The 56,544-nt window shown below is 72.4% G+C and carries 52 protein-coding genes and 1 pseudogene (1 of these 53 running past the window's edge); 15 read left to right on the top strand and 38 right to left on the bottom strand.

Annotated elements, in window-relative coordinates; genetic code table 11:
* Window positions 1–41 precede the first annotated feature (41 nt).
* Window positions 42–266 carry a winged helix-turn-helix domain-containing protein gene (locus V6U82_RS04095; protein ID WP_334459665.1) on the top strand — a complete coding sequence of 75 codons (225 nt, stop codon included), beginning with the start codon at window positions 42–44 and terminating at the stop codon, window positions 264–266.
* Window positions 267–296: 30 nt separating this feature from the next.
* Here V6U82_RS04095 and V6U82_RS04100 read toward each other — a convergent pair whose 3' ends face one another.
* Together V6U82_RS04100 and V6U82_RS04105 are read right to left on the bottom strand one after the other, a co-directional pair.
* The gene (locus V6U82_RS04100) at window positions 297–1,469 is read right to left on the bottom strand and encodes a pentapeptide repeat-containing protein (RefSeq protein WP_334459272.1); all 1,173 of its coding nucleotides are present in this window, start codon (window positions 1,467–1,469) and stop codon (window positions 297–299) included.
* 136 nt (window positions 1,470–1,605) lie between these two features.
* Entirely contained in the window at window positions 1,606–1,920 is a 315-nt protein-coding gene (locus V6U82_RS04105; RefSeq protein ID WP_334459273.1) for a hypothetical protein, read from the bottom strand.
* 238 nt (window positions 1,921–2,158) lie between these two features.
* Between V6U82_RS04105 and V6U82_RS04110 the strand changes: the two are divergent.
* A pseudogene (locus V6U82_RS04110) lies at window positions 2,159–2,380 on the top strand (nucleotidyltransferase domain-containing protein); the annotation flags it as partial.
* Window positions 2,381–2,400: 20 nt separating this feature from the next.
* Here V6U82_RS04110 and V6U82_RS04115 read toward each other — a convergent pair.
* Window positions 2,401–3,114: a VIT1/CCC1 transporter family protein gene (locus V6U82_RS04115; RefSeq protein WP_128137856.1), complete on the bottom strand. Its 714-nt coding sequence runs from the start codon at window positions 3,112–3,114 to the stop codon at window positions 2,401–2,403.
* Window positions 3,111–3,968, bottom strand: coding sequence for a type I methionyl aminopeptidase (map, locus tag V6U82_RS04120; RefSeq protein ID WP_013284652.1), 858 nt, complete (start codon window positions 3,966–3,968; stop codon window positions 3,111–3,113). The genes V6U82_RS04115 and map overlap by 4 nt, the downstream gene beginning before the upstream one ends.
* Before the next feature lie 94 nt (window positions 3,969–4,062).
* Between map and V6U82_RS04125 the strand changes: the two genes are divergently transcribed.
* Both V6U82_RS04125 and V6U82_RS04130 read left to right on the top strand, forming a co-directional pair.
* A complete protein-coding gene (locus tag V6U82_RS04125; protein WP_435121067.1) occupies window positions 4,063–4,374 on the top strand; it encodes an STAS domain-containing protein in 312 nt (103 codons plus the stop codon).
* 83 nt (window positions 4,375–4,457) lie between these two features.
* Entirely contained in the window at window positions 4,458–5,027 is a 570-nt protein-coding gene (locus V6U82_RS04130; protein WP_121685886.1) for a GNAT family N-acetyltransferase, read from the top strand.
* Here V6U82_RS04130 and V6U82_RS04135 read toward each other — a convergent pair.
* The 5 genes from V6U82_RS04135 to V6U82_RS04155 form a co-directional block, all read right to left on the bottom strand.
* Window positions 4,991–8,719 (bottom strand): SpoIIE family protein phosphatase, encoded by a 3,729-nt coding sequence (locus V6U82_RS04135; RefSeq protein WP_334459278.1) that lies wholly within the window; start codon window positions 8,717–8,719, stop codon window positions 4,991–4,993. The genes V6U82_RS04130 and V6U82_RS04135 overlap by 37 nt on opposite strands.
* Window positions 8,720–8,922: 203 nt before the next feature.
* Complete coding sequence (locus V6U82_RS04140) at window positions 8,923–9,642, bottom strand: gamma-glutamyl-gamma-aminobutyrate hydrolase family protein (RefSeq protein ID WP_334459280.1); 720 nt, start codon at window positions 9,640–9,642, stop codon at window positions 8,923–8,925.
* Between the two features lie 55 nt (window positions 9,643–9,697).
* Window positions 9,698–10,465, bottom strand: a complete 768-nt coding sequence (locus tag V6U82_RS04145; RefSeq protein WP_121685892.1) for a 3-oxoacyl-ACP reductase — start codon at window positions 10,463–10,465, stop codon at window positions 9,698–9,700.
* A gap of 5 nt (window positions 10,466–10,470) precedes the next feature.
* Window positions 10,471–11,826 carry an aldehyde dehydrogenase family protein gene (locus tag V6U82_RS04150; protein WP_334459282.1) on the bottom strand — a complete coding sequence of 452 codons (1,356 nt, stop codon included), beginning with the start codon at window positions 11,824–11,826 and terminating at the stop codon, window positions 10,471–10,473.
* Window positions 11,827–11,969: 143 nt separating this feature from the next.
* The gene (locus V6U82_RS04155) at window positions 11,970–13,334 is read right to left on the bottom strand and encodes a glutamine synthetase family protein (RefSeq protein ID WP_334459284.1); all 1,365 of its coding nucleotides are present in this window, start codon (window positions 13,332–13,334) and stop codon (window positions 11,970–11,972) included.
* 86 nt (window positions 13,335–13,420) lie between these two features.
* Between V6U82_RS04155 and V6U82_RS04160 the strand changes: the two genes are divergently transcribed.
* Window positions 13,421–14,593: a PQQ-dependent sugar dehydrogenase gene (locus V6U82_RS04160; protein WP_334459285.1), complete on the top strand. Its 1,173-nt coding sequence runs from the start codon at window positions 13,421–13,423 to the stop codon at window positions 14,591–14,593.
* A gap of 30 nt (window positions 14,594–14,623) precedes the next feature.
* On the opposite strand, the gene V6U82_RS04165 is transcribed toward V6U82_RS04160, so the two are convergent.
* Together V6U82_RS04165 and V6U82_RS04170 are read right to left on the bottom strand one after the other, a co-directional pair.
* Complete coding sequence (locus V6U82_RS04165) at window positions 14,624–14,872, bottom strand: flavin reductase (protein ID WP_334459288.1); 249 nt, start codon at window positions 14,870–14,872, stop codon at window positions 14,624–14,626.
* Complete coding sequence (locus V6U82_RS04170; protein WP_334459291.1) at window positions 14,872–15,165, bottom strand: hypothetical protein; 294 nt, start codon at window positions 15,163–15,165, stop codon at window positions 14,872–14,874. The genes V6U82_RS04165 and V6U82_RS04170 overlap by 1 nt, the downstream gene beginning before the upstream one ends.
* Window positions 15,166–15,617: 452 nt before the next feature.
* On the opposite strand from V6U82_RS04170, the gene V6U82_RS04175 reads away from it, so the two are divergent.
* Together V6U82_RS04175 and V6U82_RS04180 are read left to right on the top strand one after the other, a co-directional pair.
* Window positions 15,618–16,367 carry a helix-turn-helix domain-containing protein gene (locus tag V6U82_RS04175; protein ID WP_334459667.1) on the top strand — a complete coding sequence of 250 codons (750 nt, stop codon included), beginning with the start codon at window positions 15,618–15,620 and terminating at the stop codon, window positions 16,365–16,367.
* The gene (locus V6U82_RS04180) at window positions 16,354–16,554 is read left to right on the top strand and encodes a DUF397 domain-containing protein (RefSeq protein WP_334459293.1); all 201 of its coding nucleotides are present in this window, start codon (window positions 16,354–16,356) and stop codon (window positions 16,552–16,554) included. Before V6U82_RS04175 ends, V6U82_RS04180 begins: the two co-directional genes overlap by 14 nt.
* Before the next feature lie 39 nt (window positions 16,555–16,593).
* On the opposite strand, the gene V6U82_RS04185 is transcribed toward V6U82_RS04180, so the two are convergent.
* The 6 genes from V6U82_RS04185 to pcaF all read right to left on the bottom strand — a co-directional run bounded on the left by V6U82_RS04185 (window position 16,594) and on the right by pcaF (window position 23,696).
* Window positions 16,594–16,971: a nuclear transport factor 2 family protein gene (locus V6U82_RS04185; RefSeq protein WP_334459294.1), complete on the bottom strand. Its 378-nt coding sequence runs from the start codon at window positions 16,969–16,971 to the stop codon at window positions 16,594–16,596.
* Window positions 16,972–17,000: 29 nt separating this feature from the next.
* Entirely contained in the window at window positions 17,001–18,575 is a 1,575-nt protein-coding gene (locus tag V6U82_RS04190) for an amino acid permease (protein ID WP_334459295.1), read from the bottom strand.
* Between the two features lie 264 nt (window positions 18,576–18,839).
* Entirely contained in the window at window positions 18,840–19,340 is a 501-nt protein-coding gene (locus V6U82_RS04195) for a DUF456 domain-containing protein (RefSeq protein ID WP_334459296.1), read from the bottom strand.
* 60 nt (window positions 19,341–19,400) lie between these two features.
* Entirely contained in the window at window positions 19,401–21,551 is a 2,151-nt protein-coding gene (locus V6U82_RS04200; protein WP_334459297.1) for a putative bifunctional diguanylate cyclase/phosphodiesterase, read from the bottom strand.
* Between the two features lie 4 nt (window positions 21,552–21,555).
* Window positions 21,556–22,374, bottom strand: a complete 819-nt coding sequence (locus tag V6U82_RS04205; RefSeq protein WP_091419688.1) for an SAM-dependent methyltransferase — start codon at window positions 22,372–22,374, stop codon at window positions 21,556–21,558.
* 116 nt (window positions 22,375–22,490) lie between these two features.
* Entirely contained in the window at window positions 22,491–23,696 is a 1,206-nt protein-coding gene (gene pcaF / locus V6U82_RS04210; RefSeq protein WP_128136887.1) for a 3-oxoadipyl-CoA thiolase, read from the bottom strand.
* Between the two features lie 97 nt (window positions 23,697–23,793).
* Between pcaF and V6U82_RS04215 the strand changes: the two genes are divergently transcribed.
* The 4 genes from V6U82_RS04215 to V6U82_RS04230 all read left to right on the top strand — a co-directional run bounded on the left by V6U82_RS04215 (window position 23,794) and on the right by V6U82_RS04230 (window position 27,971).
* A complete protein-coding gene (locus V6U82_RS04215; RefSeq protein ID WP_334459301.1) occupies window positions 23,794–24,759 on the top strand; it encodes a glutathione S-transferase family protein in 966 nt (321 codons plus the stop codon).
* The gene (locus V6U82_RS04220) at window positions 24,752–25,420 is read left to right on the top strand and encodes a DUF998 domain-containing protein (RefSeq protein ID WP_334459303.1); all 669 of its coding nucleotides are present in this window, start codon (window positions 24,752–24,754) and stop codon (window positions 25,418–25,420) included. The genes V6U82_RS04215 and V6U82_RS04220 overlap by 8 nt, the downstream gene beginning before the upstream one ends.
* Before the next feature lie 136 nt (window positions 25,421–25,556).
* The gene (locus V6U82_RS04225; protein ID WP_181726548.1) at window positions 25,557–26,837 is read left to right on the top strand and encodes a dicarboxylate/amino acid:cation symporter; all 1,281 of its coding nucleotides are present in this window, start codon (window positions 25,557–25,559) and stop codon (window positions 26,835–26,837) included.
* 66 nt (window positions 26,838–26,903) lie between these two features.
* Window positions 26,904–27,971 (top strand): NADH:flavin oxidoreductase/NADH oxidase, encoded by a 1,068-nt coding sequence (locus V6U82_RS04230; RefSeq protein WP_334459304.1) that lies wholly within the window; start codon window positions 26,904–26,906, stop codon window positions 27,969–27,971.
* 88 nt (window positions 27,972–28,059) lie between these two features.
* On the opposite strand, the gene V6U82_RS04235 is transcribed toward V6U82_RS04230, so the two are convergent.
* The 6 genes from V6U82_RS04235 to V6U82_RS04260 form a co-directional block, all read right to left on the bottom strand.
* Complete coding sequence (locus tag V6U82_RS04235; RefSeq protein ID WP_334459305.1) at window positions 28,060–31,545, bottom strand: ABC transporter ATP-binding protein; 3,486 nt, start codon at window positions 31,543–31,545, stop codon at window positions 28,060–28,062.
* Window positions 31,546–31,635: 90 nt separating this feature from the next.
* Window positions 31,636–32,229 (bottom strand): TetR/AcrR family transcriptional regulator, encoded by a 594-nt coding sequence (locus V6U82_RS04240; RefSeq protein WP_128137142.1) that lies wholly within the window; start codon window positions 32,227–32,229, stop codon window positions 31,636–31,638.
* Between the two features lie 10 nt (window positions 32,230–32,239).
* Window positions 32,240–34,390, bottom strand: a complete 2,151-nt coding sequence (locus tag V6U82_RS04245) for a YhgE/Pip domain-containing protein (protein ID WP_334459307.1) — start codon at window positions 34,388–34,390, stop codon at window positions 32,240–32,242.
* Window positions 34,387–35,094 carry an ATP-binding cassette domain-containing protein gene (locus V6U82_RS04250; RefSeq protein ID WP_334459309.1) on the bottom strand — a complete coding sequence of 236 codons (708 nt, stop codon included), beginning with the start codon at window positions 35,092–35,094 and terminating at the stop codon, window positions 34,387–34,389. Before V6U82_RS04250 ends, V6U82_RS04245 begins: the two co-directional genes overlap by 4 nt.
* 93 nt (window positions 35,095–35,187) lie before the next feature.
* Window positions 35,188–36,027: a GNAT family N-acetyltransferase gene (locus V6U82_RS04255; protein WP_120571143.1), complete on the bottom strand. Its 840-nt coding sequence runs from the start codon at window positions 36,025–36,027 to the stop codon at window positions 35,188–35,190.
* A gap of 64 nt (window positions 36,028–36,091) precedes the next feature.
* Window positions 36,092–37,318: an MFS transporter gene (locus tag V6U82_RS04260; RefSeq protein ID WP_334459311.1), complete on the bottom strand. Its 1,227-nt coding sequence runs from the start codon at window positions 37,316–37,318 to the stop codon at window positions 36,092–36,094.
* Between the two features lie 119 nt (window positions 37,319–37,437).
* Here V6U82_RS04260 and V6U82_RS04265 point away from each other — a divergent pair, with 119 nt between their 5' ends.
* On the top strand, window positions 37,438–38,019 hold the full coding sequence (locus V6U82_RS04265) for a PadR family transcriptional regulator (RefSeq protein ID WP_128137668.1): 582 nt from the start codon (window positions 37,438–37,440) through the stop codon (window positions 38,017–38,019).
* Window positions 38,020–38,134: 115 nt separating this feature from the next.
* Here the strand turns inward: V6U82_RS04265 and ispG are convergent, their stop codons facing one another.
* From ispG to V6U82_RS04285, 4 genes are all read right to left on the bottom strand, one after another.
* Window positions 38,135–39,310, bottom strand: a complete 1,176-nt coding sequence (gene ispG, locus V6U82_RS04270) for a flavodoxin-dependent (E)-4-hydroxy-3-methylbut-2-enyl-diphosphate synthase (RefSeq protein ID WP_030504228.1) — start codon at window positions 39,308–39,310, stop codon at window positions 38,135–38,137.
* 9 nt (window positions 39,311–39,319) lie between these two features.
* Entirely contained in the window at window positions 39,320–40,567 is a 1,248-nt protein-coding gene (locus tag V6U82_RS04275) for a M50 family metallopeptidase (protein ID WP_334459315.1), read from the bottom strand.
* Entirely contained in the window at window positions 40,564–41,778 is a 1,215-nt protein-coding gene (dxr, locus tag V6U82_RS04280) for a 1-deoxy-D-xylulose-5-phosphate reductoisomerase (RefSeq protein ID WP_334459317.1), read from the bottom strand. The genes V6U82_RS04275 and dxr overlap by 4 nt, the downstream gene beginning before the upstream one ends.
* Before the next feature lie 227 nt (window positions 41,779–42,005).
* Complete coding sequence (locus V6U82_RS04285) at window positions 42,006–42,551, bottom strand: GNAT family N-acetyltransferase (protein ID WP_334459320.1); 546 nt, start codon at window positions 42,549–42,551, stop codon at window positions 42,006–42,008.
* A gap of 51 nt (window positions 42,552–42,602) precedes the next feature.
* Here V6U82_RS04285 and V6U82_RS04290 point away from each other — a divergent pair, with 51 nt between their 5' ends.
* Window positions 42,603–43,445, top strand: a complete 843-nt coding sequence (locus V6U82_RS04290; protein WP_128137665.1) for a YhjD/YihY/BrkB family envelope integrity protein — start codon at window positions 42,603–42,605, stop codon at window positions 43,443–43,445.
* Between the two features lie 10 nt (window positions 43,446–43,455).
* Here the strand turns inward: V6U82_RS04290 and V6U82_RS04295 are convergent, their stop codons facing one another.
* The gene (locus V6U82_RS04295) at window positions 43,456–44,625 is read right to left on the bottom strand and encodes an alkaline phosphatase PhoX (protein WP_334459322.1); all 1,170 of its coding nucleotides are present in this window, start codon (window positions 44,623–44,625) and stop codon (window positions 43,456–43,458) included.
* A gap of 104 nt (window positions 44,626–44,729) precedes the next feature.
* Window positions 44,730–45,149: a 50S ribosomal protein L7/L12 gene (locus tag V6U82_RS04300; protein ID WP_128138347.1), complete on the bottom strand. Its 420-nt coding sequence runs from the start codon at window positions 45,147–45,149 to the stop codon at window positions 44,730–44,732.
* Between the two features lie 68 nt (window positions 45,150–45,217).
* On the opposite strand from V6U82_RS04300, the gene V6U82_RS04305 reads away from it, so the two are divergent.
* Window positions 45,218–46,816, top strand: coding sequence for a phytoene desaturase family protein (locus tag V6U82_RS04305; protein ID WP_334459323.1), 1,599 nt, complete (start codon window positions 45,218–45,220; stop codon window positions 46,814–46,816).
* A 4-nt stretch (window positions 46,817–46,820) separates the two neighbouring features.
* Here V6U82_RS04305 and V6U82_RS04310 read toward each other — a convergent pair whose 3' ends face one another.
* Window positions 46,821–47,459: a TMEM175 family protein gene (locus V6U82_RS04310; protein WP_334459670.1), complete on the bottom strand. Its 639-nt coding sequence runs from the start codon at window positions 47,457–47,459 to the stop codon at window positions 46,821–46,823.
* Between the two features lie 108 nt (window positions 47,460–47,567).
* Window positions 47,568–49,148: a Rieske 2Fe-2S domain-containing protein gene (locus tag V6U82_RS04315; protein ID WP_128138345.1), complete on the bottom strand. Its 1,581-nt coding sequence runs from the start codon at window positions 49,146–49,148 to the stop codon at window positions 47,568–47,570.
* A gap of 247 nt (window positions 49,149–49,395) precedes the next feature.
* Between V6U82_RS04315 and V6U82_RS04320 the strand changes: the two genes are divergently transcribed.
* Window positions 49,396–49,620 (top strand): hypothetical protein, encoded by a 225-nt coding sequence (locus V6U82_RS04320; RefSeq protein WP_081635946.1) that lies wholly within the window; start codon window positions 49,396–49,398, stop codon window positions 49,618–49,620.
* A 77-nt stretch (window positions 49,621–49,697) separates the two neighbouring features.
* On the opposite strand, the gene V6U82_RS04325 is transcribed toward V6U82_RS04320, so the two are convergent.
* The 7 genes from V6U82_RS04325 to rpsB all read right to left on the bottom strand — a co-directional run.
* Entirely contained in the window at window positions 49,698–50,924 is a 1,227-nt protein-coding gene (locus V6U82_RS04325; RefSeq protein WP_114919660.1) for a DivIVA domain-containing protein, read from the bottom strand.
* A gap of 22 nt (window positions 50,925–50,946) precedes the next feature.
* Entirely contained in the window at window positions 50,947–52,092 is a 1,146-nt protein-coding gene (rlmN, locus tag V6U82_RS04330) for a 23S rRNA (adenine(2503)-C(2))-methyltransferase RlmN (RefSeq protein ID WP_114919659.1), read from the bottom strand.
* A gap of 104 nt (window positions 52,093–52,196) precedes the next feature.
* Window positions 52,197–53,522: a phosphatidate cytidylyltransferase gene (locus tag V6U82_RS04335; protein WP_334459324.1), complete on the bottom strand. Its 1,326-nt coding sequence runs from the start codon at window positions 53,520–53,522 to the stop codon at window positions 52,197–52,199.
* A gap of 254 nt (window positions 53,523–53,776) precedes the next feature.
* Entirely contained in the window at window positions 53,777–54,334 is a 558-nt protein-coding gene (gene frr / locus V6U82_RS04340; RefSeq protein ID WP_013284608.1) for a ribosome recycling factor, read from the bottom strand.
* An 86-nt stretch (window positions 54,335–54,420) separates the two neighbouring features.
* The gene (gene pyrH, locus V6U82_RS04345) at window positions 54,421–55,188 is read right to left on the bottom strand and encodes a UMP kinase (RefSeq protein ID WP_013284607.1); all 768 of its coding nucleotides are present in this window, start codon (window positions 55,186–55,188) and stop codon (window positions 54,421–54,423) included.
* A gap of 157 nt (window positions 55,189–55,345) precedes the next feature.
* Window positions 55,346–56,173, bottom strand: coding sequence for a translation elongation factor Ts (tsf, locus tag V6U82_RS04350; protein WP_114919657.1), 828 nt, complete (start codon window positions 56,171–56,173; stop codon window positions 55,346–55,348).
* Window positions 56,174–56,300: 127 nt separating this feature from the next.
* Window positions 56,301–56,544: the final stretch of a 30S ribosomal protein S2 gene (rpsB, locus tag V6U82_RS04355; protein WP_114919656.1), read on the bottom strand. The gene runs 623 nt beyond the window's last position; the window shows 244 of its 867 coding nt (coding positions 624–867); its start codon lies off the right edge, out of view — the gene reads right to left on this strand; it ends in the stop codon at window positions 56,301–56,303.

Genomic DNA, 56,544 nt, shown 5'->3' on the forward strand with positions numbered 1-56,544 from the left:
AATTGGCCTGCCGAAACCAGGGAACCAGCGGAGATCAACTCATGCCCACGGAGAGAGTGGACTACCGGCGCATCGCGAACGACATCACGGAGAAGATCAAATCTGGGGAGCTTGCTCCTGGCGCAAAGCTGCCGTCTACCCGTGAGCTAGCCGAGTCCTACGGCGTTCATATCTCCACGATCAACCGGGTAACCACCATTCTCAAAGATCGTGGCGTAGTTGTCGGACAACCCGGCAAGGGTGTCTACGTAGCTGGATCTGAGTAAAGGCCATACCTGGAAAGGCCGAGTAGCTTGTTAGTCGGACACGGAATTCCTGTCCTTCTCCATCTGGCCTAGCGTCTTCACGACTCCGATACCAGCCTTGTCGGTTGGAACGAGTCGAAATCCCTTCGGCCACACATGCGGCCGCTTCGGGTTGGCGTTAGCAAACGATTCGGAGAGCAAGAGTTTGTCGTCTGACACGTCAAGAAACGTAGCGCGCTGCCGGAAGACTGCGCCCAAGAAGACACCTACGCGAGAAAACGATGCCTTCGTGAAATCGACGTCTTCGCAGAACTCGGCGTTGCGGAAGTTAATCATGCCATCGGCACGCACCCCCGTGAAGTCCAGACGCGCCATGAAAAAAGCACCCGTGGCCGCAATTGAGCCGTCTACAAAAGACTCGGAGAAATCGGCATTTCCGATGAAGCGCGCTCCCTCGATGTTGAGATTGCCAGGTTTGCAACTCGCAAGGTTCCAGTCAATTAAGATGGCACCCCGAAGGTTGAGATCGAGCGCACCCCAATAGTCCTCGCCGTGGGCAGTCCTCCCATCGGGAAGAAAAAAGCACCAGAGGTGCTTATTGATTAAGTCTTGCGCAGCCTTTCGCACTTCTAGATCCTCCAGGATGACGGAATCTCTGGAGTAATCCACAGTTCCAGCCGAGGCGTCAGAGATAAGTTTCTGAACGCTATACGGCTCACCGACCGGCATTCGCAGATAGGAGCAAATAAGGCTCATGACTGTTCCCCTGTGCCCAGGATTGTCTTGAGCCAACCTTTCAAGAGAATAAAGCGCTGCCATACGAACCGGCGCCTTTTCTGATCCCAGCTGTTCGGCCGCTTTAACATAAAGCTCTGTAATCCGCCTTTCGGCGGCATCATGCCTTGAATCTTCCGCGGTACGGTTCTTATGGGCCTGGTCGTCGTAATCGACACGCTCCTTAACGTACTGACGACGCAAAGCCAAGAACAAGGCAATCAAGCCGCCGGTGCCAGCACCAACGGCGAGGATGTTACGGATGACGTCTACGCGAAGTTGTGCTGCCCGAACAGCAAGGTCCGGCGAAGTTATCAGCTTCGCCGGAACCTTTGCCGCATCCCACATAAGCCATGCCGCTATTGCGGTGATCGCAACAGCGATGACCGTAAGGGTCATGAGGGTAGCGAGGTGGATCGGCCTATACGTCCGTGGCTTCGCCACCTTCACGCGCCTCTGCTTCGATCTCATGCTAGAAACTCGGCGCTTGAACCAAGCAAGCATTGCGATAAGGCGTAACCGAACTTTCCGCCAAAGCCGTTTGAGCATGCTCGCATTATCTCGCAAGCACGCAACTTCGGTCTAGCTAAAAGTCCTGTCGCGAAGTCGTCAATGCGTTGCCAAACGAGGTAACCGTCCCCGAGCTTCCCTTGTACGTGAGTGCACCGCCTTCGACGTACAGCACACCTCCACCGGTTGGCGTAGCCGGTGCCGTGGGATTGGCGATGAAGACTCGGCCAAAAGCGTTGAGTTGCATGCCAACCGTGAAGGCGTCATCGGTTCTGAGGGAGTCTGCACTAGAGCGGTATAGGCTGGTGTCTAGTGAACTCCCATTACCCCATTCAATCTTGCCGTCGGTGTACACGGCGAACTGACGGAACTTGCGTAGCAACTTGCCCATTGTTCCTCCTTGGGAATCTCCATCAAGGGTGCTGCGGAATGAGGATCACCCCACAGCGACTCCGTGGTCATGCTTACTCAATTAAGGTTTGGACGCCATTACTACAATGTTCACCTTGCGGAATTCGCTGATTGTCGGCTACGTCTTCTCGCCATCCGCCGGAAATACATAGAACCGAATGATCTCGTCGCCAATTCGCGCCGATGGTCGGCCACGGAAAGGAAGTGGTCCGTATTTGCAGGCGCTGCTCATGCTCGGCGAGGCGCGGCTGGCCGCCGCGACAGTGCAGGGCCTGTTCAGCCGCACCTACTTCCGCGACCCCGGCGACGCGGTACGGCGTACCGGGCTGGCCGGGGCCGACATGACCGAGGTGGGCGCGGCGCTGAGCCGCCAGGCGGAGGAGCTGGCCGCCCGGGGCCGCCCGGTCGACGGCACCATCGACGACCTGCTGTCCGGCTGACGGTCGCGGACGGCTCAGCGTCAGCCGATGCCGCCGACGCCGATCAGCGCACCGATCAGGTAGGTGGCGCCGGCCGCCAGCGCGCCGAGCAGCAACTGCCGCAGGCCGCTGCGCCACCAGGCGCGGTTGGTGAACCGGGCCACGACCGCGCCGGCCACGAACAACCCCACGCCGCCGACGGCGAGCGCCAGCCAGAGGCTGGTGAAGCCGAGCAGGTACGGCAGCAGCGGCACCAGGGCGCCGACGGAGAAGCAGACGAACGACGAGATCGCGGCGGCCCACGGGCTGGGCTGGTCGTCGGGGTCGACGCCCAGTTCCTCCCGTACGTGCACCCGCAGCGCCTCCTCGGGGTTGGCGCGTACCGCCTCGGCGACCTGCGTCGCCAGCTCGCGGGGCAGTCCACGGGCGACCCACGCGTCGGCCAGTTCCCGGGCCTCGGCCTCCGGGTGGCGTTCCAGCTCGCGCCGCTCCTTGGCCACCTCGGCGGCGACCTGCTCGTTCGCGGACCGGACGCTCGTGTACTCGCCGAGGCCCATCGAGATGGCGCCGGCCACCAGGCCGGCCGTGCCGGTCAGCACCACGCTGCGCGGGGACACCCCGCCGCCGCCCACGCCGGCGATCAGCGCGATGTTGGTGACCAGACCGTCCATCGCGCCGAAGACGGCCGGACGCAGCCAGCCGCCGGAGACGTCCGCGTGGTGCGCCTCGCGCAGCGCCGCCGGGGTGTCGGTCACGGCAGCGTCAGGATCTCGTAGCCGTCGTCGGTCACGACGATGGTGTGCTCGAACTGGGCCGTCCACCTGCGGTCCTTGGTGACCACGGTCCAGCCGTCGTCCCACATGTCGTACTGGTAGGTGCCGAGCGTGATCATCGGCTCGACGGTGAACGTCATGCCGGGCTCCATCACGTCGGTGGGGCGCGGGCTGTCGTAGTGCGGCACGTAGAGGCCACTGTGGAACGCCTCGCCGATGCCGTGCCCGGTGAAGTCGCGGACCACGCCGTAGCCGAAGCGCTTCGCGTAGGACTCGATCACCCGGCCGATGACGTTGATCTGGCGCCCCGGGGCGATCGCCTTGATGCCGCGCATCATCGCCGTGTGGGTCCGCTCGACCAGCAGGCGGGCCTCCTCGCTCACCTCGCCCACGCAGAACGTGGCGTCGGTGTCGCCGTGCACGCCGTTCAGGTACGCGGTGACGTCGACGTTGATGATGTCGCCGTCCTGGAGCACCGTGGTGTCGGGGATGCCGTGGCAGATCACCTCGTTGAGGCTGGTGCAGCACGACTTCGGAAAGCCCCGGTAGCCGAGCGTCGACGGGTAGGCGCCGTGGTCGCAGAGGAACTCGTGCACCACCTTGTCGATCTCGTCGGTGGTCACGCCCGGCTTGCAGTGCTCACCGGCGAGCTGGGTGGCCTGGGCGGCGAGACGCCCCGCCACGCGCATCTTCTCGATGGTCTCCGGCGTCTGCACGTGCGAGCCGCGCCACTCCTGGGGACGCTTCTTACCCACGTACTCCGGGCGCGGGATGTGGGCGGGAACCGCTCGCCACGGGGAGAGCGTGCCGGGGGTCAGCGGCGCACGGACGGTCATGGCGCAAGCCTATCGCCGGGGCCGGTGTGCCCCCCGCCACAGGCCCGCCGGGCAGGTTGTTGCCGTGCCGCAAACGCTGTGCCATTGTTGCTCCGTGGATCAAGGGGACGCGGCGCCCGTCTTCTCCGTGACGGCGCAGGTCGACGTCGACCAGGTGCGCGTCCAGGTGACCGGCGAGGTCGACATGGCGACCGCCGACACCATGTTCCAGACCGCGCTCCGCGAGCCCGCCAAGCGGCTGACGCTCGACCTGCGGGCGGTCACCTTCTTCGACTCGGCCGCCATCCACGCGGTGGTCCGGCTCGCCCAGCGGTTCCCGGACGCGCTCACCGTGCTGCCGTCCCCGCAGGTCCGGCGCGTGCTGGACATCTCCGGCCTGGGCGACCAGGACTGGCTCGCCGGCTAGGGTCGCCACCGGAGCGCTGCTCCCAGCGTGAACGCCGTTGACACGGGACAGCGAACGGCCCGGCCCGTCACTACGGTGCGGGGATGGACAGCTTCCATCCGTCGATGGCCGGCGTCGTGCACGAGGCGCCCGGGTCGACCGTACGACTGCGACCGGTGACCGAGGACGATCTCGCGATGTTGCGCCGGTTCGCGGTCGAACCCGGTCTGGTAGGGCTGGACTGGGCCGGCTTCCAGGACGCCGCCGCGCCGGCCCGCCGCTTCGCCGAGGACGGCTATCTCGGCGAGAAGGTCGGCGGCCTGATCGTCCAGGTCGAGCCCCCGGACGTACCGGTGGGCTTCCTCAGCTACCTGCAGCGCGAGAGCGGTGGGCGGGCACCGTACTGGGAGATCGGCATCGTGCTGCTGCCCGAGTGGCGCGGCCGGGGTCTCGGCTGGCGAGCACAGGCGCTGCTCTGCGATTACCTGTTCAGCCACACCCCGGCGCAGCGCATTCAGGCCGGCACTCATCCCGAGAACGCCGCCGAGCAGCGGTCGCTGGAGAAAGCCGGTTTCCAGTTGGAGGGTGTCTTGCGGTCCTGCGAGTTCCGGGCCGGTGCCTGGCGTGACGGGTGGCTCTACAGCCGGCTGCGCGACGACCCGTCACCGCTGTGACCGGATGACTCGGCACCCTCGGTCGGGGCCCAGTCGGTCAGGCGGCGGCGCAGCGTCAGCTCGGTGCCCGTCTCGGTACGCGTCACGTTCATCTCCCCCAGCGCCTGGATCAGCGCCAGCCCGCGTCCCCGGAAGCTGGACCCGCTCGACTCCCGCCAGCGCCCGCTGTCCCTGATGGTCGCGGTGACCGTACGGTCGGCGATGGTCACCTCGACCTCGATCGTCGGATCGACCGGGTCGATCGGATGCTCGATCGCGTTCGCCGCCGCCTCCGACACCGCCACCGTCAGGTCGAACAGGTCGGTCTCGCCGACCTGGTGGGCGACGAGGAAGTCCTCCAGCCGCTTACGCAGCACGCTGAGCCGGGTCGGGTCGGCGGGCAGGCGCAGCGCGAACCGGTTCAGCTCGGTCGCCTCCAGCGCGAGCACCGCCGCGTCGTCGTGCCGGGACCGCTCGGCGACCCGCGCCATGACGGCGTCGACCAGGTCCGCCACGTGCCCGGCGCGCGCCCTCGCGTCCGCCCGCAACTGGCCCAGCCCGGCGTCGATCCCCGCGGACCGGTCCTCGATCAGGCCGTCGGTGTAGAGCAGGAGCCGGTTGCCCGGGGCGAGTTCGCCCTCGGCAGCCGGGTAGACGGCGCCGGGAATGGCCCCGATCGGCGGTCCGAGGGCCCGATCGTGCAGGAACGCCACGTCGTCTCCTCGGATCAGCAGGGGTGAGGGGTGGCCCGCGCTGGCGTACCGGATGCGGCCGGTGCGCGGGGAGAAGCCGAGGCAGACCACTGTGGCGAAGGAGCCGCTGCCGGCGGAGTGGACCAGCCGGTTGAGCCGGGTCAGCGCCTCGCCCGGGTCGTAGCCCTCGAGGACGTACGCCCGCAGCGCGTTGCGGAGCTGGCCCATCGCCGCGGCGGCCCGCACGCCCTTGCCCACCACGTCGCCGATGACCAGCACCAGGTCGTCGTCGGCGGTGGCCATCACGTCGTACCAGTCGCCGCCGACCTCCACGTCGGCGCTGCCGGGCAGGTAGCGGCTGGCCACCACCGCGCCGGGCAACTGCGGCAGCGTACGCGGCAGCAGGCTGTGCTGGAGCGTGGTGGCGATGTGGTGCTCGGCCTCGTAGAGCTGGGCGTTCTCCAGCCGAACGCCGATCAGCCGGGCCAGTTCGGTGAGCGCCGCCTCCTCGGTGCCGCCACCCTCCCGGCGCCACACCCGCAGCTCGCCGAGCTGCTCGCCGGAGGTGCCGGTGAGCGGCAGCACCACTGTCGGCTCGGCGGGCAGGTCGCCGCCGGCGTCCTCCTCGTGGCGGGCCCCGGTGGCGGTCACCCGGACGCGTCCGGCCTCGGCCAGGCGCAGCGCGTGCCGGGCGGCCACCCGGACCACCTCGGCGGTGGACCGGGCGGTGTTGATCTCCACGGCGGCGTCGGCGAGCGCCCGCAGGCGGCGGATGATCTGCCCGCGCAACTGGCCCAGTTCGACGTTGGCCCGGACCCGGGCCACCAGTTCCTGGCTGGAGAAGGGCTTGGTCAGATAGTCGTCGGCACCGGTGGACAGACCGGCGACCTCCTCGGCGGCCCCGGCCCGCGCGGAGAGCAGCACGATCGGCACGTGCCGGGTGGCCGGGTCGGCACGCAACGCGGTGACCAGCCCGAAGCCGTCCAGCCGGGGCATCATCACGTCGGTCAGCACCAGGTCGAACGGGGTCTGGACGGCCAGCCGCAGCGCCTCCGCGCCGTCCGGCACGGCCACCACCTCGTACGCCGGGGAGAGCAGCCGGACGACGTGCTCGCGCAGGTCGGGGTTGTCGTCGGCGAACAGGATCCGGCCGGACCCACCCGGTGCGCCGGACGCCTCGGGCAGTCCGGTGGGCCGGGCCACCTCGTCGGTCCAGAGCGCCGTCTCGGCCACGTACAGGCGGGCCTGCGCCGGCTCACCCGGCGACATCGGGGTGAGGGCGGACACCCGGTCGGCGGGCAGGTGCGCGTACCCGAAGGGCATGGTCACCGTGAACGTGGTGCCCCGGTCGACGACGCTGTGCGCGGTCACCGTGCCGCCGTGCATCTCGACCAGCTCGCGGACCAGGGCGAGCCCGATGCCGGTGCCCTCGTGGGTACGAGATCGGGCGCCGGCCACCCGGTGGAACCGCTCGAAGACCTGCGGCAGTTCCTCCGGGGCGATGCCGACGCCGGTGTCGGTGACCTCCAGCACGGCGGTGCCGTCGGCGGCACGCATCCGGACCCGGATCTCGCCGTCGAAGGTGAACTTGACCGCGTTCGACACCAGGTTGAGGACGATCTTCTCCCACATGTCCCGGTCGACGTAGACCGGCGCGGGCAGCGGCGGGCAGTCCACCACCAGGCGCAGGCCGGCCCGCTCGGTGGCCGAGCGGAACGTGCTGGCCAGCCGCGAGGTGTAGTCGGACAGGTCGGTGGGCTGGTAGCGGGCGGCCAGCCGGCCGGACTCCAGCCGGGAGAAGTCGAGGACCGTGTTGACCAGCTTGAGCAGGCGCAGCCCGTTGCGGTGCATGACGGTGAGCCGGTCGAGGTAGCGCTCGGGCAGCTCCCGGTCGGCGAGCAGTTCCTCCAGCGGCCCGAGGACCAGCGTGAGCGGGGTGCGGAACTCGTGGCTGACGTTGGCGAAGAAGTTGGTCTTGGCGCGATCCAGCGCGGCCAGCTCGGCGGCGCGGGCGCGTTCCTGCTCGTACGCCCGCTGCTTGCCGACGGCCCGGGAGACCTGCGCGGCGACCAGGTCGACGAAGTCGCGGTAGTCGTCGGTGAACGGCAGCCGTCGGGACACGCCGAGCAGCAGCACGCCGGCCGGCTCGTTGGTGGCGGTCAGCGGCAGCAGGAGCGCCTGGTCGGCGGCGTCCGGCGGCACCGCGCCCGGCAGGTCGGCGGTGGCGATCCAGCGCGGCTCGGTGAGCGGCCCGTCGGCGGCCAGCCCGGGCGGCGGACCGGCGACGACGGCCGGGTCCACGCCTGAACAACCGGCCGGCACCGGCGACCCGCCCTCACCCTGGAACCACAGCGCGCTGAACGGCACGTCGGCGCGGTGGGCGTCGAGCACCCGGGTGACGGCCCGGCCCAGTTCGAGCAGGCCCGGCACGTCGCCCAGCTCGTTGCCCAGCTCGGCGAGGGCGCGGAGCCGGCGCTCGCCGAGCACCCGGCCGGTGGTCTCGTTGACGAAGCAGAACAGGCCACCGACGCTGCCGTCGGCACCACGGATCGGGTCGTACGAGACGTCGAAGTAGACGTCCTCCAGGAAACCGTGCCGGTTGAGCACGAAGGGGTGGTTCTCGCCCCGGTAGGGCACGCCGGTGCGGCGTACCCCGTCGAGCAGCGGGCCGAGCACGTCCCAGGTCTCCGCCCAGTGCCGCCGGGCGGGCTGCCCGATCACGGCCGGGTGCTTGTCGCCGATGGTCGGCCGGTAGGCGTCGTTGTAGAAGGCGAGGTGGTCCTCGCCCCAGAAGACCACCATCTGTGCCCGGGACGACAGCATGGTGCTGAGCGCGTGGGAGAACGCGGCGGGCCAGCGGTCCGGGCTGCCGAGGACGGTGGTGGACCAGTCGAAGCCGCGCAGCCGCTCGCCCATCTCACCGCCGGCGGCGAAGGCCGCGGCGAGCAGCGGCGGTAGTGACGCGTCGCCGGCCGCCGGGGACGAACGATCGTCGTCCCCGCCCCCCAGGGCCGAGCTCATGCAGCCTCCCGCTCCGGCCATGATCAGACGGTCGGCGCTGCTGCGCCGGCCGTCCCCGCCTACTACCCCGACGGAGGAGCAACGTAACGCACTCGCAACGTCGGACGCTGCTTACCTCCGCCTCATCCTGGCGTAACCGGCGGGCCGGGGCGACTCGGGCGGTCGTCGACGGCTCACCGGACCGCCGATTCGGCTGTCCTGACCTACGAAACGCGGGTCTGTGATCTGCCCGACACCGCGGCCCGGACCAGGGCGGCGACCGGCCGCGGGTCGGCCTCGTTCTCCGGGTGCCACTGCACGCCGAGCACGAAGCGCCGCGCCGGGTCCTCCACCGCCTCGATCACCCCGTCGTCGGCCCAGCCGGTCACCGCCAGGCCGCCGGGGTCGGCCACCGCCTGATGGTGGTACGAGTTGACCCGGTCCACCCCGGCCATCACCCGCCCGGTCCGGCTGCCCGGGGCGAAGCGCACCGGATGCGACCCGTACACGCCCGGCGCGGGCCGGTGCCCGTCGTGCCCGACCACGTCCGGCAGGTGCTGGTGCAGCAGGCCGCCGTACGCCACCGCGAGCAACTGCATCCCCCGGCACACGCCCAGCACCGGCAGGTCGGCGGCGAGCGCGGCGGTCAGCAGGGTCACTTCCCCGGCGTCGCGGTCCGGCCGGCTCTCGGTACGCGGGTCCGACGGCTCGCCGTACCGCTCCGGGCCGACGTCCGCGCCGCCGGCGAGCAGCAGCCCGTCCAGCAGCCCCAGCACGTCGGCGTCGGCGTCGTCGGGGGGCAGCACCACGGCCCGGCCGCCCGCCGCGGTGACCGACCGGACGTACGCGTGCGGCACGAGCGTCGCCGGGACGTCCCGCCACACCGCCCAGCCGGCCGGCTCGACGTACGCGGTGATGCCGATGACCGGCCGTCGCCCGCTCACAGTGCCGGGCTGGTTCGCGACTGCGGGGCTCGCAAGACCGGCTCACTCCTCGCGCTCACAGTGGCGTGACGTACGCGCCGGTGATGCCGCCGTCGACGACGAACTGCGCGGCGGTCATGAACGAGGCGTCGTCGCTGGCGAGGAACGCCACCGCGGCGGCGATCTCGGCAGGGTCGCCGAACCGGCCCATCGGCACGTGCACCAGCCGCCGGGCGGCCCGCTCGGGGTCCTTGGCGAACAGCTCCAGCAGCAGCGGCGTGGCCACCGGCCCGGGGCACAGCGCGTTCACCCGGATGCCCTCGCGGGCGAACTGCACGCCCAGCTCCCGGGTCATCGCCAGCACCCCGCCCTTGCTCGCCGTGTACGCGATCTGCGAGGTGGCCGCGCCCATCAGCGCCACGAACGACGCGGTGTTGATGATCGAGCCCTTGCCCTGCCGGCGCATGTGCGGGATGACGTACTTGCAGCACAGGTAGACGCTCGTGGTGTTCACCCGCAGCACCCGCTCCCAGGCGTCCAGCCCGGTCTCCAGGATGGAGTCGTCGTCCGGCGGCGAGATGCCCGCGTTGTGGAACGACACGTCCACCCGTCCGTGTCGCTGCACCACGCCGTCGAACAGGTCGCGGACCGCCGTCTCGTCGGCCACGTCGGCGGCCACGAACTCGCCGCCCACCTCCTGCGCGGCCCGGGTGCCGGCGTCGGCGTCGATGTCCACGCACACCACCCGGGCGCCCTCGGCGGCGAATCGGCGTACGGTGGCCAGCCCGATGCCGCTGCCCGCGCCGGTCACCACCGCCACGCGGTCGGAAAGCCGTCCCTGCACTGTGATCACTCCTCGGTGCCGATGAACACGTTCTTGACGTCGGTGAAGGCGTGCAGCGCGTCCGGACCCAGCTCCCGGCCCAGGCCGGAGCGTTTCATCCCGCCGAACGGGGTCCAGTAGCGCACCGAGGAGTGCGAGTTGACGCTGAGGTTGCCCGAGTCGACAGCCCGGGCCACCCGCACCGCGCGCCCGACGTCCCGGGTCCAGATCGAGCCGGAGAGCCCGTACTCGGTGTCGTTGGCGAGCCGGATCGCGTCCGCCTCGTCGTCGAACGGCAGCACCGAGACGACCGGGCCGAAGACCTCCTCCCGCCAGTGCCGGTCCGCCGGGGAGCCGGCGAGCAGCACCGTCGGGGCGTACCAGAAGCCGGGGCCGTCGGGGCAGGAGCCGGTGAAGGCGACGTCCGCGCCGTCGACGTACCCGGCGACCCGGTCCCGGTGCGCGGCGGAGATCAGCGGTCCCATCTCGGCGCTCTCCCGGGCCGGGTCCTCCACCCGGAACCCCCGCACGGCCGGTTCGAGCAGTTCCAGGAACCTGTCGTACACCTGGCGCTGGACCAGGATCCGGGAGCGGGCGCAGCAGTCCTGGCCGGCGTTGTCGAAGACCGCGTACGGCGCGGTGGCCGCCGCCTTCTCCAGGTCCGCGTCGGCGAAGACGATGTTGGCGGACTTGCCGCCCAGCTCCAGCGTCACCCGCTTCACCTGGGCCGCGCAGCCGGCCATGATCCGGGTGCCGACCTCGGTCGAGCCGGTGAAACAGATCTTGCGGACCGCCGGGTGGGTGACGAACCGCTCGCCGACCACGCTGCCCCGGCCGGGCAGCACGGTGAACACGCCGTCGGGCAGGCCGGCGTCGCGGGCCAGTTCGGCCAGGCGCAGCGCCGTCAGCGGGGTCAGCTCGGCCGGCTTGAGCACCACCGTGTTGCCGGCCGCGAGCGCCGGGGCGAATCCCCAGCCGGCGATCGGCATCGGGAAGTTCCAGGGCACGATCACGCCGACCACGCCGAGTGGTTCGTGGAACGTGACGTCGAGCCCTCCGGGCACCGGGATCTGGTGGCCGGTCAGCCGTTCCGGCGCGCCCGCGTAGTAGTCGAGCACGTCGCGGACGTTGCCCGCCTCCCAGCGCGCGTTGCCGATGGTGTGCCCGGCGTTGCGCACCTCCAGCCGGGCCAGCTCCTCCAGGTGCGCGTCGACCTCGGCCGCGAACCGCCGCAGCAGCCGCGCCCGATCCCCCGGCGCCACCCGACGCCACGACTCGAACGCCGCGGAAGCCCGCGAGACGGCGGCATCCACGTCCTCAACGGAACACCCCGGCACGACCCCGATCCCCGCCCCGTCGACAGGCGAGATCACCTCACCCACGCGTCCCCCTCCCCCACTCCGGCGATCTTGCGGTTGCTGCCCCGGCGAAAGCCGCATCACGCCCGAACCGAGGGCCGCAAGTGCAAGATCGGCGTCGCCGGCGGGGCGCGAGGGCGGGCACGAGGGCGGGGGCGGCGGCGGGGTCAGAGGCGTTCGAAGCCACGGGTCAGCTCCCAGTCCGTCACCGCGGCGTCGAAGGCGCTCAGCTCGACCTTCGCCTGGTTGGCGTAGTGGGCGGCCACCTCGTCGCCGAACGCCTCCCGGGCCACCTCCGAGCGCTGCCACAGGTCCAGCGCGTCACGCAGCGTCGTGGGCACCCGCTCGGCGTCCGGGTCGTCGTACGCGTTGCCGGTGCACTCGTCCGCCAGCTCCAGCTCGTTCTCGATGCCGTGCACCGCCCCGGCCACCAGCGCGGCGATCGCCAGGTACGGGTTGACGTCGGCCCCCGGCACCCGGTTCTCCACCCGCATCCCCTGCCCGTGGCCGACCAGCCGCAGCGCACAGGTGCGGTTGTCGGTGCCCCAGCGCAACGCGGTCGGCGCGAACGAGCCGGGCTGGTAGCGCTTGTAGGAGTTGATGTTCGGCGCGAAGAACAGGCTGAACTCGCGCATCGTGGCGAGCAGCCCGGCCAGCACCCGCTGCCCGGTGACACTCAGGTGCGCCGGCCCATCCCCCAGCATCGCCGACGAGCCGGAGGCGTCGCGCAGCGAGAAGTGGATGTGGCAGGAGTTGCCCTCCCGCTCGTTCGGCTTGGCCATGAACGTGATCGACATGCCCTCCTGGGCGGCGATCTCCTTGGCCCCGTTCTTGTAGATGACGTGGTGGTCGGCGCAGCGCACCGCCTCGTCGTACCGGAAGGCGATCTCGTGCTGGCCGAGGTTGCACTCGCCCTTCGCGCTCTCCGGGGTGAGCCCGGCGCCGGCCATCTCGGTGCGGATGCGGCGCAGCAGCGGCTCGACCCGGGCGGTGCCGAGCAGCGAGTAGTCCACGTTGTACTGGTTGGCCGGGGTCAGGTCGCGGTAGCCGCGCCGCCACGCCTCCTCGTACGAGTCGCGGTAGAGCACGAACTCCAGTTCGGTGCCGGCGTACGCGGTCAGCCCGTGCGCGGCCAGCCGGTCGAGCTGCTTGCGGAGGATCTGCCGGGGTGAGGCGACCACCGGGCCGGAGCCGTCCAGCCACTCCAGGTCGGCCAGCAGCAGCGCGGACCCGGGCTGCCAGGGCATCCGGCGCAACGTGTCCAGGTCGGGGCGCATGGCGAAGTCGCCGTAGCCGCGTTCCCAGCTCGACATCGCGTACCCGTCGACGGTGTTCATGTCGACGTCCACGGCGAGCAGGTAGTTGCAGCCCTCGCTGCCGTGCGTGACCACCTGGTCGAGGAAGTAGGGCGCGTGGAACCGCTTGCCCTGCAGTCGGCCCTGCATGTCGGTGAGGGCGAGCACCACCGTGTCGATCTCACCCTCGGTGACGGCGACCCGCAACTGTTCCAGCGAGAGCGGCGTTTGCTTCATCAGGGGCCTCCATCACCAAGGTCTACTGGCAAACCGGATCACCGTCAATGCCCCGGCGGGGCCGGGCCCGAAACCGAGGAGCACACATGCGCCGTCGTACCGTCGCTGTCGTCGCCGCCGTCCTCGCGATCGTGCTCGCCGTGACCGACGCCCACGCGGGCGAGCGGCCCACCGGCGAGCGGCCCGCGGGCGGCCCGGACCGGCCGGTCCCCGCCGACGCGCGCCCGGTCGCGCTCGACCTGCGCGGGTTCGACGGGCGCGCCGGCTGGTCCGGCTACGACCTGACCCGCCCCCGCGTCGTCACGACCGGGCTGGAGGCGCCGTGGGGGCTGGACTTCCTGCCCGACGGCAGCGCCCTGGTCGCGCAGCGGGACCGGGGGACGATCCTGCGCGTACGCCCGGGACGCCCGGCCCGGCAGGTGGCCCGGATCGCCGACGTGGCCGCGGGCGGCGAGGCGGGCCTGCTCGGGCTCGCGGTCTCCCCCGGGTACCGCCGGGACCGGTGGGTCTACGCCGCCTACACCACCGCGACCGACATCCGGATCGTCCGGTTCCGACTCGGCTCGTCCCAGGCGCCGCAGGTGTTGGTGAGCGGCATCGCCCGCAGCGCCGTGCACGACGGCGGCCGGATCGCGTTCGGCCCCGACGGCATGCTCTACGCCGGGATCGGCGACGCCGGGGTGGCCGCCCGCGCGCAGGACCTGACCAGCCGCAACGGCAAGATCCTGCGGATCCGCCCGGACGGCGGCGTGCCGGCCGGCAACCCGTTCCCCGGCTCGCTCGTCTACACCTACGGCCACCGCAACGTGCAGGGCCTCGCCTGGGACCGGCAGGGGCGGCTGTTCGCCACCGAGTTCGGGCAGAGCACCTGGGACGAGGTGAACCGGATCGTGCCCGGCGGCAACTACGGCTGGCCGCTCGTCGAGGGCGTCGCCGGTGACCCCCGGTTCCGTGACCCGGTCGTCGTCTGGCCGCCCGCGCAGGCGTCCCCGAGCGGCGCCGCGTTCACCAGGGGCACGCTCTACGTCGCCGCGCTGCGGGGCGCCCGGCTCTGGGCGGTGCCCGTCGATTCCGCCGGCCGCGTGGGCGTACCGGTGGCGGAGCTGGCCGGCACCTACGGCCGCCTGCGTACCGTCGAGGTGGCGCCGGACGGCGCGCTGTGGGTGGCGACCAGCAACCGCGACGGCCGCGGCACCCCGGCGGCCGGCGACGACCGCATCCTCCGCTTCCCGCTCACCCACCGCCGCCCCACGATCTGACCCCGGGGTACGCGGACAGCCCGCGCCGCGTCAGCCACGAACCCGCGCCCAGGCCAGGAAGCGGCCGTGCAGGTCCGGAGCATGGTCCGGATTCAGCTGGGCGAGTTGTTCCCGTGCCTCGGCCATCAGGCCGCCGAGATAGAGCAGCAGCGCGGTGCGGTCCTCCCGGTACTCGACGAGCAGCGACAGACGGGCCGGTTGGCAGGGCCACTCCGCGCCGCAGTTGCGGCACCGCCACAGCGGCCGCAGAGGCAGGTGCGGCACCACGCGACGGCCCATCACCGCAGCCTTCGGGCGATCGCACGCGCCTCGTCGTCGCTGAGCGGAAGGAACCAGAAGAACCGCCGGACGATCTCGGGCGGTTCCGGCCCCTCGACTCGGCCACGTAGATCCCGGATCGCCCCACGGACGAGGAACGCCATCATCCGGATGAGCGCCGCCGGTTCGAGCTGGTCGCGGGGAATGCGACGCAGAGTGGGACACGGCCACGGCTCCCGGCAGCGCTCGCATGTCCAGTCCGGCTGATACCCGACGTGCCCGATGGCGCTGAGGACACCGACCAGAGCCGTCACCAGCGGCCCCCGTTCGCCCGCCACTCCTGCGCCGGTGTCAGACGACCTGGGCTGCCCGGGCGAACCGTGGGAAACACCCGGGTCGGCTCGCGCATCCACGCCGGCAGGTTGCTGCCGGGGTCTCGCTTCGGCAGGGTGGGCAGCTCCCGGGTACGGCACCGGAACCATCGGACACGCACATCGGCCTCCTCGTTCATGGAGGGGGCCGCCCGGCATCGTCGGGACCGGGCGGCCCCGGGCTGGAATCCGCCCGTGCTCGCCTGCGACGAGCGGATCCGCATGCGTGACAGTCTGGTGAGGACACCGCTACGGTCGGAAGGCATCGAGCCTGGTCACGGCGCACCAGTGAAGCACCGGGCCGGCCGGCGGATGTCGAATGAAGTTCACGCACGGACTGTGGAGGAACTGTGGAGGAACCGACAGCCGATCTCATCCGATCGCAGCTCCGCCGGATGCGCTCCGCCGCCGGTCTCAGTCAGGAGGAGTTCGGCAAGCTTCTGCACTACTCCGCGTCCATGGTCTCGGCAGTGGAGACTGGGGCCCGTCCGCTGGATCGCGTGTTCCTTGCGCGAGCAGATGAGGCGCTGAAGACCGGCGACCTGCTGACAACGCTGCTGAAGATGGCCGAACGGGAGAGCCAGCCTTCGTGGTTCCGTCCCTGGCTGGAGGCCGAGCGCTCGGCCCGTCAGCTTCGGTATTTCAATCCGTCCCTGATCCCTGGCCTGCTTCAGACGGCGAACTATGCCCGGATGGTGCTGCGCTTCGACAGCACGAGACCCCACGAGGAAGTGGAGAAGCAGGTAGCTGCACGATTGGAGCGGCAGGAGATCTTGCTTCGCGACCGTCCCCCGCTCGTCATCGGAGTGACTGATGAGTCAGCGCTCCGCCGCCGTGACGCCATCATGGCCGAGCAGCTCGCGCACCTGCTGCACATGGCCGAACTCCCGCACGTCCAACTACACGTCATTCCAGCCGATGCCGGTCATCACGTCGGCCTTTCCGGGCCGCTGGCGCTGGCCCACTCGGCGGAAGGCGGCTGGGTGGGGCACCTGGAGAACCAGCTTGCGGGTCTGGTCGTCGATGGCGAGGATGCGATGGCGACGCTCCTGGCACGGTGGGAAGGCGTCCGCAGCGTAGCCTTGCCGCAGACCCTCTCGGTCGCCCTGATAAAGGAAGTGGAGAGTCAGCATGGACCTCAGTAACGCGATCTGGAAGAAGTCCACCCGCAGCGGCACGAGCGGTGGCGACTGCGTCGAGGTGGCTGACAACCTGCCGGGAGTGGTGCTGGTACGCGACAGCAAGGACCGCGACGGCGCCACCCTCCACCTCACCCCGTCCTCGTGGCGGTCCTTCATCGCACTGGCCAAGCAGATCGGGCCTGCGACCTGACCGACAAGCCGTCGCCGAGATCTCCGGACGACCCGGTACTCACATCGGCTGGACCCAGGCGGACCGCCACTGCGGGGACGGGTCCTGGCCGAGGCTCGTCCAGTACTCCCGGCCGTCGACGATCCGCCCGTCGCGCACGGTCCAGAACGAGGCCACGCGGTGCACGCCCATCTCCTCGTGCGGCACCTCCACCTCGGACACCACAGTGTCGCCGGACGCCACCACCCGCAGCACCCGGATCGACCAGCCTTCCGGGTACTCGGCGTTGACCTTCACGTAGTTGTCGCGGCCCACGATCCGCTCGGCGCTGACCGGCCACTCGACCACCACGTCGTCGGCCAGCACCTCGCCGACGCCGGTCCAGTCCCGGGCCTGCATGCGATCCCACAACGCGCGTACCACCGCTTCCGAGTCCATGGCCGCATGATGGCAGGCCCCACCGACAGCTACGACGGCTCGGCGGGCTCGGGCTCGGGTTCGGCCTGGTCGACGGTGCGGCGCGGGCCGGTGAACCACTTGCGGGCCGAGGCGTACCACCAGACGGCGACGCCGAGCAGCACGCCACCGATCGCGATGGGCGCGTAGTTCACCGCCGTCCAGCTGAAGTCGGGGTTGCCCGGCACACCGGCCGGGACGATCGGCAGCACGAAGTAGACCGAGATGACCGCGATCTCGACCACCGCGATCCAGCCGAGCAGCTTGTAGCGGCGGCCGAGCGTCCACGGGCCCGGGGTGAACCGGTCGCCCATCCGCAGCCGCAGGAAGATCGGGATGATGAAGGACAGGTACAGCCCGATCACCGCCACCGAGACCACCGCGTAGAACGCGACCGGGATGCCGCCGCGCTGGTAGAGCGCGGGCAGCGTGAGCACCAGCCCGGCCAGCGTCGCGCCGATGATGGCGTTGACGGGCGTGCCGTTGCGGTTCACCTTCGACCAGAGTTTCCAGCCGGGCACCGCGCGGTCCCGGCTGAACGCGTACGCCATCCGCGACATCGAGGTCACGCAGCTCATGCCGCAGAAGAACTGCCCGATGGTGGAGATGATGATGACGGCCTTGAAGAAGAACGGCGTCAGCGCGGACTCGAAGATCGCCCCGGAGAAGCCGCCCGCCTCGTTTATCGCGTCCACATCGGTGGCCGCGAACAGGAACGCCAGCAGCAGGATCCAGCCGCCCACCGCCGAGTAGAAGATCGACCGCCACAGCCCCTGCGCGGCGGCCTTGGACGCGCCCCGGGTCTCCTCGGAGACGTGCGCGCAGGCGTCGAAGCCGGTGATCGTGTACTGCGTGAGCAGGAAACCCAGCGGCAGCACGTAGAACCAGAACGCCAGCCCGCCGGTGTCGCCGTCACCGAAGCCGGAGTTGTTGAACCGCTCGGTGAACACGAACTGGAAGCTCTGGTGGTTGTCCGGGACCAGGACCAGGATCAGCACCACGGCGGCCGCGCCGGCCACGTGCCACCAGACCGAGACGTTCTGGAGTACGTCGATGATCCGGTGCCCGTAGATGTTGATCAGACCGTGCAGCGCGAGGATCACCACGAACAGCCCGAACGTCTGGTGCCCGGTGCCGGCCCAGCCGTCGAACAGCGCCGACAGCGTCAGGTTGAGGAACGTGGCGCAGCCGTAGTCGACCGACGCGGTCACCGCGACCAGCCCGATCAGGTTGAGCCAGCCGGTGAACCAGCCGTGCACCGGCCGGCCCATGGTCGCCGCCCACCAGTAGATCCCGCCCGCCGTCGGGTACGCCGACACCAGCTCGGCCAGGCAGAAGCCGATGATCAGGATGAACAGCGAGATCAGCGGCCAGCCCCAGGAGATCGCCACCGGGCCGCCGTTGTTCCACGCCTGGCCGAACGTGGTGAAGCAGCCGGCCAGGATCGAGATGATGGAGAACGAGATCGCGAAGTTGGAGAAGCCGCTCCACTTGCGGCGCAGCTCCTGTTTGTAGCCGAGTTCGGCGAGTCGTCGGGCGTCGTCGTCCATCGGCTGCTCGGCGGTCGGCGCGGGCGTCGTGGCCACTGCACACCTCCTCGAGGCGATGCTCGTGCGAGAGTGCTCGCAGTGTGCTCCCGGCCGATCAAGGCGGTCAATACGTACCCCGGTAATTGCGTTGTCGCCCGATCCCACCCGGGGCATCATTGTGGGCGTGACCAGGCCCGACCCGACGGGCCGGCACCGGGCGCTCGGCAACGCCCGGTCCGCGGCGGCGCGCGGCGTCCACCTCTCTCTCACTGAAGTACGGCGATCGGCCGTACCCTCCGGACGCCCCGCGCCGCCGCACCCCTAGACGAACAGCAGCCCCGCGACCCACAGCGCGGCGATCATCAGACCGGCGGTGAACTCCAGGACCATCGACAGCCCGGCCGCCTTCAGTGCCTGCACCGTGGCCGGCCAGGCCAGCCGGGTGTCGCCGAGCCGCAGCCGTTCGGCGCCGAAGATGCCGCCGACGAAGCCGATCGGCAGCCCGACCACCGGGATCACGAAGAAGCCGACGACGCCGAGCAGCCCGCCGGCCAGCAGCGAGGTGGTGGGCACGCCGGTCCGTTTCAGGTTGCGCCCCGGCCAGAGGTACTTGAGCACGGTGCCGCCGGCGGCGATCACCGTGGCGGCGGCGAGCACCGCCCAGCGGCCCGGCCCGGCGTCGCCGAACAGCGCCCACACCAGCACGCCGCCCCAGCACAGCGGCAGTGCCGGCAGTCCCGGCACGATCACTCCGGCCAGGCCGGCGACGATCGCCAGCGCGGCGACCACCGACACCACCGCCTGCGAATCGGTAAGGCTCACCGTGTTCCTCGTCTCCTCCGCACCGGCCCGGCCAGGATCCGCCCGGTCGATGCGTCCTCCTTACCCGCCGAGGCGGGCCCGGATACCGTCGGCGGGCATCGGTGCGCCGAACAGCCGGCCCTGCCCGGTGTCGCACCGCAGCGCCCGCAGCCGTTCGGCCTGCACCTCGGTCTCCACCGCCTCGGCCGTCACCGACAGCTCCAGCGCGTGCGCCAGCCGGACCAGCGCGTCCACGATCCGCTCGTCCCGGTGGTCGGCGACCGCGTCCGCGCCGTCACCCCGTATCCCCTCGACGAACGGGCCGGCCAGCTTCACGCAGTGGATCGGCAGCCGCCGCAGGTACGCCAGGTTCGAGTACCCGGTGCCGAAGTCGTCGATGGCCAGCCGCAGCCCGAGCCCGGCGAGCTGGTGCAGCGTCCGCAGCGGCTCGCCGGCGCTGCCCATGACGGCGCTCTCGGTCAACTCCAGTTGCAACAGCTCGGCCGGCAGGCCGGTGTGCTGCAACGCCTCGGCCACCGTCTCCACGATGGCCGGGTCGTCGGCCTGCCGGGCGGCCAGGTTGACGCTGACCACCGGCGTGGTGTCCGGGTACGCGCGCCGCCACGACTCGGCGTCGCGGCACGCCTGACGCAGCACCCAGGCGCCGAGCCGGACGATCAGGCCGGTCTCCTCGGCCAGCCCGATGAACCGGTCCGGCCCGATCAGCCCCAGCTCCGGGTGCTGCCAGCGCACCAGCGCCTCGACCGCCACCATCGTGCCGTCCAGCAGCGACACGATCGGCTGGTAGTGCAGCACGAACTCGCCCCGGTCCAGCGCGGCGGGCAGGTTGGCGGCCAGCGCGGAGCGGGCGATGTCGGCGGCGCTGCGCTCCGGGTCGTACACGGCCCAGCGGCCCCGGCCTTCCGCCTTGGCCCAGTAGAGCGTGGTGTCGGCGGCCTTCATCAGGTCGCCCACGCTCGTCTCCGCCGCCGGGCACTCCACGATGCCGATGCTCGCCGACACGGCGAGCTGCTGGTCGCCGACGTGCACCGGCGCGGACACCGCGGCCAGCGCCAGCTCGGCGACCTCCACCGCGTCGTCGATGCCGCCGTCGGAGTCGACCAGGATGACGAACTCGTCGCCGCCCATCCGGGCCACCAGGTGGCCGCGCCCGGCCACGCAGTCGCTGAGCCGGCGGGCGATCACCTTGAGCAGCCGGTCGCCCAGGTCGTGGCCGAGGCTGTCGTTGACCGCCTTGAAACCGTCCAGGTCGATGAAGCAGAGCCCGACGCGCTGGTCCGGACCGGCGCCGTCGAAGACCGCGCCGAGCTGTTCGAAGAACAGCGTCCGGTTGGGCAGGCCGGTCAGCGGATCGTGCAGCGCCTGGAAGCGCAGCCGCTGCTGCAACTCGTACCGCTGGGTGATGTCCTCCACCATGGCGACGGTGAACCGGGGCCGGCCGTCGTCGTGCCGGATCAGCGACACCGCGAGGTCGGTCCAGACCACGCTGCCGTCCTTGCGGTAGTAGCGCTTCTCCACCCGGGCGCTGTCCCGCTTGCCCTCGATCAGCTCCTGGTACAGCTCCCACATCCCGGCCGCGTCGTCGGCATAGGCCAGCGCCGACACGTTCATCCGCCGCATCTCCGCGACGGTGTAGCCGAGCATGTCCGCGAAGGACTGGTTGACCTCGATGATCTGCCCGTCCACGCCGGCGATGCCGATGCCGATGGCGGCGCCGGTGAAGACCGCCCGGAAACGCGCCTCGCTGTCCCGCAGCGCCTGCTCGACGGTGTCCCGGGCCTGCCACGCCGACCGGGCGATCCGCTCCTGCTGGCTGAAGACCCGGTCGCGCAGCGCGCGGGCGAACCCGGCGGCGAACGCGCCCTGGAGCAACGCGACCCGCTCGCGCAGTTCCGGCGACTCGGTCCGCGACGGCAGCACCCAGGGCAGGAACCGGTCCCCCAGTGCTTGCACCGACCAGTCGAGCACGCCGGGCTCGGTGAGGTGCGCCTCGACCAGGGCACGCCCCACCTCCTCCGCGGGACGGGCGGAGAAGGTGGGGGCGAGCAGGGCCTCGCCGAGCCGCTCGGTGAGCGGCACCAGCAGGCGCTCGGTCTCGGCCGCGCTCAGCGGCACGAACCCGATGCGGCGCACCGCGCGAGCCCACTCGGCGGCGTACGCGGCGGCGCCGGGCCGGCTGACGTCTCCCCCGTCGCTGTCCGGGGCGCGCATGGGCTCAGCCGGCTGCGCGGTCGTGCCGGGCGACGCCGCCGAAGGCTCCGAACCGCTCCGGGTGCTCGTCCACGTCCGACGGGGAGTCGGGCCGCCACAGCGGCATGTGCACCACACCCGGTTCGAGGATCGTCCAGTCGCCGAAGAAGCCGGTGATCTCGGCCCGCGAGCGCAGCGTGATCTCGGTGGCGGTACGCGCCGACAGCCGCTGCGCGTCCAGCATCTCCTGCGGCTGGTCCTCGAACGTGGAGTGGGAGATGACCAGGTAGCTGCCGGGCGCGGCGGCGGCACGCAGGGTGGCCAGGATGTCGGCCGGGCGGTCGGCGTCGGGCACGAAGTGCACCACGCCGGCCAGCAGGATGCCCAGCGGCCGGTCGAAGTCGATCAGGCCGCTGGCGGCGGCGTGGTCCAGGATCAGCTTCGGCTCGCGCAGGTCGGCCAGGACCGCGGTGGCCCGGTCGTTGCCGGCGAGCAGTTCGTGGCTGTGCGCCACGGCCACCGGGTCGATGTCGACGTACACGATGCGGGCGTCCGGGTTGGCGGCCTGGGCGACCTCGTGCACGTTGCCGACGGTGGGGATGCCGGAGCCGATGTCGAGGAACTGGTCGATGCCGGCGTCGAGCAGCACCCGTACGGCCCGGCGCAGGAACTCCCGCCCGGAGCGCATGGTGGCGGCCAGGTTCGGCGTCATGGCCGCGATCTGTTCGGCGAGCTGCCGGTCGATCTCGAAGTTGTGCGCCCCACCGAGGAAGTAGTCGTAGACCCGGGCGGCGCTCGGCCGGCTCAGGTCGATCTCGGTGGGCAGGCTCTCCGGCGTCTGCATCGCTCGGTCCCCCAGGTCGTCGTCCGCCGTCGATGGCGGATCATGTGGTGCAGACCACTCTAGGCCGGTACGGCCGGGTACGGGAGATCCACAGCGGGCGATGCTGCCGCGCCCGGTCAGTCGGCCGATTCCAGCAGCAGCGAGATGCCCTGACCGACGCCGATGCACATGGTGGCGAGCGCCCGCCGGCCGCCCCGGCGGCGCAGTTCCAGCGCGGCGGTCAGCGCCAGCCGGGCGCCGCTGGCACCGAGCGGGTGACCCAGCGCGATCGCCCCGCCGCCCGGGTTGACGTGCTCGGCGTCCTCCGGCAGGCCCAGCTCGCGCAGCACCGCCACCGACTGCGCGGCGAACGCCTCGTTCAGCTCGATCACGTCCACGTCGGCCAGCGACAGGCCCGTTCGGTCGAGCAGCTTCCGGGTCGCCGGGACCGGGCCGACGCCCATGATCCGCGGCGGTACGCCTGCGGACGCGGCACCGCGTACCCGGGCCAGCGGGGTGAGGCCGTAGCGTTCGACGGCGGCCGCGGAGGCGACGAGCAGCGCGACGGCGCCGTCGTTGACGCCGGAGGAGTTGCCGGCGGTCACCGTGCCGCCCTCGCGGAACGGGGTGGGCAGCGCGGCCAGCTTCGCAAGCGTCGTCTCGCGCGGGTGCTCGTCGACCTCGACCAGCTTCGTCTCGCGCCTGCCGGCGGGCACCGTCACCGGGACGATCTCCTCGGCCAGCCGGCCGTCGGCCTGCGCCTTGGCGGCCCGCTGCTGCGACCGGTAGGCGAAGGCGTCCTGCGCGGCCCGGTCCACGCCGAACTCGGCCGCCACGTTCTCCGCCGTCTCCGGCATCGAGTCGATGCCCCAGCCCTTGCGCATCAGCGGGTTGACCAGCCGCCAGCCGATCGTGGTGTCGTACACCTCGGCGGTGCGGGCGAACGGCGTGGCCGCCTTCGGCATGACGAACGGCGCCCGGCTCATGCTCTCCACGCCGCCGGCCACCATCAGGTCGGCCTCCCCGGCGACGATCGCGCGGGCGGCGGTGGCGAGCGCGTCCAGGCCGGAGCCGCAGAGCCGGTTGACGGTGCTGCCCGGCACCTCCTCCGGCAGGCCGCCGAGCAGCGCGGCCATCCGGGCCACGTTGCGGTTGTCCTCGCCGGCCTGGTTGGCGCAGCCCAGGATCACGTCGTCGGTGCGGGCCCAGTCGACCGAGGGGTGGCGGGCCACCAGCTCGCGGACGACGTGCGCGGCCAGGTCGTCGGGGCGGACGCCGGCCAGCGCGCCGGCGTACCGGCCGATCGGGGTGCGGACTCCGGCAACGAGATAGGCCACTGTCATCGCGCGTACGTCCTTCGGGGGTGGGAAGGGTCGGTCGGCGGGTCGCGGGGGTACCCGGCGTCAGGATATCCGTGACCGGAGCGGATAGGTTTGCCGCATGTCCGGGGCTCAGTTCAGCGCAGAGACCAGCGGCGGCGGCGCGTTCGTCCGCCAGCCCAACCGGTTCACCGGGCGGGTCACCCCGCACTCCACCTCACCGGAGGGCGGCGGGCCGGACGAGCAGGGGCGCTGGCCGCTGGAGGCGGGCCGCTACCGGCTGATCTGGTGCCGGGCCTGCCCGTGGGCGCACCGGGCCCGGATCGTGCGCGGGCTGCTCGGGCTGGACGAGGTGATCTCGCTGGGCACGGTCGACCCGATCCGGGACGAGCGGGGCTGGCGGTTCGCGCTCGACCCGGACGGCTTCGACCCGGTGCTCGGCATCGGCTTCCTGTCCGAGGCGTACCTGTCGAGCGACCCGGACTACACCGGCCGGGTGACGGTGCCGGCGCTCGTGGACACGCTCACCGGACGGGTGGTCACCAACGACTATCCGCAGCTCACGCTCGACTTCTCGACCGAGTGGCGGCGGTTCCACGCGCCGAACGCGCCGGATCTGTACCCGGTCGAGCTGCGTCCGGAGATGGACGCGTTGATGGCGGAGATCCACCGGGACGTCAACAACGGCGTGTACCGGTGCGGCTTCGCCACCTCCCAGGAGGCGTACGACGAGGCATTCACCGCGCTGTTCGCCCGCCTCGACGCGCTGAGCGAGCGGCTGGCCGGGCGGCGCTACCTGATGGGCGACACGATCACCGAGGCGGACGTGCGCCTGTTCACCACGCTGGTGCGCTTCGACGTGGCGTACCACGGGCACTTCAAGTGCAACCGGCGCAAGCTCACCGAGATGCCGGTGCTCTGGGCGTACGCGCGGGACCTGTTCCAGACGCCGGGCTTCGGCGAGACGGTGGACTTCGACCACATCAAGCGGCACTACTACGCCACCCACGACATGATCAACCCGACCCGGATCGTGCCGCTGGGGCCGGATCTGTCCGGCTGGACCACCCCGCACGGACGTGGCTGAGGGCACAGGCCGCCGGATCGCCGCCGCGTTCGCCGCCGTCTGCCTGGCGGCCGGCGGGGCCGCGGTGACGGTCGCGGTGGTCGCCGGTCCCGCTCCGGGCCCCATCGCGTACGTGAGCGAAGCGGGCATCACGGACAGCGGGTACGCCGGGGCGTACCGGGTCGGGATCTTCTCGGTGGCCGCGTCGCTGCTGCTGCTCGCCGGGGCGCTGCCACCGGGGTTGCGCGCGGCGGCCGGGCTGCTCGGCGTCGGCGCGGTCGCCACCGTGCTCTCCGGCGCTGTCACGTGCAGCGAGGGCTGCCCGCTGCCCCCGTTCGAGGCGCCCACGGTGGCCGACCTGGTGCACGGCGGGGCCAGCATCGCGGCTACCGCCGCGGTGGTGCTCGCCATGCTCGTGCTGCTGTTCTCCCCGGCTGCGGACCGGGGGCTGCGGCGGATCGCCGCGATCGGCGCGGCGCTGGCGCTGCCGGTGGCCGCCGTGGTCGCGCTGGCGTTGCTGCTGGTCGGGCGCAGCACGCTGCTCGGGGTGTCGGAACGGGTGCTGCTGGTCGTGGTCGCCGCCTGGGGGCTGGCCACCTCCGGCTACCTGGCTGTAAGGAGCCTCACCGGCAGCGGTCCTTCCGCTCCGGCGCGGGAGGGGAGTAACGTGTCGCGACGATGACCAATGTCTGGTGCCTCACCGAGCGCCTGTACGTCGATCTGCGACGGCAGGCCAGCGGCGTCTGTCCGGCGTAGCTCCACGCCCCGACGCCCGCCTTCCCTCTCCAGACCTTGGATTCGTCCTCATGACCTCCGCCCTGCGCAGAATCCCCTTCTCCGTCCAGATCCTGCTCGGCCTCGTGCTCGGCGTGGCGCTCGGTTTCCTCGCCCGCGCCGCCGACCTCGCCTGGCTGACCAGCACGCTCGACACCGTCGGCGGCCTCTTCGTCCAGCTGCTCAAGCTGGCCGTGCCGCCGCTGGTCTTCACCGCCATCGTGGTCAGCGTGGTCAGCCTGCGCGGCGTCGCCAACGCCGCCCGGCTCGCCGTCAAGACGCTGCTCTGGTTCGCCGTCACCGCGCTCATCGCGGTGAGCATCGGCATCGGCCTCGGCCTGCTCACCGACCCCGGCCGGGGCGTCAATCTGGACCCGGCCGGCGCCACCGCGCCGAAGACCACCGGCTCCTGGATCGACTTCCTCACCGGCATCGTCCCGACCAACCCGGTCGGCGCGTTCGTCGAGGGCAACGTCCTGCAGATCGTCTTCCTCGCCCTGGTGGTGGGCGCCGCCGCGCTGCTGGTCGGCGACGCCGCCGAGCCGTTCGTGGCGCTCAACCGCTCGCTGCTGTCGATCGTGCAGAAGGCGCTCTGGTGGGTCATCCGGCTCGCCCCGATCGGCACGCTCGGCCTGATCGGCAACGCCGTCGCCTCGTACGGCTGGGACCTGCTCGCCCCGCTCGCGAAGTTCACCACAGCCGTCTACGTCGGCTGCGCCCTGGTGCTGTTCGTGGTCTACCCGGTGCTGCTCGCGGTCGCCGGCAAGCTCAACCCGCTCCGTTTCTTCGCCGGCGCCTGGCCCGCCATCGAGCTGGCGTTCGTCTCCCGCTCCTCGGTGGGCACCATGCCGGTGACCCAGCGCTCGGTCGAGCGCCTCGGCGTCCCCCGCGAGTACGCCTCCTTCGCGGTGCCGTTCGGCGCCACCACGAAGATGGACGGCTGCGCCGCCATCTACCCGGCGCTCGCCGCGATCTTCGTGGCGCAGGTGTTCGGCGTGAACCTGGGCGTCACCGACTACCTGCTGATCGCGTTCGTCTCGGTGGTCGGCTCGGCCGCGACCGCCGGCCTGACCGGCGCGATCGTCATGCTCACGCTGACCCTGAGCACGCTGGGCCTGCCGCTGGCCGGGGCCGGCCTGCTGCTGGCCATCGACCCGATCCTGGACATGATCCGTACCGCCACGAACGTGGCCGGGCAGGCCGTCGTGCCGACCATCGTGGCCGCCCGGGAGGGCACGCTCGACCGGGCCGCGTACGACTCGGCCGGCAAGCGCGACCTGATCGAGCCGGTCGAGACCGAGCGGCTCGACCCCGTACCCGCCTGATCCACACCGCTTCCGGGTGCGTCCCCGACCGGGGGCGCACCCGGCGCCATGACCGGAGGATCCCGTATGAGTGCCCTGTTCACTCCGCTCGCCCTGCGCGGCGTCACCCTGCCCAACCGGATCGCGCTGGCGCCCATGTGCCAGTACAGCGCCGGACCCGACGGCCTGCCCACCGACTGGCACCGCGTCCACCTCGGCTCCCGCGCGGTCGGCGGGGCCGGCCTGGTGATCACGGAGGCGACCGCAGTGGTGTCCGAGGGCCGGATCAGCCCGCAGGACACCGGCCTCTGGTCCGGCGCGCACGTCGACGCGTGGCGTCCGATCACCGCGTTCGTCGCCGGTCAGGGCGCGGTGCCGGCCGTGCAGCTCGCGCACGCCGGGTTCAAGGCCTCCACGTACCGGCCGTGGGCGCCGGCGCGCGGCGGCGTGCCGGACGCCGAGGGCGGCTGGACCCCGGTCGGCCCGGGCGACGAGCCGTTCGTCCCGGAGTACCGCACCCCCACCGCGCTGGACGAGGCGGGCATCGCTGCCGTGGTGGACGCCTTCGCCACCGCCGCCGGGCGGGCGCTGGACGCCGGGTTCGCCGCCGTGGAGATCCACGCCGCGCACGGCTACCTGCTGCACGAGTTCCTGTCCCCGCTGACCAACCGGCGCACCGACGGCTACGGCGGCGACCGGGCCGCCCGGATGCGGCTCACGCTGGAGGTGGCCCGCGCGGTACGCGCCGCCGTCGGCGAGTCCGTGCCGGTGCTGACCCGGATCTCCGCCACCGACTGGACCGAGGGCGGCTGGACCGTCGACGACAGCGTGGTGCTCGCCGGGGAGCTGGCCGCCGCCGGGGTCGACCTGGTCGACACCTCCTCCGGGGGCGCGGCCGTCCAGGCGTCCATCCCGGTCGGACCCGGTTACCAGGTGCCGCTGGCCGCCCGGATCCGCCGCGACGCCGGGGTGCCGACCGGCGCTGTCGGCCTGATCGTCGAACCCGAGCAGGCCGAGCAGATCGTGGCCGGCGGCGAGGCGGATCTGGTGCTGCTGGGCCGGGAACTGCTGCGCGACCCGTACTGGCCGCGCCGCGCCGCCGCCAAGCTGGGAGCCACCCCCGCCTGGCCCGACCAGTACACCCGAGCCTTCTGACCGTGCGCGTCGATCATGAAGTTGGCGGCGTTCTGCGTCCGTCTTGTCGCCGCCAACTTCATGATCAACGGGGAGAACCGCCGGGTGGTCAGCCGGCCAGGTGGTTCCAGCGGGGTTCCAGGTCGGTCCAGGTGCCCTGGTCGGCCACCGTGCCGTCGATCAGCACCACCACTCGGTCGGCCCGCACCAGCGCGGCCCGCTTCGCAGTCGAGCCGACCACCGTCACCCCGTGCTCGCGCAGTGCCGCCCACAGCGCCAGCTCCGTGCTCACGTCCAGCGCCGACGACACGTCGTCGGCCACCAGCAGCTCGGTACGCGGGGCGAGCGCCCGGGCCAGCGCCAGCCGCTGGAGCTGACCGCCGGAGAGCCGGGTGCCCTTGTGCCCGATCAGCAACCCGAGCCCGCCACCGGCGGCGGCCAGGTCGTGTTCGAGCTGGGCGGTCGAGACCGCCCCGGCGGCGTCCACCTGATGGCCGAGCGCGATGTTGTCGGCCACCGTGCCGGAGAGCACCCGGGGCAGCTGACCCACGTACCCGACCTGGTTGGGGCGCAGGAACATCTCCGGCTCGGTGACCGGGTCGCCGTTCCAGCGCAGCTCGCCGACGTGGTGCACGATCCCGGCGAGCGCACGCAGCAGCGACGACTTGCCGGACCCGACCGGGCCGACGACCAGCACCAGCTGCCCGCGCTCGACCACCAGGTCGACGTCGCGGACGGCGAGCGTGCCGTCGGAGTGCAGCGCACCGAAGCCGGCCAGCTCCAGGCGGCGCAGCGGGTGCCGGGGCGGCGGCTCGGGCGCGGGCGCGGTGCCGGCGACCAGGTCGAGGCCGGGCACCGGTGCCGCGTACACGGCCTCACCGGTCATCGCCACCGTCCGCCTGGTCCACACGCGCGCCGACGGGTACTGCGACACCAGTGACGCGGTGGTCCACGCGAACCAGCGGGCCGCGCCCAGGGTGGACACGGCCACGAGCGTGGCACCGGCGGACAGCTCACCGGCCAGGTAGAGCGCCCACGCGCCGATCGGCAACAGGCCGCTCGCCACCGACGGGGTGGACCGGGCCCACACCTGCATGGCGATCTCGCGCCGCTGCCGCTCGCTGCGTACCTCGTCCAGCCGGGCGAGGTGGCGCAGCACCGGGCGGGTCGCGCCGGCCAGCTTCACCGTCCGGGCGGCGGACAGCGCGGACACCAGGGCGGTGGCGAACGCGGCGCGCGCCTTCACCGTGCCGGCCGCGGTGCGTTCCAGCCGGGGCCCGAACAGCGTCGCCGCCAGCCCGGAGACCACCATCGTGCCGACGAAGAACAACGCCGGTACGAAGCTGCCGGTCACCAGCGTCATGGTGACCACGATGGTCAGCGAGATGAACTGGTCCATCAGGTTGTCGGCGAGGTGCACCACCCGGTCGGTGTCGCCGCCCTGGGCCACCACCTCGGCCGGGGTGTGCCCGCTGACCCGGCGCGCGCCGGTCTGCCCGTGCACCAGCCGGGCGCTGATCCGCAGCATCTGCCGGATCCACCACTGCGGGAACCACAGGTTCGTCAGGTACGGCAGCGGCAGCACCACGAGCAGCGCCGCCACGATGCCCAGCGCGGGCAGCCACGGGTCGCCGCCGCCGACCAGGTCGGCCCAGAGCCAGGGCAGCACCGCGCCGTCCATCCCGAGCACCGTCATCACGATGAACAGGGCGACCGAGACCAGGCCGTACCGCGGATCGTTGGTGCCCAGCCGGAGGATCTCCCGCATGGTCCGCGCGGGGGGCGCCGGCGGCGCGGGTGGCGGGTCGGTGCGCGGCACGGCGGCCGGCCGCGTCGCGGGCGCGGCCGGGGTGGCGGGCGCGTCGTCCCAGGCGGGCGCGTCGAGCAGGTCGACGCCGCCGCGCCGGGCGCCCACCCCGGCGTATGCCCCGGCGTGGCTGGTGGCGAGCAGCTCGGCGAAGCGGGCCGACTCGCGCAGCGGACCGGCCTCCAGCACCGCGCCGTCGGCCATCACCACCACCTCGTCGCAGCGGCGCACCGAGGAGAGCCGGTGCGCGATGACGATGCCGATCCGGTCGGTGAGCAGCCGTTCGGTGGCTTCGCGCACCCGATTCTCGGTGACCGGGTCGAGCCGCGCGGTGGCCTCGTCGAGGATCACCACGTGCGGGTCGCGGACCAGGATGCGGGCGAACGCGACGAGCTGCTCCTGCCCGGCGGAGAGCACGTAGCCGCCGTCACCGAGCCGGGTGTGCACGCCGTCGGGAAGTTCGGCGATCCAGCCGGCCAGGCCCAGTTCGGCCAGCGCCCGCTCGGCGGCGTCCAGCAGCTCCGGGTCGAACAGCGCCACGTTCTCCGCGAGCGTGCCGGCCAGGATCTCGGTGCGCTGCGGCACCACGGCGATCCACCGGCGCAGTTCCTCCACGTCCAGGTCGACCAGGTCGGTGCCGCCGAGGAAGACGGTCCCGCGCGGCACGTCCACCGCCCGGGTGAGCACCTTGGCCAGCGTCGACTTGCCCGAGCCGGTCCGCCCGACGAGCGCGTACGAGCGGCCGCGGACGAAGTCGAGGTGGACGTCGCGCAGCGCCGGACCGCGGTCGTCCCCGCCGGCCGGGTAACGGTAGGTGAGCCCGCGCACGGTCAGGTCGCCGTCGACCGGGGCGGCCCCTCCGTCCGGCTCCTGCGGCGACCCGGCCAGCAGTTGCACCCGGCCCCACGCGCCGAACGCCTGTTGCAGGTGCGGCACCCAGCGGGCGATGTGCTCGACCGTCGCGCCGAACGCGATGGCCAGCAGCCAGATCGCGGTGAGCCGGGCGGCGTCGACCCGGCCGGTGGCGAGCGCCCACGCGCCGCCCAGCACCACGCCCGCGATGCCGACCCGGACCGCGCCGGCGGCGGCCGCGGTGACCCGGGCGGAGAGCCGGAACACCCGGACGCACCGGGTGATCACCTCGGCCGCGCGGCGGGCGTAGAGGCGCAGCACGTACGGCCGGGCGAGGCTGGTGCGCACGTCGTCCTGCCCGTGCACCGCCTCCTCCATCACGGCCGCGAGGTCGGACCACGCCTCCTCCTCGGCCATCCGGGCCGGGGCGATCCGGGCGGTCGGGCGGCGCAGCGTCACCGCGAGCAGCGAGGTGAGCACGATCATGCCGACACCGGCGGGCCACCAGACGATCAGCGCACTCACCGTCGCGAGGGCGCAGACCGCGAGGCCCTGCGCCAGCCGTACGCCGGTGTTCCGCATCTCGGCGGCGACCTGGTAGACGTCGTTGTCGATCCGGTCGAGCAGTTCGCCGACCGGCGTGGTCTCCAGGGTGGGCAGGTCCTGGCCGAGCGCGACCCGGCAGAGCCGCCGCCGCACGTCGGCCGACCAGTCGGCGGTGAGCCGGGCCATGATCAGGCCGATCAGCAGGTCGGTGACGACAGCGGCGACGAGCGCCACGGCGAGCGCGACGAACCAGCCGGACGAGCGGTGCACCAGCACCGGACCGGCGAGCGCGGACGCGGCCGCCTGGCCACCGGCGCCGAGCACGATCAGCAGCAGGACCGCCGTCATCCGCCGGGGCGCCGTGGCCCAGAGATCTCGGAGCAGGCGCATGGAGGGTCCTCCGGACTCGGATCGGTGGGGGCGGTGTCCTCACCCTCACCCTTCCGGCGGTCCGGAATCAACCGAATTACCGGCCGCTGGTCAGGTCCGGGCGACCCGCCGGACGATGCCGAGCAGCGACTCCTGCACCTCGTCGATCGGCCGCTCGGGCGAGAAGACCAGCCAGTCCACAGCCACCACGAGCCCGACGCCGAACAGCGCCGAACTGGCGGTACGCACGTCCAGGTCGGCCGGGAGGTCACCGCTGTCCACACCCGCCTTCACCGTCTCGGCGATCACCGCGATGGCCTCGCCGCGCAGCAGCCGCAGTGTCTGCTGCCACTCCCGGTTGGTCCGCCACATCTCCGAGAGCAGGAGCTGGGCGAAGGCGCGGTAGCGGCGGATGTACTCCAGCTGGGCGCGGACCAGCGCGCCGAGCGCCTCCAGCGGCGGCAGCCCGTCGACGGCGGCCCGGAACTCGGCGGTGAGCAGGCCGATGCCGTGCCGCAGCAGCTCCTCGAACAGGACGGTCTTGGACTCGAAGTTGTAGTAGACGGTCCCCTTGGCCACGCCGGCCCGGGCCGCGATGTCGTCCACGGTGGTGGCCGAGAAGCCCTGCTCGGCGATGAGGTCCACCGCCGCCACGAAGAGGCGCTGGCGGGTGTCCTCGCGCCGGCGTGTCCGTCCGTCCGTCACCGGCTCATCCTCACATGGTCAGTTCGGGGTGCAGCTTGGCCGGGGTCAGCCGCCGGGAGCGGCGGGCCGCGCCGACGGTCAGCGCCATGGCGCCCAGCCCGAACGCGAGCAGCACCAGCGCGCCGGTGACCACGGGTGCGGTCGTACCGCCGTTGACGGTGTGCCGCAGCCCGTCCACCACGTACGTCATCGGCAGCCAGGGGTGGATCGCCTGGAAGAAGCCGGGCGAGGTCTGCACCGGGTAGGTGCCGCCGGATGAGGTGAGCTGGAGCATCAGCAGCGCCAGCGCGGCCAGCCGCCCGGCCGGGCCGAGCGCCACGCCGAGCAGTTGCATGATCGCGGTGAACGCCAGCGAGGTGAGGGCGAGCAGCCCGAACGTGGCCGGGCCGTGCCTCGGGTCGAGCCCGAGCCCGAGCGTCACCACCGTGTAGAGCACCGTGACCTGGGCCAGGCCGATCCCGGCGGCGGGGAGCCACCCGGCGAGCACGACCCGCCAGCCGGGCGCGCCGGACATCACGTGCCGCCGGTTGACCGGCCGCAACAGCATGTACGTGATCATCGCGCCGACCCAGAGCGCCAGCGACAGGAAGTACGGGGCGAAGCCCACGCCGTACGAGCCGGCCGGGTTCTGCGAGTCGCGGATCAGGCCGACCGGGTCGCCGAGCACGCCGGCGCGAGTGGCCGCGTCGTCGTACCCGGGCAGTTTCCGTTCCCCGGCGGCGAGCCCGTCGGCCAGGTCACCGGCGCCGCCCTCCAGCCGGGTCAGCCCGTCGACCAGGCGGTTGCTGCCGCTGCCGAGCTGGGCCAGGCCGCCGTCGAGCTGGCGGGCGCCGCTGGCGAGGCGGTAGAGCCCGCCGCGCAACTGGTCCGCGCCGGTCGACGCGTCGCCGAGGCCGTCGCGCAGCTCGGCGCTGCCCCGGGCCAGCGTGGCGAGCCCGCCGGCCAGCTCGTTCACCTTGGCCCGGGCGGAGGCGACGTCGTCGGCCAGGTGCGGCGCGGCGGCGGCGACCTCGCGGGCTGTCTTCGCCACGTCGGTCATCTGCTTGCGCAGCGTGGCCATGTCGGTCTTGTCCAGCGCGGCCACCACGGAACGGGCCTGCGTGACGGCCCGGTCGGCGGCCTTGCGGGCGGCGGCGAACGCGGGATCGTCCGCCAGCTCGGGGTGTTCCTTCGCGACCGCGTCGAGCCGGTCGCGGACCTCCTCGGCGGCCGCGACCACCTCGGCGGCCTTATCCGGCAGCGCGTCCAGCCCGGCGGCGAGCTGCTGCGCGCCGTCGGCGACGAGCGTGGCGGCCTTCTCAATCCGGTCGGCGTTGCGGCGCAGCACCGGCTCGTACCTGTCGGCGGCGGCGTTCACGGTGGCCGCCGCGGCCTTGGTCTCGGTGGCGGCGCGCCCGGCCCCGTCGGCGAGCTGGGCGGCGCCGGTACGTAGCTGGTCGAGGCCCTTGGCGAGCTTGTCGGCGCCCTGGACCGACTGGTTGAGTCCACCGGAGAGCTGCCCGGCGCCGTCCCCGGCGTCACCGAGCCCGTCGGCGAGCCGGTCGGCGCCCCGCTGGGAGCTGCCGAGCCCGTCGGCGATCTTCCCGGCGCCGTCGGCGGCGCGTCCGGTCTCGGCCTTGGCGTCGGTGAAGCCGATCAGCATCTTGTCGAAGTACGTGGCGGCGGTGCTCTGCGCGGCGGCGGCCCGGATCTCGCTGAACGCCGACCGGGCGAGCAGGCCGGAGAGGTAGTTGGTGGCGTCGTCGTTGACGACCTTCAGTTCGCCCTGCCGGGCCGGGCGGTCCGGTTCCGGGCCGGCGGCGAGCGTGGCGGAGAAGTCCTCCGGGATGGAGAAGACCAGGTGGTAGCGCCCGTCGCGCAGCCCCTTGGTGGCGTCGGCCTGGTCGGTGACGGTCCAGCCGAACACCCGCCGGTCGAGCAGCTTCTCGGTCAGGTCGCGGCCGGCGTGCACCTCGCTGCCGTCACCGGCGGTGGCCGGGCGGTCGGCGTTGACCAGGGCGACCGGGATCCGGTCCATCTTCCCGTAGGGATCCCAGAACGCGTACAGGTAGAGGGCGCCGTAGAGCAGCGGGACGATGGTGAGCACCGCGAGCGCGGCGCGCGGCAGCCGGCCCCGGGTCATCCGGCGCAGCTCGAACAGGGCCAGTCGCAGGACGCTCATGCGGGCACCTCGGCGGGCTCGTCGGGAACGGTCAGGGCGGGGTCGGGCAGGGCCGGGTCGCCGATGCGGTGCACGGTGGCGGCGGCTCCGGGCTCGACGGCGCGGGCGGTGGCGACCACCGCGTACCCCTGGCCGGCGAGGCGTTCCAGCGCGCACCACATCCACTCCCGCTCGGGGCGGTCGGCGCCGGCGTCCACGTCGTCGGCGACGATCAGGCTCGGGCCGCCGAGGCTGGCCAGCACCAGCCCGAGCACCTGCCGCTCGACCGGGGTGAGGTCGCGGCCGTACCGGTCGGGGTCCAGCGGCGCGTCGGTGAGTCCGGCGCCGGCGACGGCTGCGGCGTACGCGTCGCGGCGGTAGGCCCGGCGGGCCCGTACCGCGGCGACCGGGACCAGCCGGCGCCGGCGGCGCGGCACCGGGCCGAGCAGCAGCAGGCGCTCGGTGATGTGCTCGGCGACGGTGAGCGTCGGGTCGGGTTCGTGCACGCCCGCCACCTGGCCGAGCGCGGCCGGGCCGCGGCGGCGCAGCTCGCCGTGGTTGTGCGGGAAGCGCCCGGCCAGCGCGAGCAGCAGCGAGGTGCGCCCGCTGCCGGGCGGGCCGGTGACGGCGTGCAGCTCACCGCTCGCGGCGGTGAGGTCGACGTCGCGGTAGACCCAGCCGCGGCGGGTGCGCAGCCCCAGGCCCCTGGCCTCGACGATGTTCATCCCGACCCCGAATTCCGAACTGACTAGTCAGTACAAAAACATGCCCAGCATAGCGCCGGGTGTCCGGTTCGGGACGTCCGGCTGGAGTGATCCTCAGAACAGCACTGTGGCGAGCGTGCCGACCGGGCGGAAGCCGCAGCGCTCGTAGACCCGGCGGGCGGGCAGGTTGAAGTCGTTGACGTAGAGGCTCACAGTGGGCGCGACCCGCTCCAGCGCGTCGCGCACCACCGCGGCCATCGCGGCGGTGGCGATGCCCCGGCCCCGCCACTCGGGCGCCACCCAGACGCCCTGCACCTGCGCGGTCCGGCGGGTCACCACGGCCAGCTCGGCCTTGAAGACCACCCGCCCGTCGACGAAGCGGGCGTAGGCGCGGCCGGCGCGTACCAGCTCGGTCACCCGCCGCCGGTAGCCGCGCCCGCCGTCCTCGGCCAGCGGCGACACCCCGACCTCCTCGGTGTACATCGCCACCGCCGCCGGGAACAGCAGGTCGACCTCGCTGCCGCGCACCCGGCGCACGTGCGGGTCGGGCGCCACGGCGGGCAGCGCGTCCGTGGCCAGCAGCGGCTGGTTCGGGCGTACGTCCCGAGCCGGCCCCCAGTGCGCGGAGAGGCGGTCCCAGAGCCCGAGCACCGCGTCCGCGCGGCCCACGATCGAGGAACAGAGCCGCTCCTCGGCGCTCAACTGGTCGGCGAACGCGGTCACCGCCGACTCGGACGCGAGCACCGGGGTCAGGTTGCCGCCCAGCCAGCAGATCGACTCCAGGTGCCGGCGGGAGCCGTACCCGAGGATCCGCGCCTCGGCCCGCCACCAGGCCAGGCCGCGTGCCGCCACCCGCTCGGCGACCTGCGCGCCCGCGTACGGGTCGAGATCGAGCAGCCGCTCGACCGCGCGGCGCTCCGACTCCCCGAGTTGGCGTACCGGCACCGTGAGCACGGCTACCAGCCTGCCAGATCCACCCCGGCGTGCGCGGGCCGACCGGGCACCTGCCGCACCCCGCTCAGCCGGCCGGCGCCGGCACCGGTTCGGGTGTGGCCGGCCGGGTCCGGGCGGCCCACCGCACCACCGGCGGCACCAGCGCGCCGAGCAGCAGGAACACCACACCGAGCACCAGCCAGCCGGGTACGCCCCAGCCGATCGCGAGCGTGGTCACCACCACCGGGGCGACCATCGAGCCGAGCTGCATGCCCATCCCGTACGCGCCCTGGTACTGCCCGTGCGCGTGCGCCGGGGCCAGGCCGAAGGAGATGCCCCAGCCGGCCGCCGCGTGCCACAGCTCCCCCACGACGTGCACCAGCGCACCGGCCAGCAGCAGCGGCACCGCCACCGCGACCGGCACGCCGCCACCGGCCGCGAACAGCGCGCAGGCGACCGCGAGCAGGACACCCGCCCGGCGGGCGGCCCGGCCCGCGCCGGTCAGGTCCTCGGTGCCCCGCGAGGCCCGGACCTGGAACAGGATCACCACCACCGTGTTGACGAGCAGACAGGCGGAGATCAACCACTTCGGCGCTGTGGTGTGCCCGGCGATCCACAGCGGCAGGGCGATGTTGATCAGCGAGAAGTGCATGGACATGAGGCCGTCCAGCACGGTGAAGGCGAGGAACGGGCGGTCCCGCAGCGCGATCAGCCGTGGACCGTGCGCCGGGGCGGGCATCGGCGGCACCGGCGGGAGCCGCAGCAGCACCGCCGCCGCCAGCACGTACGTGGCGGCGTCGAGCAGGATCAGCGTGACGTACGCGCCGCGGGTGTCGGCGGCGAGCGCGAACCCGGCCAGCACCGTGCCCACCGAGATGCCGACGTTGGTGACCGCGCGCAGGTAGGCGCGGGTGCGTACCCGCTGGTCGGGCGGGACGGCACCGGCGATCAGCGCGCCCCGGGCGCCACGGGTGCCCGCGTCGGCGACCGCCATCAGCACGCCGACGACCAGGAAGCCGGTGAACGAGCGCACCGCCACCAGGGCGGCCGTGCAGCCGGCCGAGGCGAGCAGCGCGGCCATCTGGAGCCCGCGCGGGCCGAGGCGGTCGGCGAGGTAGCCCATCGGCGTGCTCGCCACCAGGCTGACCAGCGCGGTGAGCGTCAGCGCCACGCCGACCTGGGTCACCGAGAGCCCGACCGACCGGGTGAGGAACAGCGCGCTGGCGGTGAGCCAGGTGCCCCGCCCGACGGTGTTGACGAGCGTGGAGAGGGCGAGGGTCCGGGACGGGCCCGGTTCGGGAAGCAGGCGCACACCGGCACCCTAGCAAGACGTACGTACGGTTTTCAGCCCCGTTTACGAGACGTCTTGTCGGCGATGCATTGCCGATATATCGTTGATGCATCAGTGATACGACGACAGAAGGAGAACCGATGGGTTTCCATCGACGCATGCACGCCATGCACGACGAGATGCGCCGCCACGGCGGCTTCGGCTTCCCGCCCGTACCCCCGGGTCCGCCGCCCTTCTCCCCCGGCCCACACGGTCGCGGGCGGGGCCGGGGCGGGCGCGGCCGGCGGCCCAACGTGCGCGGGGCCGTGCTGGCCCTGCTCACCGAACGGCCGATGCACGGCTACGAGATGATCCAGGAGATCGACTCCCGCACCGGCGGGGCCTGGCGGCCCAGTCCCGGCTCGATCTACCCCACGCTGCAACTGCTGGAGGACGAAGGTCTCATCGCGACCGCCGCCGACTCCGAGGGCGGGCGCAAGCGGTTCGCGCTGACCGAGGCGGGCCAGGCCGAGGCGACCGGCGCGGCGCAGACCCCGCCCTGGGCGGAGTTCGCCGAGCAGACGGTCAACAGCTGGCACGACATCCGCGACGCCGGCGCGCAGGCCATGCAGGCGCTGCGGCAGGTGATGACCACCGGCACCGACGACCAGCGCGCCCGCGCCGCCCAGGTGCTCGACGAGACACGGCGCAAGCTCTACGCCATCCTCGCCGAGTCCGAGTGACCGCCCGGCGCGGCAGCCCGGCTGCACCCGGTGACACCGTGCATACCGGTCCGCGAAACGCGCGTGCGGCCGTTCCCGAGGTCGGAGACGGCCGCACGGCGACGCGGAAAGCAGATCAGTGCACGGTGACGGTGGCGCCGCCCGGCACCAGGTCACGCAGCTCCTCGGGGATCTCGGCGCCCATCTCGTCGGCGATCCGCAGCGCCTCCTCGATCAGCGTCTCCACGATCTGCGCCTCCGGCACGGTCTTGACGACCTTGCCCTTGACGAAGATCTGGCCCTTGCCGTTGCCGGAGGCCACACCCAGGTCGGCCTCGCGGGCCTCACCCGGGCCGTTCACCACGCAGCCCATGACCGCGACGCGCAGCGGCACCGGCAGGCCCTCCAGACCGGCGGTGACCTCCTCGGCCAGCTTGTAGACGTCGACCTGCGCCCGGCCGCAGGACGGGCAGGAGACGATCTCCAGGCCACGCTCGCGCAGCCCCAGCGACTCCAGGATCGCGGCGCCGACCTTGATCTCCTCGACCGGCGGGGCGGACAGCGAGACCCGGATCGTGTCGCCGATCCCCTCGGCCAGCAGCGCGCCGAACGCCACCGCCGACTTGATCGTGCCCTGGAACGCCGGGCCCGCCTCGGTGACGCCGAGGTGCAGCGGGTAGTCGCACTTCTCGGCCAGCAGCCGGTACGCGCGGATCATCACCACCGGGTCGTTGTGCTTGACCGAGATCTTGATGTCCCGGAAGCCGTGCTCCTCGAACAGCGAGCACTCCCACAGCGCCGACTCCACCAGCGCCTCGGCGGTGGCCTTGCCGTACTTGGCCAGCAGGCGCTTGTCCAGCGAGCCCGCGTTGACGCCGATCCGGATCGGCACGCCCGCGTCACCGGCGGCCCGCGCGATCTCCTTGACCTTGTCGTCGAACTGCCGGATGTTGCCCGGGTTCACCCGCACCGCGGCGCAGCCGGCGTCGATCGCCGCGAAGACGTACTTCGGCTGGAAGTGGATGTCGGCGATCACCGGGATCTGCGACTTCTTGGCGATCGCGGGCAGCGCCTCGACGTCGTCCTGCGACGGCACGGCGACCCGGACGATCTGGCAGCCGGACGCGGTCAGCTCGGCGATCTGCTGGAGCGTGGCGTTGACGTCGGCGGTGAGGGTGGTGGTCATGGACTGCACCGAGACCGGCGCGCCACCACCGACCGGCACCGAACCGACCATGATCTGGCGGCTGGCCCGGCGCGGGGCCAGCGGCGGCGGCGGTACGGGGGGCATACCGAGACTGACAGCGGTCACTTCAGGCACTCACCTTGAGAAGAGCGTGATGGGGTTGATGACATCAGCGGTGACGGTGAGCAGCGTGAACGCGCCACCGATCAGGATCACCGCGTACGTGACGGGCATGAGTTTGAGGTAGTCGACGCGGCCGGGATCGGCGCGGCCGATGCGCGCGTACAGCCAGGAGCGCGCCCGTTCGAACCAGGCGATGGCGATGTGGCCGCCGTCCAGCGGGAGCAGCGGCAGCAGGTTGAACACGCCGATGAAGAAGTTCAGCGACACGAAGAGCATGAAGAACACCAGCCAGGCGTTGTTCTCCACGGCCTCGCCGCCGAGCCGGCTGGCGCCGACCACGCTGATCGGGGTGTCCACGTCACGCTCGCCGCCGGTGATCGCGTTCCACAACGCGGGCACCTTCTGCGGGATGCGCTGCATGGCGTGCGCGGTCTGCACCGCCATGGTGCCGGTGAAGTCGGCGGTGGCGCCGAACGCGGCGACCGGGCCGTACTCGACCCGGGTCGGGGTGCTGGGCGAGAGCGCCACGCCGAGCGCGGAGACCGCCGAGGTGGCGCCCTTCGGGTCGCCCAGCGGCGGACGCTGCACCGAGGCCAGGTCGACCCGCGCCTCGGCCGGCTTGCCGTCGCGCACATAGGCGACGGTGGCCGTGCCGGGCGGGGTGGCGCGGACCACGTCGAGCATGTCGCCCCAGGTGGAGACCGGCTTGCCGTTCACCGCGGTGATCCGGTCGCCGTCCTTGAGCTGGGCCTGGGCGGCCGGGCTGGCCGGGTCGCCGGACTCGCAGGCGCGGGCGGCGTTCTCCACCACCACGCACGGCGCGATGGCGATCACCGCCGGCTCGGCCCGGAAGCCGGCCTCGGTGCTGGGGAACTTCGGGTTCGGCAGCCCGACCGACACCGCGATGATCCAGAGCGCGATCAGGGCCAGGGCGAAGTGGGTGATCGAGCCCGCGGACATCACGATCGTCCGCTTCCACACCGGGTAGCGCCACATCGCGCGCTTCTCGTCCCCCGGCTCGACGTCGTCGTCCTGCGGGGTCATGCCGACGATCTTGCAGAAGCCGCCGAGCGGGATGCCCTTGATGCCGTACTCGGTCTCGCCCCGCTTGAACGACCACAGCGTCGGGCCGAAGCCGACGAAGTAGCGCGTGACCTTCATCCCGAACGCCTTGGCGGTCAGCATGTGCCCCGCCTCGTGCAGGCTCACCGAGATGAGGATCGCCAGGGCGAACAGCACCACCCCGAGCAGATAGCTCATCGAGCTCCTTCCACCGACCCGACGATGATCTCCTGGGCGTGCGCCCGTGCCCACGACTCGGCGGCGAGCACGTCCTCGACGGTACCTGGTTCGTCGAAATCGGGAGCGTCCTCCAGCACCCGCTGGAGGGTGTCGACGATGCCGAGGAACGGCAGCCGGCCCGCGACGAACGCGGCCACGCACTCCTCGTTCGCCGCGTTGTAGATCGCCGGGCGGCAGCGCCCGGCCTCGCCCGCCGCCTTGGCCAGCGCGACCGCCGGGAACGCCGCGTCGTCGAGCGGGAAGAACTCCCAGGTGTGGGCCTTGGTCCAGTCCACAGCGGCGGCGGCGCCCGGCACGCGGTCCGGCCAGCCGATGCCCAGCGCGATGGGCAGCCGCATGTCCGGCGGGCTGGCCTGGGCGAGCGTGGAGCCGTCGGTGAACTCGACCATCGAGTGGATCACCGACTGCGGGTGGACCATCACCTCGATGTCGGCGTACGGCACGTCGAACAGCTCGTGCGCCTCGATCACCTCAAGCGCCTTGTTGACCATCGTGGCGGAGTTGATCGTGACGACCGGGCCCATGTTCCAGGTGGGGTGCGCCAGCGCCTGCTCCGGCGTGACGGCGGTCAGCTCGTCGCGCCGCCGCCCCCGGAACGGACCGCCGCTGGCGGTGACCACCAGCCGCCGCACCTCGCCCCGGGCGCCGCCGCGCAGGCACTGCGCCAGCGCCGAGTGCTCGGAGTCAACAGGGACGATCTGCCCCGGCCGCGTCACCGCGCCCTTGACCAGGGGGCCGCCGGCCACGAGGGACTCCTTGTTGGCGAGCGCGAGGGTACGACCGGCGTGCAGCGCGGCCAGCGTCGGCGGCAGGCCCAGCGAGCCGACCACGCCGTTGAGCACCACGTCGCACGGCCACTGCGCCAGCTCGGTCATCGCGTCCGGCCCGGCGACGATCTTGGGCAGCTTGAAGTCACCGCTGGCCCAGCCGCGCTTGCTCGCCTCGGCGTAGAACGCGAGCTGAAGATCCTGCGCGGCGGACGCGCGGGCCACGCCGACCGCCTCCACGCCCAGCTCCAGCGCCTGCGCGGCGAGCAACTCCACGTTGCCGCCACCCGCGCCGAGGGCCACCACCCGGAAGCCGTCCGGGTTGCGCTTGACGATGTCGATGGCCTGGGTGCCGATCGAGCCGGTCGAACCGAGCAGCACGAGGTCTCGGGGAGTGGTCACCGGACCATTGTTCCCCAGCGCCTCACCCCGGTTCGTCCCGGAGTGCCCCGGCGGCGTGATCGACTCCACTTCGCCGAGGTGGCGGCATCAGGGTTGCCGTGATGCCACCACTTCGGCGAACCGGTGTCGATCACGCCTGCGGCGCCTCCTCGTCGAGCAGGTAGGCCGGGTTGTCCGTCTCCACCCGAACGCCGTGACAGGCCCCCGGCGAGAGCGGGGTCGGGCGGTCAGGCGGGGCGTTCCAGGACGAACGTCTCCAGTTCGGTGCCGCCGTACCAGTCGGTGCGCACACCCGCGTGCGTCATGCCGAGGCGCCGGGCCACCGCCATCGACGGGTCGTTCCCGGCCATCACCACCGCGTACACCCTGGGGGTGCCGGCGGCGAACTCGCGTTCCAGCACCGCGCGGGCCGCCTCGGTGGCGTAGCCGCGGCCCTGGGCGTCGGGGTGCAGGTGCCAGCCGACCTCGATGTCGTCGGTCAGGGTGACGCCGTCGCGGCCCGGGAGCGGCTTGAGCAGGATGCTCCCCGCCACCGGCCCGCCGTCGCGCGGCTCGATCGCCCACAGGCCCCACCGACCGGCGTACGGCGCCCAGCGCTCCCGCCACATCCGGACCCGCTCGCGCGCCTCGGACGGGTCGGTCATCCGCCCCTTGCCGCCGCCCAGCCAGCGCATCACCTCGTCTCGGGAGTAGATGTCGTAGATCCGGGCCAGGTCGCCTGGCGACTCGGTCCAGTCCCGCAGTACCAGCCGCTCGGTCGTGGCGATCGTCATGCCGCCGGATCGTAATGCGTGCCGCGCGCCCGTACGGGGAACGAGAGGGCGATGGGCGACGGGTGGGAGCGGACCAAGCGGATCACGGCTGCGGCGTTCCGGCCGGTCCGCGGCCGGGACCTGTCGCTGCACGCCGCCGCGATCACCTTCTACGGCGCGATCGCCGTGGTGCCGGTCGCGCTGCTGGCGATCTGGCTGACCGGGCTGCTCGCCGGGGCGGACCGGGTGCGCCGGCTGACCGGGTACGCCATCGACACGCTGCCCACCGACATCGGCGCGCACCGGGCGGCGGCCGCGCTCGTCGAGGCCGGGCTGGGGCTGACCCCACTGCTGGCACTGGCCTCGCTGCTGCCCGCCTCCCTGTACGGCGAAGGGCTGCGCCGCGCGTTCGTCTCGGTGGCCGAGCCGCGCGCCGAGTCCGGCGCGCTCGTCGGCTGGCGGGGTCGCCTGCTGCTGCTCCCGCTGCTGGCGCCGGCCCCGGCGCTGCTGCTGTCGATCCTGCTCGGGCTGCCGATGACCACCCGGCTGGTACGCCAGGGCGGCTGGGTCGGCGCGCTCGGCGTGGTGCTGTCGTTCCTGGCGGTGTGGCTGGTGCTCACGCCGGTGCTGATCTGGGTGTTCCGGGTGGTCGGCCCGGCCTCCCCGGACTGGCTCGTCACGGTGGGCCTGGGTTCGTTCACGGCGGCGAACCTGTCCGGCTTCCTGCACGGCTTCGTGCTGTTCTGCTCGCTGCCGCTGGACCTGGGCGTGCCGTTCGGCGGGTTCGACGAGATCGGCGGCGGCGTGGCGGTGCTGCTCTGGCTGTATCTGTTCCACGTGATCGTGCTGTCCGGCTACTCGGCCACGCTGGCGGCGAGCCGGTGGCGGGCCACCCGGGAGGCGGCCCGCGCCTGACGGCTGCGGGTCAGCGCCGGAACGGGCCCCGCACCTCGTACGTGATGCCGCCGGTGCCGGCCCGGGCACCGCTGGTGCCGCGCTGCGAGGAGAAGTAGAGCCGGCTGCCGTCCGGCGAGAACGCCGGCCCGGTGATCTCCGACTCGGACTGCCCGGTCAGCCGCAGGAACGGGGTCACCACACCGGCCGGCGTGATCACGTTGATCTCCATGTTGCCGCCGTCCTCGGCCACGTAGAGGTCACCGCCGGCGGTGCCGGTGATGTTGTCGACGCCGGTCAGCGGAGCGGCCCCGGCCGGCACCAGCGAGTCGTCGTACGCGAGGTCGAGCCGCTGGTTCACCGCGTCGTACGCCCACACCCGGTTGTCGCCCTTCGTGGTGAACCAGCAGGTGTCGTCGGCGTACCAGCAGCCCTCGCCGCCGTCGAACGTCTGCGCCGCGGCCACCTGGTAGCGGGTGGGCACCGGGAACCCGTCGCGGTCCGGCAGGTCCCGCCAGGTCACCGGCCCGGTCACCTGGCCGTCCGGGGCGCAGAGCACCTGCACCTTGCCGGTGCGCAGGTCGCCCCAGGTGTCCGGCACGAACCGGTAGAAGCAGCCGTCACCCTCGTCCTCGGTCAGGTAGACCACCCGCCGCACCGGATCGCAGGCCGCCGCCTCGTGCTTGAAGCGGCCCATCCGGGTCCGCTCCTCGCCGGACCGGCCGCCCTCCGGCCAGGTCTCGAAGACCCGGCCCAGCGGCACCTCCTCGCAGGACAGCCACGTCCCCCACGGGGTCGGTCCGCCCGCGCAGTTGACGTTCGTGCCACCGAGGATCCGGTACGCGGCGGCGATGGCGCCGTCGGCGGCGAACCGCACCGCCGAGGCGCCGCCGACGAGCGGCACCTCCGAGTTGGAGACGTAGATCCAGCCGTCGCCGGCCGGGAAGCAGGCGCCGCCGTCGGGCGCCGGGTGCCAGGTGTACGAGGTGCCCGCGACCCGCTGCCCGGAACGCGCGATCACCCGGCTGGTGAAGCCGGCCGGCAACTGGAGGCCGTTGGCGTCGGCGGCCAGCAGGTCGCCGTACGGGCCGGGGCCGGGCTGGGCGGGCTGGGCCGGTGCGGCCGCGGCGGCCCAGAGACCACCGGCGAGAGCGGCGGCGCCACCGGCGGCGGTGGCGCGCAGGACGGTACGACGATCCATCGGGGATTACCTCCCGGAGGCGGTGGGTGTCCCGTCGACGGTAGGACGGAAATGCATCGACAACTGCCACTATAGGGTGAACGCGGGGTGACGGCCGTCCGGCGTCATAGTCCCTCGACGTACCGCTTCGCGTCGGCGAGCGACATGTGCGTGTGCTCCCGCACCACCTTGATCGCCTGGATCTTCTTCCCCCGGTACAGCAGGCGCGCGGCCTCGGCCCGCACCGCGTCGTCGACGCCCTTTCCCGGTGCCGGCGGGCCGGGCGACCAGGATCCGCCGGACGCCAGCACGTCCACCGCCCGCTTCGCGTCCAGCAGCGACAGCCCGGTCTGCTCGCGCAGCACCTTGACCGCCTCCACGGTGCGTCCCTCCCGGGCCAGCCGGAGCACCTCGGCCTGCCCGTCGCCCGACGGGCGGTCCGGGGCGACCAGATCCCGGGGACGGCCGCGCCGCAGCGCGAGCAGGAGGAGGAACACCACCACGACGAGCGCCACCGCGAGCGCGATCTGGACAGCCGGGGACATGGCGGCCACGGTAGCGCCCCGCCGCGAACCCTCCCGCCCGGCACCCGCCGCCGCTACGCTCCGTTCCCATGAGCGACGCGAGTGAGCTGCCGTCCCGCGCCGACGTCGTCGTGGTCGGCGCCGGACACAACGGCCTGGTCTCGGCGATCCTGCTGGCCCGCGCCGGCCTGGACGTCCTCGTGCTGGAGGCATCCGGGGTGATCGGCGGGGCGACCCGCACCGAGAACCCGTTCCCGAAGGTGCCGGGGCTGCGTCACTCCACCGGGTCGTACCTGCTCGGGCTGATGCCGCCGGAGCTGCTGGCCACGCTCGACGTGACCATCCCGGTGCTGCGCCGCGACCCGCACTACTTCCTGCCCACACCGGGCGGGCTCGGCTCGCCGTACCTGCTGGCCGGCAGCGACGTGGCGGCCGGACGGCGGCAGCTCGCGGAGATGTTCTCCCCCGCCGACGTCGCCGCCGACGACGCGCTGCACGCCGAGCTGGCCCAGCTGCGGGAGGATCTCGCCCCGGCGTGGCTGGCCGAGCCGCTGCCGGTCGAGGAGACCGCCGAGCGCTACGTGCGGCCCGCGCTGCGGCAGGTCTTCGTCGACCTGGTCCGCGGCTCGGTGGCCGACCACCTGGCCCGCTTCGACTTCCGCTCCGAGCTGCTGGTCAGCATGTACGCGGTCACCGACGGCCTGTCCGGGCTCAACGCCGGCCCGGACGACCCGGGCACCGGCCACAACTTCCTGGTGCACAACATGTGCCGGCTGCCCGGCGCGGACGGCACCTGGATGATCACCCGGGGCGGCATGGGCACCGTGTCGCGCACGTTCGCCGAGGCCGCCGAGCGCGCCGGGGCGCGGATCGTGGCCGACGCGCCGGTCACCGCCATCCGGCTGGCCTCCGGCGCCGCCGCCGGGGTGACGCTCTCCGACGGACGGGAGGTGGACGCCTCAGTGGTGCTCGGCGCCTGTGACCCGTACCGGCTGATGGAGCTGCTGCCCGACGGCGCGCTCCCGGCGGAGCTGGGCGCGCGGATGGCGGCGGTCCGCCGCACCGGCACCACGCTCAAGCTCAACCTGGCGCTGACCGGGCTGCCGCGCTTCTCCTGCCTGCCCGATGACGCGCCGAGCCCGTTCGGTTCGACCATCCACCTGCTGCCCGGCTCGGCGTCGCTCGTCGGCGACGGCGGCGAGTCACCGATGGCGGCGCTGCGCGGCATGTGGGCGGACGTGCGGGCCGGGCGGCTGCCGGACGAGCCGACCATCGAGTGGTACCTGCACACCACTGTCGACCCGTCGCTGTCCGACGACGCGGGGCACCACTCGTCGGCGCTGTTCGTCCAGTCGGTCCCCTACGAACCAGCCGGCACCACCTGGGACGCGGCGCTGCCCGGCTACGTGCAGCGGCTGATCGCGATCTGCGAGCGGTACGCCCCGGGCGCCGGTGACCTGGTCGCGGACGCGGTGCCGCTGCCGCCGCCGGGCATCGAGGCGCACTTCGGCATCACCGGCGGGCACATCCACCACGTCGACAACACGGTGTCGTTCACCGAGCGGATGCCGTACGCGACGGGTGTGGACGGCGTGTACGCGGGCAGCGCCGGCTGCCATCCGGCGGGCAGCGTCATCGGCGCGGCCGGGCACAACGCGGCCCGGCGCATCCTCGCCGACCTGGGCTGAGTCCTCACGGCGTGTCGGGCGCCTCCTGGCCGGCGGGCGGGAGATCGCCCGGCCCGCGGACCAGGTAGACGCCGACCAGCAGCAGGTACGCCAGCAGGCTCAGCACCGGGTCGACGAACACGATCGCGAACGCGATCAGGTAGAGCAGCGGACCGAGGCGGAACCGGCGGGCCACCGCCCGCGCCAGCCTCGGGTCCAGGCCCGGTTGCAGCAGCCCGCGGCGGCGCGCCCACCACCAGCTCAGGTTGAAGAACAGCGCCTCACCGAGCACCACGCCCGCGTACAGCGCGGCGGTCAGCCGCTGGTCGCCCACGGTGCCGCGCAGGTTGTCCGCGAGCAGGTCGGCGGTGAAGGGGATAGCCGCCACGAACATCAGCAGCAGCAGGTTCAGCACCAGCAGCATCTGGTCGACCCGGCGGACGTAACGCCACATGTTGTGGTGGGTCAGCCAGACCTGGCCGACGATGGCGAAGGTGATCACGTACGCCAGGTAGGCGCGCCACTCGTGCAGCAGCGCGGCCGGCAGCCCGTCGTCCTGCGGCGTGTCGGGGCTGAACGACAGCAGCTCGACGGCCATCAGGGTGAGCACGATGGCGATCACCGCGTCGCTGAACGCCTCCACCCGGGAGGCGTCGCGCGCCATCTCGTTGCCGCGCCCGAACCGGTACGCCGGTTCCCTGTCCGCACCCGTCACGCCGCCCCCTCCCGACCGATGGTCGCGTGCCGGGGGCGGCGGACGGGGCGGAAACCGTCAGATGGCCGCCTCCCCGGCCGGTGCCGGGGTCTCCGCGTCGGCGCGGTGCGCGCGGATCTTGTGCCCGACACTGGTCAGGCAGCGCCCGCTGGCCAGGTCGAACTTCCAGCCGTGCAGCTGGCAGGTGAGCTGGTCGCCGTCGACGATGCCGAACCGGCTCAGGTCCGCCTTCAGGTGCGGGCAGCGCCGCTGCACCACCCAGCCGTCGAGCGTGATGTCCTCGGCGTCGACCGCCCGCTCGTGCTCGTCGTACCAGCCCTCGGCGTACTGGAGGCGCTCCTCGGACAGGCACTTGAAGAAGGCGTAGACGAACTCGTTGTACTGGCCGATGCGGGCCGCGGAGAAGCGGCACGACAGGAACAGCGAGTTGACCCAGTCCACCTCGCCGATGTGCAGCAGGTGCTCGATCAGCGCCCGCTCGGTACGGAAGCGGTAGCGGACCTTCTCGTCCGCGTACGGCCGCACCTCCTTGCCCGGGAAGTCCACCACGATCGACTCGACGCTGTCTCCGTCGTAGCCGACGAGGTCGAAGCGGACCGGCCCGCCGACACCCTTGGCCAGGTAGATCGACTCGTCCAGCAACGGCTCGATCCGGCGCTTCATCTCGCCGAGCACGTCGACCTCGGGGTGCCGCCAGGACGCCTTCTCGGCCTCGATGACGCCGCGCTTGCGCTCCCGCATCTCCTCCAGGTGGGCGACCTTGTTCGCGAAGAACTCCTCCACCGGCACCGGGTGCGTGGTGGTCGCGCCCTCGGTGGTGATCTCCGAGACGCTGCCCGGCAGCAGCACGATGCCGTTGGTGCCGCCGACCTTGGCGTACTCGGCCAGGAACACCGACTGGTCGGGGAAGATGTTGCCCTCGTCGCCGAAGATGTCGTTGAACTGCCACAGCTCGTCGTCGAGGAAGCACGGCGGGCCGGCGATCGGGAAGACGTGGTCGGCCTTCAGGTCGTCGATGTAGCGCCACGTGCGGTCGAACTGCCGGTCGCGCTTCTGCTTGCCGAACGCGGTCTTCGCCGCCTGCGGCAGCTCGTAGACCATCGGGTACCAGATCGCGCCGGAGAACTGGAGCATGTGCGCGTGCACGTGGCCCAGCTCGGCGAACACGCTCAGGTCGGTCGGGCGGGCGTCGTTCTGGTTGAGCAGCCGCACGCCGTCGTACTCGACCCAGAGCGAGGAGTCGCCGATCGGGCCGTCGGTCGGGCTGGTCAGCGCCTGGATCATGATCTTCAGGCCGCCGGGCAGCTCCACCACCTGCTCGTTCGGGGCCTTGAGGAACTTGGTGAAGCCCAGCTCCCGGAACTCGTCCTCCATCTCCGAGGTGGGGAACTCGGGCAGCAGGACGGTGGCGTCCTTGGACACGAAGTCACGCAGGTGCTTCGCGTCGAAGTGGTCCCGGTGCAGGTGCGACACGTACAGGTAGTCGACCTGGCCCAGGGTCGCCCAGTCGAGGAGGGAGTTGTCCGGGAAGGGGAACCACGAGGCGAAGTAGGCGGGGTTGACCCACGGGTCGCACAGGATGCTGCCCGCGGGCGTGTCGATCCGCATGCTGGCATGCCCCGTACCGGTCACTCGCACCGCAGTCCTCCTCAAAAAGGCATCAAGGTGTACGTCAAGACGCTACCGGAGGCAGTGTGCTCGCCGTCCCGCGACGCCGGTAGTGGCCATCCGCCCCCACCGGTACGGGACCAACGACCCGGGCCGGCCGGGGCGCCCGCCGTCGCCCGCCCGGGTCATCCCCGGCACAGGAGTCGGACCCTGCGCCGGGCCCGGTTGGGCGCGTGCCAGACTGATCGGAGATCCGATCGCGAGGGAAGGACCGACAGTGGCAGGAGACGAGCCGGTAACCGCGCCAGATCAGCACAAGCCCGGACACCGCAAGTCCGGACGGATCGGTGCGGTGCTGTCGGCGTTGGCCTTGGTTCTGATGGCGTTCTGCGGGATCGAGGAGGGCCGGGTGGAGCACATCTGGCTGTTCGGGATCGCCGGGCTGCTGATCGCCATCGTCATCGGCGACGCCGTGCTGCGCCGCAACGGCCTGCGGTCCTGACGCGCGGCGCCCACGGTAGTGCGCGAAGGGCCCGCCCCCGGTGAGGGGGCGGGCCCTTCGTCGTCTCGCGGCCGGGGTCAGCGGCCGAGCAGGATGTCCTGCACGTCCTTGAGCGCGGCGTCGACCTCGGCCTCGAAGTAGCCGCCGGGCACCAGCCCGAAGCGCAGCGTGTCGAGTTCCTTCGGGTTCACCGGCATCGGGTTGCGCCCCTGCATGCCGCCCAGCAGCGTCTCGAAGAACCGGTCGACCTGGTCCGGGTCGTACCCGCTGCCGAACCGCCGGACCTGGAAGCTGCGCCGGATCTGGTCGACGCGGTGCAGGTCACTGCCGGGCGGGCCGGCCATCGGCGGTCCCACCATCGGCGGACCGGCGACCGGCGGACCCACGAGCGGCGGGCCGGTCATCGAGGGGCCCGGGCCGTAGCCCTGGTCCGGCGGGCCGTAACCCGGGTCGGGCGCGCCGTAGCCGGGCTCCGGGGCGCCGTAGCCCTGCTGCGGCAGCGCCGGCGGACCGCCGGGGCCACGACCACGCAGCTCGCGCTCGGGCATGCGGATCTCGGCGGTCATGTCGGCACGCCCGCGCCGACCGGCCTCGAACCCGTCGAACCGCTCCTCCTGGCCGTACCCGCCGGGACCGCTGTCCGGGGGCCCGTAGCCACCCGGACCGGAGTCCGGCGGACCGTACCCACCGGGGCCGTTGTCCGGCGGACCGTAGCCGCCGGGGCCGTTGTCCGGACCGTAGCCGCCCGGGCCGGGCGGCAGGCCGCGCGGCGGCGGGCCGCCGTGCCCCATCGGCGCACCCGGGCCCATCGGGCCGGGGCCACCCGGGCCGCGGGGGCCGTCGTAGCCACCGCGCGGGCCGTCGTAGCCACCGGCGAACGCGCCGGTCGGTTCGTCGTAGCGGTTGCCGTAGCGGTCGGCCGGCGGGCCGGGCTGAGCAGGCATCTGCCGGGGCGGCATCGGCGGCTGCGGCACCGGCGACATGCCCCGGTCGTCGCGCATCGGCGGGCCGAGCCGGTCGGCCATCCGGGGATCGCCACCGCGCCCGGCCGGTGCGCCACCGCGCTCCTCCAGCTCGGCGAGCTGCCGCTCGACCCGGTCGAGGTGCAGGTCGACCTGCCACTCGTCGTAGCCGTTGAACCGGACCCGGAAGACGACGTCGTGGACCTCCTGGGAGGCCACGGGCGCGCCGATCGGCTGGCCGTCGAGTGTCGCCTCGACCCGGTCCAGGAAGGCGTCGACCTCGTCGACCTTGTAGCCCCGGCGGAGCGCCTTACGCCGGAAACGCTGACCCTGACTCGCCACTATGTCTCCTGGTCTCGTACCGCTACGCCGTTGCCGCGCGTGAGTCGCCGTCCGTGTCCCCGGCGGCGGCGAGCTGCCCACAGGCCCCGTCGATCTCGCGTCCCCGGGTGTCGCGCACCGTGGTCGACACCCCGGCGTCGCGCAACCGCCGGACGAACTCCCGCTCGACCGGCTTCGGGCTGGCGTCCCAGCGGCTGCCCGGAGTCGGGTTGAGCGGGATCAGGTTCACGTGGGCCAGCTTGCCGGCCAGTAGCCGCCCGAGCAGATCGGCTCTCCACGGCTGATCGTTCACGTCCTTGATCATCGCGTATTCGATGGACACGCGACGCCCCGTCGTGGCCGCGTAGTCCCACGCCGCGTCCAGCACCTCGGACACCTTCCAGCGCTGGTTGACCGGGACGAGTTCGTCGCGCAGCTCATCATCGGGGGCATGCAGCGACAACGCAAGGGTCACCGAGAGGTCTTCGCTGGCCAGTCGGCGGATCGCCGGCACCAGGCCGACCGTCGAGACGGTGATGTGTCGCTGCGACAGGCCCAGCCCCTCCGGCGCCGGTGCGACCAGCCGGCGGATCGCCGCCACCACCCGCGAGTAGTTGGCGAGCGGCTCGCCCATGCCCATGAACACCACGTGCGACAGCCGCGGCGGCGACCCGGCGACCGCGCCGGAGGCGGCCACCCCGGCCAGGTAGACCGCCTGGTCGACGATCTCGGCGGTGGACAGGTTGCGGGTCAGCCCGGCCTGGCCGGTGGCGCAGAACGGGCAGGCCATGCCGCAGCCGGCCTGGCTGGAGATGCAGACGGTCACCCGGTCCGGGTAGCCCATCAGCACGCTCTCCACCAGCGAGCCGTCGTGCAGCCGCCAGAGCGCCTTGCGGGTCGCGCCGTCGTCGCAGGCCAGTTCGCGTACCGGGGTCAGCAGGTTGGGCAGCAGCTCGCCGGCCAGCCGTTCCCGGGTCGCCGCCGGCAGGTCGGTCATCCGCTCCGGGTCGCGCACCAGGCGGCCGAAGTAGTGGTTGGAGACCTGCTTGGCGCGGAACGCGGGCTCACCCAGCTCGGTGACGAGCGCCTGCCGGCCCGGCAGGTCCAGGTCGGCGAGGTGGCGGGGAGGCATCGCGGGCCGGCGGCCGCGGGCGTCGGGGTCTACGGAGATCAGCGGGAGACTCGTCATGGCGCGTCCAGTCTGACACGCTCCCGCCCGGACGCACCCGTCCGTACGTGTCGAATCGCCCCCGGCCACCCGGTCCGCAGCGGGTCGCCGCCGTGACGCATGCCTCAGCTCACCACCGGGACGAAGACGGCGAGCAGCAGGTACGCCACCGGCACGGCGAACAGGATCGAGTCGAGCCGGTCCATCAGGCCGCCGTGCCCGGGCAGCAGGTTGCTCATGTCCTTGACGCCGAGATCCCGCTTGATCATCGACTCGGCGAGGTCACCGAGCACCGCCGAGACCGAGATCGCCATCCCGAACAGCGCACCCCACCAGGGAGCCACGTCGAACAGCGCCCACAGCAGCGCCGCGCTGCCCGCCGCCGCGGCGGTCACCGAGCCGGCGAAGCCCTCCCAGGACTTCTTCGGGCTGATCGTCGGCGCCATCGGGTGCTTGCCGAACGACACGCCCGCGGCGTACCCGCCGGTGTCGGAGAGCACCACCGCAGCCAGCGTCACCAGCACCCGCAGGGCCCCGTCGCCGGGCGCCGCCGCGAGCATGGCCGCGAACCCGGCGAGGAACGGCACATACACCGCGATCAGGGTGGCCGCGGTCAGGTCGCGCTGGTAGTTGCCGGGCCCGTCGCCCAGCCGCCAGATCATCGTGCCCAGCACCGTGACCAGCAGGCCGAGGCAGAGCGCGTCGGGGCCCGCGAACCAGGCGAGGCCCACGGTGATCACGCCGCCGGCGACGAGCGGCGCCAGCGGCGGGTGGGCGCCGCTGCGGCGTACCGCGCGGGCCATCTCCCAGATGCCGATCCCGACGGCGGCCGCGAGCACGGCCAGGAACGCCGGCATGAAGAAGAACAGCGGCACCACGACCGCCGCGCCCAGGGCCACCCCGACGCCGATCGCGGCCGGCAGGTTGCGCCCCGCCCGGGAGGACTTCGGCGCGGTGGTCGGCGGACGCTCCGCGCTCGCCCGCCGCCGGCCCGGCCCGCGGCGGCCGGCCGGTGGCTCGGGCTCGGGCTCGTCGCGTACCGCCGGGATCTGGTCGGTGGGCTCGTCCCGGACCGGCGCGATCTGCGCGGTCGGGTACTCGTCGTCGCGGGCGGGCTCGCCCCACGGGCCGCGGTGCTCCGGCCCGTCGGGCCGGGCGCGGTCACCGGCCGGCGGTCCGTCGTACCGGCCCGGGCCGTCGTGGTGCCGCGAGGTCGTCGGGTACGGCCCGGCGTACGTGTCCGGAGCGGCATAGGTGTCCGGACCGGCGTACGTGTCCGGGCCTGGCCCGGGACGGGTGTAGGTGTCCGGCTCGGCGGGGTGGGTGTGCGCGGCCGGGCCGGGTCGCCACGGGCCGGGTTCGATATCGGTGTCCGGCCAGGGCAGGGCCGGGGCGGCCGGGCGGTCCCAGCCACGCGACTCGGTGTTGCCGTAGGGGTCGGGGTGGGACATCACGCACCGGCAGCCGGTACGAGAGCCACCACATGACGCAAGACCAAGACCATCCCCTACCGGCGTGAGACTTCCTGTTTACCGACCGACGGCCGGGCGACTCCCGCCGTTCACCCCGTGGTGGTCGGGAATCGTGCCGAGCCTACTGCACCCGCCGGAGCGGCGAGGGTGTGCGCCGCCGGGCACGACGACGGCACCGGGCCGCCGCCCGGGCGGGCGACGGCGGCGCGGTGCCGTGCGCGGTACGCGGGTGCTCAGACCTCGAGCAGCTCGCTCTCCTTGTGCTTGACCAGCTCGTCGACTCCTGCGACGAAGCGCTGGGTCAGGTCGTCCAGCTCCTTCTCCGCGCGCCGGCCCTCGTCCTCGCCGACCTCGCCGTCCTTGACCAGGCGGTCCAGCTCTTCCTTGGCCTTGCGGCGGATGTTGCGGACGGCGACCTTGGCCTCCTCGCCCTTCTGCCGGGCGACCTTGATCATGTCGCGGCGCCGCTCCTCGGTCATCTGCGGCAGGACGATGCGGAGCTGGTTACCCTCGTTGTTCGGGTTGGCCCCGAGGTCCGAGTCGCGGATCGCCTTCTCCATGGCGCCCAGCTGCGAGTTGTCGTACGGCTTGATGATCACCATGCGCGGCTCGGGCACCGCGATGGACGCCATCTGCGGCAGCGGGGTCGGGCTGCCGTAGTAGTCGATGACGATCCGGGAGAACATGGCGGCGTTGGCGCGTCCGGTACGGATGCCGCCGAACTCCTCCTTGGCGTGCTCGATGGCACGCTCCATCTTCTCCTCCGCCTCGAGGAGGGTGTCGTCGATCACCGGTCTCCTCGCCTCCTTCTGTCGCTCGTCGTGTGTGGTGCGGGTGCTGCCGTGGCAGAGGGACCGCTGCCGGTCCGGCGGGCCGGTCAGGCGGTGATCAGGGTGCCGATCTTCTCGCCGCCGACGGCCCGGACGATGGTGTCGTCGCCCTGGGCGCCGAAGACCAGCATCGGCAGGCCGTTCTCCATGCAGAGGCTGAACGCGGCGGCGTCGGCCACCCGCAGGTTACGGCGCAGCACCTCGGAGAAGGTGATCGAGTCGAGCTTGCTCGCGGTCGGGTCGATCCGGGGGTCGGCGGTGTAGACCGCGTCCACGCCGTTCTTGCTCATCAGGACCACGTCCGCGCGGATCTCCAGCGCCCGCTGGGCGGCCACCGTGTCGGTGGAGAAGTACGGCATGCCGGCGCCGGCGCCGAAGATGACCACACGGCCCTTCTCCAGGTGCCGGATCGCGCGCAGCGGGATGTACGGCTCGGCGACCTGGGCCATGGTGATCGCGCTCTGCACCCGGGTCTCGATGCCCTCCTTCTCCAGGAAGTCCTGGAGGGCCAGGCAGTTCATGACCGTGCCCAGCATGCCCATGTAGTCGGCGCGGGCGCGGTCCATGCCGCGCTTCTGCAGCTCGGCGCCGCGGAAGAAGTTGCCGCCGCCGACCACCACCGACACCTGCACGCCGCGGCGTACCACTGTGGCGATCTGGCGGGCGATGCCCTGCACGACGTCGGGGTCGACGCCGATCGCGCCGCCGCCGAAGACCTCACCGGAGAGCTTCAGCACCACCCGGCGGGACCGACCGGGCGGAGGGGCGGTCGGATCCTCCGCCGCCAGGCTCCGGTCACTCACAACCTGCGTCATCCGCCCCGCCCCTTCTCCCCGCGCATCGCGCGAGCGTCGCGTACGTGCCCCTGCCGACCCTATGTGACGAGGAGGCCGCGGTGCCTGTCGCGTACACCGGCGGCCTCCTCGTCGACGTTCTCCCCTGTGCCCGGGCCGGACGGCCCGGTGCGGCGGCTCAGGCCTGGCCGACCTCGAACCGCAGGAAGCGGGTCACCTCGATGCCGGCGTCGGCCAGCACCTGCTTGACGGTCTTCTTGTTGTCGGCGACCGACGCCTGCTCCAGCAGGACGAAGTCCTTGAAGAAGGCGTTGACCCGGCCCTCGACGATCTTCGGCAGCGCCGCCTCGGGCTTGTTCTCCTCGCGGGCGGTCTGCTCGGCGATGCGCCGCTCGGACTCGACGGTCTCGGCCGGCACCTCGTCACGGGTGAGGTACTTCGGCCGCATCGCGGCGATCTGCATGGCCACGGCGCGCGCATCGGCGTCGGCCGCCTCGTCCGTCTTGCCGGTGAACTCGACCAGCACGCCGACGGCCGGGGGCAGGTCCTGGCTCTTGCGGTGCATGTAGACCGCGGTGGTGCCGTCCAGCTTGGCGAAGCGGTTGAGCACCAGCTTCTCGCCGATCTTGGCGGACTGCTCCTGGATCAGGTCGGCCACGCTCTTGCCGTCGATGCTGCTGGCGAGCAGCTCCTCGGCGTTGGTGGCACCGCTGGCCACGCCGTGCTCGACCAGCTGCTGGGCCAGCGCGATGAAGGCGTCGTTCTTGGCGACGAAGTCGGTCTCGCAGTTGAGCTCGAGCAGCGCCTGGCCGGAGTGGGCGATCAGGCCGTTGGCGGCGGTGCGCCCGGCCCGCTTGCCGACGTCCTTGGCGCCCTTGACGCGCAGGATCTCGACGGCCTTGTCGAAGTCGCCCTCGGCCTCGGTCAGCGCCTTCTTGGAGTCCATCATGCCGGCGCCGGTGAGGTCGCGGAGCTTCTTGACGTCCGCGGCGGTGAAGTTGGACATGACTCTCTCTTCGGTGTCAGTGAGGTGGTCTGGGGTGCTGGTTACCCGGTTCCGGGCCGGTTCTGCCCGGCGTACCCGTCGCGTCCCCACCGCCGAAACCGCCGACGGTGGGGACGCGACGGCGAGATCACTCCGCGGCGGCGGTCGCCGGCTGCTCGGCGGCCGGCGCGGCCTGCTCGGCGGCGGCGGGCTGCTCGTCGGCCTTCTTCGGCTCCTCGAGCAGCTCGCGCTCCCACTCGGCCAGCGGCTCGTCGGCGCCGACCTGGCCGGCCTCGGGCTTCTCGTCCGCGCCCCGGTTGCGGCCGGAACGGGCGATCAGGCCGTCGGCGACGGCGGCGGCGACGACCTTGGTCAGCAGCTCGGCCGAGCGG

Origin of the sequence: Micromonospora sp. CPCC 205554 (genome assembly GCF_036902745.1) — a bacterium.
Taxonomy (GTDB): domain Bacteria; phylum Actinomycetota; class Actinomycetes; order Mycobacteriales; family Micromonosporaceae; genus Micromonospora; species Micromonospora tulbaghiae.

What these genes read in the sequence shown, in the direction of transcription:
- rlmN (WP_114919659.1), bottom strand. Translation starts at nt 52,092, where the DNA reads ATGACGAGTCTCCCGCTGATCTCCGTAGACCCCGACGCCCGCGGCCGC.
- V6U82_RS04230 (WP_334459304.1), top strand. Translation starts at nt 26,904, where the DNA reads ATGAGTGCCCTGTTCACTCCGCTCGCCCTGCGCGGCGTCACCCTGCCC.
- V6U82_RS04245 (WP_334459307.1), bottom strand. Translation starts at nt 34,390, where the DNA reads ATGAGCGTCCTGCGACTGGCCCTGTTCGAGCTGCGCCGGATGACCCGG.
- V6U82_RS04305 (WP_334459323.1), top strand. Translation starts at nt 45,218, where the DNA reads ATGAGCGACGCGAGTGAGCTGCCGTCCCGCGCCGACGTCGTCGTGGTC.
- V6U82_RS04295 (WP_334459322.1), bottom strand. Translation starts at nt 44,625, where the DNA reads ATGGATCGTCGTACCGTCCTGCGCGCCACCGCCGCCGGTGGCGCCGCC.
- V6U82_RS04310 (WP_334459670.1), bottom strand. Translation starts at nt 47,459, where the DNA reads ATGGCGCGCGACGCCTCCCGGGTGGAGGCGTTCAGCGACGCGGTGATC.
- V6U82_RS04335 (WP_334459324.1), bottom strand. Translation starts at nt 53,522, where the DNA reads ATGTCCCACCCCGACCCCTACGGCAACACCGAGTCGCGTGGCTGGGAC.
- V6U82_RS04165 (WP_334459288.1), bottom strand. Translation starts at nt 14,872, where the DNA reads ATGGGCCGTCGCGTGGTGCCGCACCTGCCTCTGCGGCCGCTGTGGCGG.
- pcaF (WP_128136887.1), bottom strand. Translation starts at nt 23,696, where the DNA reads ATGACAGTGGCCTATCTCGTTGCCGGAGTCCGCACCCCGATCGGCCGG.
- V6U82_RS04185 (WP_334459294.1), bottom strand. Translation starts at nt 16,971, where the DNA reads ATGGACTCGGAAGCGGTGGTACGCGCGTTGTGGGATCGCATGCAGGCC.
- V6U82_RS04285 (WP_334459320.1), bottom strand. Translation starts at nt 42,551, where the DNA reads ATGACGATCGCCACGACCGAGCGGCTGGTACTGCGGGACTGGACCGAG.
- pyrH (WP_013284607.1), bottom strand. Translation starts at nt 55,188, where the DNA reads ATGACGCAGGTTGTGAGTGACCGGAGCCTGGCGGCGGAGGATCCGACC.
- V6U82_RS04175 (WP_334459667.1), top strand. Translation starts at nt 15,618, where the DNA reads ATGCGCTCCGCCGCCGGTCTCAGTCAGGAGGAGTTCGGCAAGCTTCTG.
- V6U82_RS04130 (WP_121685886.1), top strand. Translation starts at nt 4,458, where the DNA reads ATGGACAGCTTCCATCCGTCGATGGCCGGCGTCGTGCACGAGGCGCCC.
- V6U82_RS04200 (WP_334459297.1), bottom strand. Translation starts at nt 21,551, where the DNA reads ATGCGCGCCCCGGACAGCGACGGGGGAGACGTCAGCCGGCCCGGCGCC.
- V6U82_RS04180 (WP_334459293.1), top strand. Translation starts at nt 16,354, where the DNA reads ATGGACCTCAGTAACGCGATCTGGAAGAAGTCCACCCGCAGCGGCACG.
- V6U82_RS04235 (WP_334459305.1), bottom strand. Translation starts at nt 31,545, where the DNA reads ATGCGCCTGCTCCGAGATCTCTGGGCCACGGCGCCCCGGCGGATGACG.
- V6U82_RS04155 (WP_334459284.1), bottom strand. Translation starts at nt 13,334, where the DNA reads ATGAAGCAAACGCCGCTCTCGCTGGAACAGTTGCGGGTCGCCGTCACC.
- V6U82_RS04290 (WP_128137665.1), top strand. Translation starts at nt 42,603, where the DNA reads ATGGGCGACGGGTGGGAGCGGACCAAGCGGATCACGGCTGCGGCGTTC.
- V6U82_RS04095 (WP_334459665.1), top strand. Translation starts at nt 42, where the DNA reads ATGCCCACGGAGAGAGTGGACTACCGGCGCATCGCGAACGACATCACG.
- V6U82_RS04105 (WP_334459273.1), bottom strand. Translation starts at nt 1,920, where the DNA reads ATGGGCAAGTTGCTACGCAAGTTCCGTCAGTTCGCCGTGTACACCGAC.
- tsf (WP_114919657.1), bottom strand. Translation starts at nt 56,173, where the DNA reads ATGTCCAACTTCACCGCCGCGGACGTCAAGAAGCTCCGCGACCTCACC.
- V6U82_RS04300 (WP_128138347.1), bottom strand. Translation starts at nt 45,149, where the DNA reads ATGTCCCCGGCTGTCCAGATCGCGCTCGCGGTGGCGCTCGTCGTGGTG.
- V6U82_RS04250 (WP_334459309.1), bottom strand. Translation starts at nt 35,094, where the DNA reads ATGAACATCGTCGAGGCCAGGGGCCTGGGGCTGCGCACCCGCCGCGGC.
- map (WP_013284652.1), bottom strand. Translation starts at nt 3,968, where the DNA reads ATGACCGTCCGTGCGCCGCTGACCCCCGGCACGCTCTCCCCGTGGCGA.
- V6U82_RS04205 (WP_091419688.1), bottom strand. Translation starts at nt 22,374, where the DNA reads ATGCAGACGCCGGAGAGCCTGCCCACCGAGATCGACCTGAGCCGGCCG.
- V6U82_RS04135 (WP_334459278.1), bottom strand. Translation starts at nt 8,719, where the DNA reads ATGAGCTCGGCCCTGGGGGGCGGGGACGACGATCGTTCGTCCCCGGCG.
- V6U82_RS04160 (WP_334459285.1), top strand. Translation starts at nt 13,421, where the DNA reads ATGCGCCGTCGTACCGTCGCTGTCGTCGCCGCCGTCCTCGCGATCGTG.
- V6U82_RS04275 (WP_334459315.1), bottom strand. Translation starts at nt 40,567, where the DNA reads ATGAGCTATCTGCTCGGGGTGGTGCTGTTCGCCCTGGCGATCCTCATC.
- V6U82_RS04215 (WP_334459301.1), top strand. Translation starts at nt 23,794, where the DNA reads ATGTCCGGGGCTCAGTTCAGCGCAGAGACCAGCGGCGGCGGCGCGTTC.
- V6U82_RS04265 (WP_128137668.1), top strand. Translation starts at nt 37,438, where the DNA reads ATGGGTTTCCATCGACGCATGCACGCCATGCACGACGAGATGCGCCGC.